At 42.7% G+C, this 57,671-nt stretch carries 49 protein-coding genes and 2 pseudogenes (1 of these 51 running past the window's edge); 13 read left to right on the forward strand and 38 right to left on the reverse strand.

What is annotated here, in order from left to right; all coding sequences use genetic code 11:
- Window positions 1–373 precede the first annotated feature (373 nt).
- From IFO66_RS12940 to IFO66_RS12950, 3 genes are all read right to left on the reverse strand, one after another.
- Window positions 374–697: a hypothetical protein gene (locus IFO66_RS12940; protein ID WP_192025544.1), complete on the reverse strand. Its 324-nt coding sequence runs from the start codon at window positions 695–697 to the stop codon at window positions 374–376.
- The gene (locus tag IFO66_RS12945) at window positions 687–1,892 is read right to left on the reverse strand and encodes an ArsA family ATPase (protein ID WP_192025545.1); all 1,206 of its coding nucleotides are present in this window, start codon (window positions 1,890–1,892) and stop codon (window positions 687–689) included. Before IFO66_RS12945 ends, IFO66_RS12940 begins: the two co-directional genes overlap by 11 nt.
- 125 nt (window positions 1,893–2,017) lie before the next feature.
- Window positions 2,018–2,497, reverse strand: a complete 480-nt coding sequence (locus tag IFO66_RS12950; RefSeq protein ID WP_337913006.1) for a MarR family winged helix-turn-helix transcriptional regulator — start codon at window positions 2,495–2,497, stop codon at window positions 2,018–2,020.
- 299 nt (window positions 2,498–2,796) lie between these two features.
- Between IFO66_RS12950 and IFO66_RS12955 the strand changes: the two genes are divergently transcribed.
- Complete coding sequence (locus IFO66_RS12955) at window positions 2,797–3,780, forward strand: zinc metalloprotease (protein ID WP_192025546.1); 984 nt, start codon at window positions 2,797–2,799, stop codon at window positions 3,778–3,780.
- 124 nt (window positions 3,781–3,904) lie between these two features.
- Here IFO66_RS12955 and IFO66_RS12960 read toward each other — a convergent pair whose 3' ends face one another.
- The 5 genes from IFO66_RS12960 to IFO66_RS12980 form a co-directional block, all read right to left on the reverse strand.
- Window positions 3,905–4,117, reverse strand: coding sequence for a hypothetical protein (locus IFO66_RS12960; RefSeq protein WP_192025547.1), 213 nt, complete (start codon window positions 4,115–4,117; stop codon window positions 3,905–3,907).
- Between the two features lie 63 nt (window positions 4,118–4,180).
- Window positions 4,181–4,678 carry a hypothetical protein gene (locus IFO66_RS12965; protein ID WP_192025548.1) on the reverse strand — a complete coding sequence of 166 codons (498 nt, stop codon included), beginning with the start codon at window positions 4,676–4,678 and terminating at the stop codon, window positions 4,181–4,183.
- Between the two features lie 275 nt (window positions 4,679–4,953).
- Complete coding sequence (locus IFO66_RS12970; RefSeq protein WP_192025549.1) at window positions 4,954–5,406, reverse strand: GNAT family N-acetyltransferase; 453 nt, start codon at window positions 5,404–5,406, stop codon at window positions 4,954–4,956.
- 44 nt (window positions 5,407–5,450) lie between these two features.
- Complete coding sequence (locus tag IFO66_RS12975) at window positions 5,451–6,923, reverse strand: protein adenylyltransferase SelO (RefSeq protein WP_192025550.1); 1,473 nt, start codon at window positions 6,921–6,923, stop codon at window positions 5,451–5,453.
- Window positions 6,924–7,110: 187 nt separating this feature from the next.
- Window positions 7,111–7,920, reverse strand: coding sequence for a helix-turn-helix domain-containing protein (locus tag IFO66_RS12980; protein WP_192025551.1), 810 nt, complete (start codon window positions 7,918–7,920; stop codon window positions 7,111–7,113).
- A gap of 138 nt (window positions 7,921–8,058) precedes the next feature.
- Between IFO66_RS12980 and IFO66_RS12985 the strand changes: the two genes are divergently transcribed.
- Entirely contained in the window at window positions 8,059–8,508 is a 450-nt protein-coding gene (locus IFO66_RS12985) for an SRPBCC family protein (RefSeq protein ID WP_192025552.1), read from the forward strand.
- A 153-nt stretch (window positions 8,509–8,661) separates the two neighbouring features.
- On the opposite strand, the gene IFO66_RS12990 is transcribed toward IFO66_RS12985, so the two are convergent.
- Window positions 8,662–9,384 (reverse strand): stalk domain-containing protein, encoded by a 723-nt coding sequence (locus tag IFO66_RS12990; protein ID WP_192025553.1) that lies wholly within the window; start codon window positions 9,382–9,384, stop codon window positions 8,662–8,664.
- Between the two features lie 539 nt (window positions 9,385–9,923).
- On the opposite strand from IFO66_RS12990, the gene hpaB reads away from it, so the two are divergent.
- Window positions 9,924–11,408, forward strand: coding sequence for a 4-hydroxyphenylacetate 3-monooxygenase, oxygenase component (gene hpaB / locus IFO66_RS12995; protein ID WP_192025554.1), 1,485 nt, complete (start codon window positions 9,924–9,926; stop codon window positions 11,406–11,408).
- A gap of 506 nt (window positions 11,409–11,914) precedes the next feature.
- Here hpaB and IFO66_RS13000 read toward each other — a convergent pair.
- On the reverse strand, window positions 11,915–12,763 hold the full coding sequence (locus tag IFO66_RS13000) for an ABC transporter permease (RefSeq protein ID WP_192025555.1): 849 nt from the start codon (window positions 12,761–12,763) through the stop codon (window positions 11,915–11,917).
- A 32-nt stretch (window positions 12,764–12,795) separates the two neighbouring features.
- Window positions 12,796–13,566 carry an ABC transporter ATP-binding protein gene (locus tag IFO66_RS13005; protein WP_192025556.1) on the reverse strand — a complete coding sequence of 257 codons (771 nt, stop codon included), beginning with the start codon at window positions 13,564–13,566 and terminating at the stop codon, window positions 12,796–12,798.
- A 452-nt stretch (window positions 13,567–14,018) separates the two neighbouring features.
- On the opposite strand from IFO66_RS13005, the gene IFO66_RS13010 reads away from it, so the two are divergent.
- Together IFO66_RS13010 and IFO66_RS13015 are read left to right on the forward strand one after the other, a co-directional pair.
- Window positions 14,019–14,951: a TauD/TfdA dioxygenase family protein gene (locus IFO66_RS13010; protein WP_192025557.1), complete on the forward strand. Its 933-nt coding sequence runs from the start codon at window positions 14,019–14,021 to the stop codon at window positions 14,949–14,951.
- A 69-nt stretch (window positions 14,952–15,020) separates the two neighbouring features.
- Window positions 15,021–16,043, forward strand: coding sequence for an aliphatic sulfonate ABC transporter substrate-binding protein (locus IFO66_RS13015; RefSeq protein WP_192025558.1), 1,023 nt, complete (start codon window positions 15,021–15,023; stop codon window positions 16,041–16,043).
- A 318-nt stretch (window positions 16,044–16,361) separates the two neighbouring features.
- On the opposite strand, the gene IFO66_RS13020 is transcribed toward IFO66_RS13015, so the two are convergent.
- The 3 genes from IFO66_RS13020 to IFO66_RS13030 all read right to left on the reverse strand — a co-directional run bounded on the left by IFO66_RS13020 (window position 16,362) and on the right by IFO66_RS13030 (window position 18,728).
- Entirely contained in the window at window positions 16,362–16,877 is a 516-nt protein-coding gene (locus IFO66_RS13020; protein ID WP_192025559.1) for an arsinothricin resistance N-acetyltransferase ArsN1 family A, read from the reverse strand.
- 25 nt (window positions 16,878–16,902) lie between these two features.
- The gene (locus IFO66_RS13025) at window positions 16,903–18,279 is read right to left on the reverse strand and encodes an NAD(P)-binding domain-containing protein (RefSeq protein ID WP_192025560.1); all 1,377 of its coding nucleotides are present in this window, start codon (window positions 18,277–18,279) and stop codon (window positions 16,903–16,905) included.
- A 101-nt stretch (window positions 18,280–18,380) separates the two neighbouring features.
- A complete protein-coding gene (locus IFO66_RS13030) occupies window positions 18,381–18,728 on the reverse strand; it encodes an ArsR/SmtB family transcription factor (protein ID WP_192025561.1) in 348 nt (115 codons plus the stop codon).
- 301 nt (window positions 18,729–19,029) lie between these two features.
- On the opposite strand from IFO66_RS13030, the gene IFO66_RS13035 reads away from it, so the two are divergent.
- The 4 genes from IFO66_RS13035 (at window position 19,030) to IFO66_RS13050 (ending at window position 21,673) form a co-directional block, all read left to right on the forward strand.
- Entirely contained in the window at window positions 19,030–19,314 is a 285-nt protein-coding gene (locus IFO66_RS13035; RefSeq protein ID WP_192025624.1) for an ArsR/SmtB family transcription factor, read from the forward strand.
- A 14-nt stretch (window positions 19,315–19,328) separates the two neighbouring features.
- Window positions 19,329–20,621 carry an arsenic transporter gene (locus IFO66_RS13040; RefSeq protein WP_192025562.1) on the forward strand — a complete coding sequence of 431 codons (1,293 nt, stop codon included), beginning with the start codon at window positions 19,329–19,331 and terminating at the stop codon, window positions 20,619–20,621.
- Window positions 20,622–20,654: 33 nt separating this feature from the next.
- Window positions 20,655–21,077 carry an arsenate reductase (thioredoxin) gene (arsC, locus tag IFO66_RS13045; RefSeq protein ID WP_192025563.1) on the forward strand — a complete coding sequence of 141 codons (423 nt, stop codon included), beginning with the start codon at window positions 20,655–20,657 and terminating at the stop codon, window positions 21,075–21,077.
- A 167-nt stretch (window positions 21,078–21,244) separates the two neighbouring features.
- Window positions 21,245–21,673, forward strand: coding sequence for a hypothetical protein (locus IFO66_RS13050; RefSeq protein ID WP_192025564.1), 429 nt, complete (start codon window positions 21,245–21,247; stop codon window positions 21,671–21,673).
- Between the two features lie 129 nt (window positions 21,674–21,802).
- On the opposite strand, the gene IFO66_RS13055 is transcribed toward IFO66_RS13050, so the two are convergent.
- Both IFO66_RS13055 and IFO66_RS13060 read right to left on the reverse strand, forming a co-directional pair.
- Complete coding sequence (locus IFO66_RS13055; RefSeq protein ID WP_192025565.1) at window positions 21,803–22,405, reverse strand: NAD(P)H-dependent oxidoreductase; 603 nt, start codon at window positions 22,403–22,405, stop codon at window positions 21,803–21,805.
- A gap of 70 nt (window positions 22,406–22,475) precedes the next feature.
- A pseudogene (locus tag IFO66_RS13060) lies at window positions 22,476–22,802 on the reverse strand (alpha/beta fold hydrolase); the annotation flags it as partial.
- A gap of 316 nt (window positions 22,803–23,118) precedes the next feature.
- Here IFO66_RS13060 and IFO66_RS13065 point away from each other — a divergent pair.
- Window positions 23,119–28,248, forward strand: a complete 5,130-nt coding sequence (locus tag IFO66_RS13065) for a DUF7507 domain-containing protein (protein WP_192025567.1) — start codon at window positions 23,119–23,121, stop codon at window positions 28,246–28,248.
- Window positions 28,249–28,389: 141 nt separating this feature from the next.
- On the opposite strand, the gene IFO66_RS13070 is transcribed toward IFO66_RS13065, so the two are convergent.
- The 3 genes from IFO66_RS13070 to IFO66_RS13080 all read right to left on the reverse strand — a co-directional run bounded on the left by IFO66_RS13070 (window position 28,390) and on the right by IFO66_RS13080 (window position 30,762).
- Window positions 28,390–28,848: a hypothetical protein gene (locus IFO66_RS13070; RefSeq protein WP_028596464.1), complete on the reverse strand. Its 459-nt coding sequence runs from the start codon at window positions 28,846–28,848 to the stop codon at window positions 28,390–28,392.
- A 253-nt stretch (window positions 28,849–29,101) separates the two neighbouring features.
- Complete coding sequence (locus tag IFO66_RS13075) at window positions 29,102–30,079, reverse strand: glycerophosphodiester phosphodiesterase family protein (protein ID WP_192025568.1); 978 nt, start codon at window positions 30,077–30,079, stop codon at window positions 29,102–29,104.
- 134 nt (window positions 30,080–30,213) lie between these two features.
- Complete coding sequence (locus tag IFO66_RS13080) at window positions 30,214–30,762, reverse strand: AAA family ATPase (RefSeq protein WP_192025569.1); 549 nt, start codon at window positions 30,760–30,762, stop codon at window positions 30,214–30,216.
- A 225-nt stretch (window positions 30,763–30,987) separates the two neighbouring features.
- Between IFO66_RS13080 and IFO66_RS13085 the strand changes: the two genes are divergently transcribed.
- A complete protein-coding gene (locus IFO66_RS13085; RefSeq protein ID WP_225445744.1) occupies window positions 30,988–31,611 on the forward strand; it encodes a helix-turn-helix domain-containing protein in 624 nt (207 codons plus the stop codon).
- A gap of 108 nt (window positions 31,612–31,719) precedes the next feature.
- On the opposite strand, the gene IFO66_RS13090 is transcribed toward IFO66_RS13085, so the two are convergent.
- Window positions 31,720–32,028 (reverse strand): cupin domain-containing protein, encoded by a 309-nt coding sequence (locus IFO66_RS13090; RefSeq protein WP_192025570.1) that lies wholly within the window; start codon window positions 32,026–32,028, stop codon window positions 31,720–31,722.
- Between the two features lie 90 nt (window positions 32,029–32,118).
- On the opposite strand from IFO66_RS13090, the gene IFO66_RS13095 reads away from it, so the two are divergent.
- Complete coding sequence (locus IFO66_RS13095; RefSeq protein ID WP_192025571.1) at window positions 32,119–32,991, forward strand: LysR family transcriptional regulator; 873 nt, start codon at window positions 32,119–32,121, stop codon at window positions 32,989–32,991.
- A gap of 180 nt (window positions 32,992–33,171) precedes the next feature.
- On the opposite strand, the gene IFO66_RS13100 is transcribed toward IFO66_RS13095, so the two are convergent.
- From IFO66_RS13100 to IFO66_RS13175, 16 genes are all read right to left on the reverse strand, one after another.
- Window positions 33,172–34,998, reverse strand: a complete 1,827-nt coding sequence (locus tag IFO66_RS13100) for an IucA/IucC family protein (protein WP_192025572.1) — start codon at window positions 34,996–34,998, stop codon at window positions 33,172–33,174.
- A gap of 1 nt (window position 34,999) precedes the next feature.
- Window positions 35,000–36,205 carry a type III PLP-dependent enzyme gene (locus tag IFO66_RS13105; protein ID WP_192025573.1) on the reverse strand — a complete coding sequence of 402 codons (1,206 nt, stop codon included), beginning with the start codon at window positions 36,203–36,205 and terminating at the stop codon, window positions 35,000–35,002.
- A complete protein-coding gene (locus tag IFO66_RS13110) occupies window positions 36,202–36,981 on the reverse strand; it encodes an HpcH/HpaI aldolase family protein (protein WP_192025574.1) in 780 nt (259 codons plus the stop codon). Before IFO66_RS13110 ends, IFO66_RS13105 begins: the two co-directional genes overlap by 4 nt.
- A complete protein-coding gene (locus IFO66_RS13115; protein WP_337913016.1) occupies window positions 36,978–38,756 on the reverse strand; it encodes an IucA/IucC family protein in 1,779 nt (592 codons plus the stop codon). Before IFO66_RS13115 ends, IFO66_RS13110 begins: the two co-directional genes overlap by 4 nt.
- Window positions 38,734–40,410, reverse strand: coding sequence for an IucA/IucC family protein (locus IFO66_RS13120; RefSeq protein ID WP_337913034.1), 1,677 nt, complete (start codon window positions 40,408–40,410; stop codon window positions 38,734–38,736). Before IFO66_RS13120 ends, IFO66_RS13115 begins: the two co-directional genes overlap by 23 nt.
- Entirely contained in the window at window positions 40,388–41,788 is a 1,401-nt protein-coding gene (locus IFO66_RS13125) for an MFS transporter (RefSeq protein ID WP_337913018.1), read from the reverse strand. The genes IFO66_RS13120 and IFO66_RS13125 overlap by 23 nt, the downstream gene beginning before the upstream one ends.
- 29 nt (window positions 41,789–41,817) lie before the next feature.
- Window positions 41,818–43,212, reverse strand: a complete 1,395-nt coding sequence (locus IFO66_RS13130; RefSeq protein WP_337913036.1) for a diaminobutyrate--2-oxoglutarate transaminase — start codon at window positions 43,210–43,212, stop codon at window positions 41,818–41,820.
- The gene (locus tag IFO66_RS13135) at window positions 43,212–44,207 is read right to left on the reverse strand and encodes an ATP-grasp domain-containing protein (RefSeq protein WP_192025578.1); all 996 of its coding nucleotides are present in this window, start codon (window positions 44,205–44,207) and stop codon (window positions 43,212–43,214) included. Before IFO66_RS13135 ends, IFO66_RS13130 begins: the two co-directional genes overlap by 1 nt.
- 333 nt (window positions 44,208–44,540) lie before the next feature.
- A complete protein-coding gene (locus IFO66_RS13140) occupies window positions 44,541–45,320 on the reverse strand; it encodes a (2Fe-2S)-binding protein (protein ID WP_192025579.1) in 780 nt (259 codons plus the stop codon).
- 28 nt (window positions 45,321–45,348) lie between these two features.
- The gene (locus IFO66_RS13145; RefSeq protein WP_225445745.1) at window positions 45,349–46,392 is read right to left on the reverse strand and encodes a FecCD family ABC transporter permease; all 1,044 of its coding nucleotides are present in this window, start codon (window positions 46,390–46,392) and stop codon (window positions 45,349–45,351) included.
- Window positions 46,389–47,402 carry a FecCD family ABC transporter permease gene (locus IFO66_RS13150; protein ID WP_192025580.1) on the reverse strand — a complete coding sequence of 338 codons (1,014 nt, stop codon included), beginning with the start codon at window positions 47,400–47,402 and terminating at the stop codon, window positions 46,389–46,391. Before IFO66_RS13150 ends, IFO66_RS13145 begins: the two co-directional genes overlap by 4 nt.
- Before the next feature lie 36 nt (window positions 47,403–47,438).
- Window positions 47,439–48,458 carry an ABC transporter substrate-binding protein gene (locus IFO66_RS13155; RefSeq protein WP_337913023.1) on the reverse strand — a complete coding sequence of 340 codons (1,020 nt, stop codon included), beginning with the start codon at window positions 48,456–48,458 and terminating at the stop codon, window positions 47,439–47,441.
- 283 nt (window positions 48,459–48,741) lie between these two features.
- Window positions 48,742–49,410 carry an HAD-IA family hydrolase gene (locus IFO66_RS13160; protein WP_192025581.1) on the reverse strand — a complete coding sequence of 223 codons (669 nt, stop codon included), beginning with the start codon at window positions 49,408–49,410 and terminating at the stop codon, window positions 48,742–48,744.
- Between the two features lie 65 nt (window positions 49,411–49,475).
- Entirely contained in the window at window positions 49,476–51,551 is a 2,076-nt protein-coding gene (locus IFO66_RS13165) for a serine hydrolase domain-containing protein (RefSeq protein ID WP_192025582.1), read from the reverse strand.
- Window positions 51,552–51,771: 220 nt separating this feature from the next.
- Complete coding sequence (locus IFO66_RS13170) at window positions 51,772–53,832, reverse strand: serine hydrolase domain-containing protein (protein ID WP_192025583.1); 2,061 nt, start codon at window positions 53,830–53,832, stop codon at window positions 51,772–51,774.
- A 275-nt stretch (window positions 53,833–54,107) separates the two neighbouring features.
- A complete protein-coding gene (locus tag IFO66_RS13175) occupies window positions 54,108–54,671 on the reverse strand; it encodes an HD domain-containing protein (RefSeq protein WP_192025629.1) in 564 nt (187 codons plus the stop codon).
- A 280-nt stretch (window positions 54,672–54,951) separates the two neighbouring features.
- On the opposite strand from IFO66_RS13175, the pseudogene IFO66_RS13180 reads away from it, so the two are divergent.
- Window positions 54,952–55,323, forward strand: a pseudogene (locus IFO66_RS13180) (SDR family NAD(P)-dependent oxidoreductase); the annotation flags it as partial.
- A gap of 118 nt (window positions 55,324–55,441) precedes the next feature.
- Here the strand turns inward: IFO66_RS13180 and IFO66_RS13185 are convergent.
- Both IFO66_RS13185 and glpK read right to left on the reverse strand, forming a co-directional pair.
- The gene (locus IFO66_RS13185; RefSeq protein WP_192025630.1) at window positions 55,442–57,103 is read right to left on the reverse strand and encodes a glycerol-3-phosphate dehydrogenase/oxidase; all 1,662 of its coding nucleotides are present in this window, start codon (window positions 57,101–57,103) and stop codon (window positions 55,442–55,444) included.
- 156 nt (window positions 57,104–57,259) lie between these two features.
- Window positions 57,260–57,671, reverse strand: partial view of a glycerol kinase GlpK gene (gene glpK, locus IFO66_RS13190; protein ID WP_192025584.1) — the final stretch only. Its footprint extends 1,079 nt past the window's final position; the window shows 412 of its 1,491 coding nt (coding positions 1,080–1,491); its start codon lies beyond the right edge, outside the window; its stop codon occupies window positions 57,260–57,262.

Raw genomic sequence — 57,671 nt, forward strand, 5'->3', positions numbered from 1 at the left:
ATATGATATTGAGTCATAAATAGTACCTCCTCTGAATGGGTCTGCATAACTTCATTCTAGACGAGGCTCTATTTCATGGCTCTTTTTTTGTTCACCATTTTACACAATTATACGGACTCAACTGCTTAAACGACCTGAAGTGGGAAAATAACTGCACTTTCGCAACAATGATTACAAATCGGCTATTTACATACTAAATACATGCATTTTTGCAGGAAATGAATGGTGTGCTAGTTGAATCCGTATACTTGTGTAAAATGGTGATGACTTCTACAATATATCTCGTTTGATCTCACTATTTTCAGCATCCTAACCTGTTATCTCTGAAAACAGAAGTATGCGACGTGCCCCTATGAACGAAAGCGGTATTTAATTAATCCGTAATCTCGATGCTAGCACTGCTACTGCGTTGATAGTACCCGCCTTCTTGACTAGCTTTGCCTCTATTGCATTGATTTCGCTGACTACTTTGATTAGCCTTGGTCTGTTGGGTGTAAGCATCCTTTCCTTCATCAGCACTGCCCAAGTTATCGATGACAGCATCCAACAAAGAGCGAGCCCCAAGCAATGCTTCTTTTTTCATTGTACGAAAATGAACTTGTGCGTTACTTGGCATACGAGGCAAATAGCTTTCTTTGAATGCCTCATGTATCGCATACAAATGATCTACCAGTAAAATGGCGTCATCACGCTTCATTGCCAAGTCCCCTTTCCTGTTCAGGTGAACGTTCACCGAACTGTATCGACAGTTTCTCGTCCATAAAGCGAGCGCCTGCGATTGAACGGCCAAACAATGCTCTCGGCAGCAGCACCTTCCTTTTATATGGACCCGCTTGCACCGTAAGTTCATCTCCTTTTTGGCTGAGCTGGAGATCTTCTTTATGCATAAACGGCAACATCAAATCTAAATAGTAGACATCATTTTCTTTACGAATTTCTTGTACTTTTCCTAAATGCAGTACAGCTCCAGCATCCAACTCGCCAAATGCCTGTTCGCTAATTTGTTGGAGCATCGATTGACCAACGACTTCGGATTTCATTAATGGAATACGCAAGATAGGCAAAGGACTGAAGCTGTTCTGTATTTCTTCTTCGTACTTCGCATGAATCCCACGCCATTCATCCCAATAGCCTACAGCGGCCTCTTCTGGAAGAACGCGATTTACGATAACTGCATCTGTATTAAACCCGAATAAATTCAAGTAGGTAAAGGCTCTTCTCGCTTCTGACACGACCATCTTCTCAGGGATCATCACCAACCTTACCGAAGTAATAGCTGGATCGAGAATCAGCTTATGCAGTTCTTCCAGTTCGTGAACGAACGATTCGATATTGTTCATGACTTTGTCGTCGGGTAGTTCCAGCCCTCCGGTCACAAGCTTGGCAACAGGGCGTGCAAGCTTAATGAGTCTGCGTTCATAAGGGAAAATCTTCTCCATCCACCAGCTCATCACATTCGGATAACTTAACAGGCGAAGCGTTTCCCCAGTCGGAGCACAGTCTACGATAATGATGTCATAGTTGCCACTATCAGCGTGACGCTTGATTTGCAGCAAACTGAACAGCTCCTCCATACCCGGAAATACAAGCATTTCTTCGGTAGATACATCATTGAGCTTGGCCCAATTCATCATTCCCGTTAACCAGCTTTGTACGGCTCCCCAATGTTTTTCGGTCTCACGCACACTATCCACTTCAAGTCCCCACAGCCTTTCTGCAACTTGGACAGGTTCACTGCCTAGCTGCATATCAAGCGAATCGGACAAACTATGTGCCGCATCTGTACTCAGTACTAACGTACGATACCCTTCTGCAGCTAACTTTACAGCCGTAGCTGCTGCCACACTCGTTTTACCTACTCCGCCTTTACCGGTATATAGCAATATTCTCATCACATAAACCTCCATCTCGTCGTTTAATGCTGACTTCTGTATCATCTAAGGTGAGGTTGCTTTATGTTTCGTTTTACTACGATATCGTAGTAAATACGCAAAAAAATTTAACAAATCAACAGCCGCTAATCTTCTATTTGTATTTTGTGCAACGACTTTGCTGGTCTAACTTTCTCTTCCTTACTATTTTGCTGCAACGCCCTTCCAACTTTTAGAGCCAACGTCACAAATTGCTCCAGTTCATCAGCAGTCAAAGCACTCTGTACTCGTTCTAAGGAACTTTCTAGTATAGTCTTAGCCTGCGATGCCAACTGTTTCCCTTCGGAAGTAAGCCGAACAAGAATAATTCGCTGATCTCGCTCGGATTGATTACGTGCAATCAGCCCCTTGCGAACAAGCCGCTTCGCCAAACTCGTAATCGTACTAAGTGGAGCACCCAAATGTTCTGCCAGCTCCGACATCGTCAGCTCCTCATAATAATCAAGCAGTACGAGCGCAGATAGTTCTGAGCTGTTTACCGATTGCTCCAGCTCTCGTGCCTCTGGCATCCAGTTTAAAGGCCGCAATCCGTTCTTAACGAACAGATCCAGCAATTGTTCTATCACAGTGCAGTTCCTCCAGTATGACGATGTACTTCTTGTTTCTCATTTTAATACGATATCGTATTAAATAGCAATCTTTATTTACCTATAATTAGGATTTATTTCTCTTCATCCACTTTGACACAAATCGTGACATTACAATCGGATGTAAATATGGTATAATTAAGTTCTTCTAGAACAAGATGTTAATCAACATCTTCCACCCATTGACTGATCCTGAGGCGTCTAGTAGCTCTAGTCCAACATCTATTGTCATTACTATCTTCTTTATCTCCACATTTCAATGGAAAGAAGGGATAGGTATGAATGAACCACATGCTAAGCATCCAACAACAGACCTGCCGTTAAGGAGAACATGCGCCACCTTACATGTCCATCAGCAACTATTAGCACAGTCTGAGCATTATGCACAACAACGTCAACGAATTGAAGCCGGTTATCTTCAAAATGTCATGCTTGCGCGTGTCGAACAACGTGATGTGATAAGCATCCCTGTTGTTGTACATGTACTCTGGAATAAGCCAGAACAGAACATTTCAGACGAACAGATTGCTAGCCAAATGATCGTGCTCAATCAAGATTTCCGTAAACAAAACCCGGATATTTCTCAAGTTCCGCCTGTCTGGGAAGATACCGCAGAAGATGCCGACATTGAGTTTCATTTAGCGACCGTCGATCCAGAAGGGCTACCTACGACAGGAATTACTCGAACTCACACCTCCAAAGAACAATTCTCAGCCTTTGAAGATGATGTCAAAACAAGTGCTACAGGTGGTATTGACGCTTGGCCATCCGATCAATATTTGAACATATGGGTGTGCGCATTAAGCTATGGTTTGCTTGGCTATGCACAATTCCCAGGAGGACCTGCTCATACAGATGGAGTCGTCGTTACGTATAAAGCATTCGGAACAACAGGGACCGCAGAAGCACCTTTTAATCTAGGTAGAACCCTTACCCATGAAGTGGGACACTGGCTCGATCTTCGCCATATATGGGGAGATGACGGTATGGAACCGGGCACCGAATGTACAGGTACCGATCATGTCGATGACACGCCCAACCAAGACGGCCCTAACTTTGGCACTCCAAGCTTCCCCCAGATCTCCTGCAATAATGGCCCGGATGGAGATATGTTCATGAACTTTATGGACTACGTAAATGATTCGGCGATGGTTATGTTTACGGATGAACAAGTAGAACGTATGCACGCTTGCTTGCAAGGCCCGAGATCGTCTTTCTTGTCTTCCCCTAATTTTCCTGAATCTAAAGAGCTGCTTCTTTAACATATACAACCAAACCAAATCATTCAATTTTCGCAACCAAAACAGCCTGCTATCCTCGAAGAGGAGGCAGGCTTTCATTCATTTTCACACTACTACGCTACTATGTACTTCCTCATCAACTAGCTTATTCGTAGCGTTTTCCGCCATACACAACATAGCCTACTGGACGATGTGCATAATACAGCACCGCATCATCTGGACTTTCGATAATCGGATCTAGCGTATTCTTATCCAAATAGACGCCTTTGATTTCAACATAGAGCCACACGTAACGTATTCCATTCAGAACGAAAAGAATGTTTATCGATAACATTTTTGTCCTAATTCCCTTTTCCATTCACTTCAAACACCCTACGTTTCATCTTTTACGCTCGCCTAAATCCTATTAACTTCTGTGAAATCAATCCTTTAAACGAGTTAATTCACTCCATGTGCAGCTTGTACTTGTACTGATATCGAAGTTTCTATTCAGGTTTTTCTCAATATTCGGGAAGTAATCGCTGTACTTGTTATCCTTGTGCCTACTAGGAGCCATGAGATGACAAGTTAGATGTAGGGTGACACGGCATCCTGCTTGCGGCACTTCATTAGCGTATAACAGCACCGACCATTCTGTCTCGGTCTCTAGTTCTGGGGATTCATAGCTTCTAGTTGGCACACCTCTTCCTAACTGGAAAGCAATATCTGTCCCTCCACTCCAACCGCGCATACCGTCCGCATCTTGAAAGCCCAAATCTATTACGCTGGCCCCCTCTCCCAATGCGTCTACCTTTATCTCTATATGAAGTCGTTCTGTGGCAGATGACATGTTAAATGGCATTTCTAACACGAGTCCCTTATCTTCCATCTGTATCAATCGTTCCATAACCATGGTTTTTTTACGTGGATGTTGATTCATTGTGGCGATTAGCTCCCTTGAGGTTCACAACAGCATATTCTATATCTCTTATATCGGTTTATTAGTTCATATGTTTAAGTACTGATATATAGTAACTTGAATATATTAATGCAATGTCAACGGAATGTTGATTTTGTGTAAAATATTCCCGATATTCGTAAAAGAATTTCGGCTACTCGGGTGCTGATATGCGTAAATATAAAAACGACCGCTCTCAGAAATATACTGAGCAGCGGCCGCAGCCATATCATGTTTCATGTTATCCGTTTATACAACTATAAATCCTGGCTCAAACGTATCATATCCCTGCAAGGAATCCCATTCTCAATAATCTCCTCAGGATAGTGTCTCACAAAGAAGTCAATGTCCACGCCAACCATTCGGAAGCCACATTTCTGATATAACGCCAATTGTCCTACACTTGAATTGCCTGTACCGATCTCGATTGTCTTATAGCCTTGCTCTCTTGCTTGAACAATTGCGTGATTGACGATCTGCTTCCCTATTCCTTGTCCGTGAAGATCTTCGTGTACCGCCACATTTACCAGCTCTACCGTTTCTGGCCTTGTAGGCAGCAGCACATAAACAGCCACGATGCTACCTTCTATTTCAGCCACGTAACATTGCCCTCGCTGTACATATTCTGTCACGATCGATTCAGAAGGGTCTGCCAGCAGCAGCAAGTCCATAGGAGGATGTTCTTGCGCGCTCAGCTTACGAATGTCCATTGTGTTTCTCCTCATTAAGTAATGATAATACTCCTAACGAATACTTACGTACCACAGAACGTTTGATAAGGACAAGCATCTGCCGGAGGTGGCGAAATATACTCAACTTGCTCTTCCGAATACGTAAAAGGATTCGCAAGAACATGCAACAATCGTTCCACAACTGTGAGATCCCCTTGTACCGCCGCGTCCAAAGCCTCCTCCACACGATGATTGCGTGGAATCATTGCAGGATTGCTGTTCTTCATTAATTGCTGCGAATCAGCAATCGATTGCTTCTGTCTGCCCAATCTCGCCTGCCAACGTTCATGCCACTCCGCATATTCCACTGAGTCAAACAACGCCCCAGCTTCTCGTTGTCCCAACGTTAAAGCACGGAACGTATTTGTATAATCCACATCGTATTTTTTCATCATGCTGAGAAGACCTTCAATTAAGGATGAATCCTCTAACTCCTCATTGAAAATACCAAGCTTGGCTCTCATCCCCTCAAGCCAATTCACATGATACAGCTCAATAAAGTCTGCGATCGCATCTTCTGCCATTGCAACCGCCTGCTCTTCATCGTCATGGATAAGCGGCAACAGCGCTTCCGCCAATCTCGCTAAATTCCATGCCCCGATACGTGGCTGATTACCGTAAGCATAGCGACCGTCCCTGTCGATTGAGCTGAATACGGTAGCTGGATCATAACGATCCATAAAAGCACACGGGCCATAATCAATCGTTTCACCACTAATCGCCATATTATCCGTATTCATTACCCCGTGTATAAAGCCAACGAGCTGCCATTTCGCAATCAATGCAGCCTGACGCTTTATTACTTCATGCAGCAACGCTAAATAGCGGTTTTCATGGTCGTAAATGCCCGGATAGTGTCTTTGAATGCTATAATCAGCCAGCGCACGAATATCTTCAACCGTCCCGAATTGGGCTGCATATTGAAACGTGCCAACACGGATATGACTGGCACCTATGCGAGTCAATACTGCACCTGGCAACTCCGTTTCGCGGTAGATGGGCTCTCCCGTAGTAACTACCGCTAAACTGCGGGTAGTAGCAATCCCCAGCGCATACATTGCTTCACTAATGATATACTCCCGCAGCATCGGACCAAGCGCTGCTCGCCCATCCCCACCGCGCGAATAAGGTGTACGACCAGATCCTTTCAACTGTATATCAAATCGTTCACCATGAGGAGTAATGTGTTCCCCGATGAGCAGCGCACGCCCGTCTCCTAATCTATTAAAATATCCAAATTGATGGCCCGCATAGGCTTGAGCCAATGGAGTAGCTCCAGCAGGTATTTGATTACCAGCAAACACGGCCAGCCCCTCTTCGCTGTTCAACGTACTTGCGTTCAATCCTAAAGACGCTGCCAGCGGAGAGTTGAATAGGATCATTTCTGGTGCACGCACAGGCGTAGGTTGTTGTTCTGTAAAAAATAGTTGCGGAAGGCGTACGTAACTGTTATCGAACTCCCAGCCCGGCTCTATCATTTCGTTGTTCTCTATCATCGTATCTCCTTTATCAATTGTGGCTTATGTAGATCAGTTTCTTTCGTATAATCCTTGGTATTTGTAATGCTCAACTTCGTATATAATATGTCTTCCTTTATTCGTTATCAACGTTTGTAAGTTGGGTTAGTGTTTGCTGCTATCCCTTTATTATACGCTTTTGATGGTGTGCATCTACATGATCGAGCTATACCTTACGTACATAGTCTTCAGGTGAGCGCCCTATGATCGCCTTAAAGTCTCGTATAAAATGAGACTGATCATAATACCCAAGGTCAAGTGAAAACTTCGACCAGTCCGTTGCTTCCCCCTGCTCCATAGAAGCAGCCGCTTCATGAAGCCGATATCGTTGTATGACCCATTTTGGAGAAACACCGACATAACGATCAAATAAACGTTGCAGTTTGCGAATATGCATGCCTGTTCGCTGCACAACATCGTCTACTTTCATCATTGAACGATCGGCTTGAATGTTAGCCACCAGCTCACTTACGAGTAACATATCTGAATCAATTCCAGGGAGTCTCTCTATCACCGCTGCCAACCTCGATTCCACCAGCTGTACGGCTGATTCTAGCGATTCCATTGCAAAAATAGCAGCCCGGAGTGAAGAGTCATCCTCCCCGAAAACATCTTCGAAAGAAATCGAGTGATCCGTCAGCTCAGAAATGGGCTTATGCCAAAAAGGATAAAAGCCACCAGGCTTAAACTTCACTCCTACAACCCAGCCATGATCCTCAATTAAACGCGTAGAGGTGGTTCTAGAAACGCCGTATATGCGAGCTATATCTCGCTCAACGATAAGATTCACATTAGGATGGGACAGTACTTGTTGAAGATACGGAGCTGTTTCGCGTACGTCCCACTGAACCACCCAATAATGCTGCACAAAGGGGCTTAATTTAGGAGAAGGCTGAAATCTTGTGAGTGCATACGTCTGCTCTCCTATTTTGGAATGAAGAATACCCTTTGGTAATTGCCCACGAATGATTTCCAATGTGCGTTCCTCCTAACAAGATGATCATCGCCTATGAAACAAACCTGTCGCGTTTTTACAATACGAGCTGTTGAACCTCATTATATAATTTCCACACAAAATGAACAAAGCAAATCAAGTATTCGGAGGGATTGCGTAATGGATCTTACATTTGACTTCTACATTGGAGCAGCACCTGAGAAGGTGTGGCAAATACTCCTTTCAGATGAAGGCGTTAAACAAACTTTCTTCGGATGTACGCTTCAATCTACATTCGAAATTGGCAGTGACTATGCCTATGTGGGACCGGGCAACGACGGGGATGAAACCGTACATGTGTATGGGAAAATACTAGTCTTTGAACCAAATCGTACGTTTAGTTATACTGAACACGCTGGCCCTTCATACCGTGCAAATCATGCAGATTTAGAGACACGAGTAACCTTTACATTGGAGCCAGTGGGAGCGTGTACTAAACTGACTCTCGTTCATGATCATTGGCCTGTAGATCACCCGTCGCATACCAATTCCCAGCAGCACTGGCCTATGATTTTGAGTAATATTAAATCGTATGCGGAGACTGGAAAAACATTGGATTTTGGGTTCTAGAATCTCGCTTAAGAATACTATCAATTAATACAATGTATAATGAATACTAAATCTAGCAAGCCGATAGCATGTTTCTAGCGTACGTCTCTACGATCTTATCCGCAGCGTAACACAAAAAGGCCGCTGATAATTCAGCGACCTTTTCTAGCTGTTCTATTTCGTGAAAACGGGATTGAACAATCCTATTTTATCACTATTATGTGCCTCTCCTTGAAGCTTCACTTGCAATTTCAGAACATTTTTCAGATCGATTTCAATATCTTTAGGGAAATCGCCTGCTTTGATCTTTTCCGTATATAGAACGTTATCATCGCCTAGAATTGTTACCGTTAGTGTAGATTTTGTACTTTTATTATCATCTGTCAAGCCAACTTTACTCTTAAAACTTTTAACTTTTCCGTTTAGCGGGAATTCAATAGTTTGCCATGCATCTTCTTTAGAAAGGAAAGCTGTGGTCAGTGTCAAATAGTTCGAGTATTCATTGCCTACATTGTCCTTTATTGCACTGTTTGCATTATAAGCGTAAGAATAATGATTACGATCATATCCAGATTGAGCATTCATATGTTTAATATCGCGATCAAAGTACAGCTCGTTCTTACCTTCTGTCTCGCCGATATGTACCGTCTTCGTGCTACCATCCCATTTTACTTGTTGTTCTAGAGCTTTAGCGACAAATGCAAGTGGAACATAGGTTGTTCCGTTATATAGAAACGGCTTGTCTTCCGCTGGCATTTTGGATACTTTATTAATTTTGATATCGTTAACACAATAAAATACTTCAATCATTTTACCGCTTGCTGCAAACGCAGTAGCACCCGTAATCAATGATCCAACCGTCAAACCAATTACTAAGCCTTTAAATTTGTCCTTCATCTCTTTCTAATCCCTTTTTATCGATAACATATAGAAAACATTGTTAAATATATCAGGAGTTAGTATGAAATTCCAAACATATATTGGAACAGATAGTACGATATAACTAGAGTCTATAGGAAATTATACTCACTTCACTGAGATCTTGTACGATTGAAGGTAGCTTATGTAAACCGATACGGAACATCCTTTAGGCGAAATATAGCAAATTACAGGAAATAAAATGAGTGACAATAGGCTCTAACGAAATAGACGTTTGCTCGTTTGGCAAAAGAATGATGCCAGTACCGTTAACCGATTCTGCCTCTAGGAAATGAAATAGCTCTTGAGAGCCGACATCTGTATACCGAATCCGTATATTCAAGCATTATTGTTGGTTGCGAAATTCCGCCAAGATATTCTTTATCATTGGAGTCTCCGAAGCTTGCGGATAGTTGTACCTATTAACCCAGCTGCCAGCAGTCAAAAATCATTAGGCGCCCATATCCAATTTTTCCGAACCGCGTACACTATATATAAAAGTTTCAGGAGATGGTTATATGCCAATAAAAGACGGCAAGCAGTATGTCGAGCGTCTCGACGCATCGAAAGCCAGCGTCTGGATTCAAGGAAATAAAGTTACTGTCCCCGTGTCGAGCCACCCTGCGTTTGCCGGACTCATCTCTACTCAGGCTGAATTGTACGATATGCAAGGTCAATCAACATTACAAAAGGATATGACTTATAAATCACCGACAACAGGAGATCCGGTAGGAATGTCGTTTCTCATTCCTAAGTCGAAGTCAGACCTAAAGAAACGAAGAAAAATGATTGGACGTTGGGCCGACGTTCATCATGGATTCCTCGGTCGTTCCCCGGATTATATGAATACGACAATGATGGCGTTCGGCGCAGCGGCGGAGCTGTTGTCCGAGATTGATCCATCATATACCGCAAACATGAAAGCTTACTATGAATATTGCCGAGAAAACGACATTACATTGTCTCACGCTTTCATATTGCCTCATAAGGCAAGGTTAAGAACTTTGCCAGAAACGCATGAGCTGCCAGATGCGCCGACGGTTGTCGAAAACACGAAGGAAGGCTTGATCGTAAATGGCGCGTTTTTGCTCGCAACACAAGGGGTTACGGCTGAGGAAATATTGGTGTACCCGACACCGCTACCTTCGCCTCACAAAGAAAATCCATATGCCTTCGGTTTCGCCATTCCTAATAATTTGCCCGGCGTCAAATTTATTTGCCGAGAAAGCTTCGCCGCCGGAACATCGCGGTACGATTATCCGTTAAGCTCACGCTTTGAGGAAATGGATACGCTAGTTGTGCTTGATCATGTGCTTGTACCGCATGATCGGGTATTTACGTATGGCGATGCGCGGATAATGTCCCGTTTTTTCGAAAAAAGCCATTTTCATACGCATGTAGGACACCAGGTGTTGTGCCGCGTTATTGCGAAGACCGAATTTTTTCTTGGGACGATTGAATTAATAATAGATACGTTAGGCTTGCGCACATACACCCAGATTATTGAAAAAGCAGCGGAGGTGATCGCTACGCTAGAGTCGCTAAAGGGGCTACTCGTCGCTTCCGAAGCAAACGCGCGGCTGGATCAATGGGGTTCCATGCTGCCGGATTCCAGACCACTGTATGCTGCTAACTACTTGTTTCCGAAGTTGTTTCCTAAGATGATGGAAATCGTACAACTGCTAGGCGCGAGCAGCATCATTATGATTCCAAGCGAGCAAGATTTCGCATCCGAAGCGGCCGGAGATATCAACCGTTATTTGAGGGGCATCAACCTGGAGGCAAAGCGGAATGTAGGCCTATTCCGGCTCGTCTGGGAACTAAGCACAAGCTCGTTCGCCGGACGGCAAAGCTTATATGAACGGTTTTTTTTCGGCGATGCCATTAAAGTGGCTAACCGGTTGTATCACGGATATACGAATAAGGATGCATATGCCGCGAAGGTTGACAATTTTTTATCTGACTCCATAACAAAGAATTCATCTCAGGAACGATTTCGCTGAATTTTAATGCTTTAACGAACACGGACGAACTCAGACTTTCCTGAATAAATCAATTTCATTTCATGAATGCTCTTTCTGTTGATAGATATTTGACAATGTACCGCGATAGATACCTATCTTCAAAGTCTCGTAGTTTGAAGGAAGCTAGAGACGAGGAAGATAAGGAAAATGAACTAGGGAGGTTTTAGGACCTTGTAATCCAACCTCTAACGGTCGCCCTTGACGTTATTAATGCGAGTTCGTTCAATTTCAAATTTTAATGGTCGTGAGCGCACTTATTTTAGCATTGATAGTAAATGATATCGATACCACAAACAAATAAGCTCACTGGCAACCGTTACATTTCAAAATGAGTAAATCGCCATCAAATAGCCACTGTGACGACCGTTAGTATTAATGATAGAATCCCATCCATATTTACTAAATAACCGCACAAAAATACTCCCTTCTAGTAGCAAATAAAAGGGAGCTTCCGTGCGCTTTTTTGTTACCTCTATTACCTCCACTTACCCTTTATAATTATCCTGCCAATGCAGCAGCCGGCTCTCTAGCACTCTCACCAACGAATCCGACAACTTCCCTACCGCTGCAAACAGTAAAATACCTAGAAAAATCACTTCCGTGCGCATAAACGAGCGAGCTTCTTGAATCAGATAACCGATTCCTGCATCTGCCCCCATTAGCTCAGCCACAACCAAGCACATCCACGCGATACTTAACGAGAGCCGCAAGCCAAGCAGCACATTGGGCAGCGCAGATGGAAGAACGAGCTTCGTCACTTGCTGGACGCGACTGAACTCAAGCACCCGCGTGACATCGAACAGCTTGCTATCGACGTTCCTAGCCCCCAGAAAAGTATTCACATACATCGGGAAAAATGCACCCAATGAGATAAGCAGCACCTTCGACAACTCACCAAACCCAAACCACAAAATAAACAATGGCGTGATCGCTAGCAGCGGAATGGCGCGCAGCATTTGCACGGTGGGATTAATATACTGCTCTGCCCGCTGAAACATCCCTACGAATAGACCAATGAATAGACCGCTAACACCGCCAATTGTGAAGCCTAATAGTGCTCGGACAATACTAATCTTTAAATGATGAAATAGTTCTCCTGAGGAAATCATTTCGATAAAAGTTTGAAAAATGAGCGATGGCGGTGGAAACAATTGCGACGGAATGATCTCATTGGTGCTAAGAATCTGCCAAGTTAAGAGAACAGAAACTGGCAGCAAGGCTCCACGCAAAATTGAAAGATTGAGCTTAGCTTTCTTCTCCTTTTTGCTGCTCCACGACGGACGGTGAGAAATCGGGTTTGCGGCGGGAATAGCATGGTTAGATGTTTTGCTCATCGATATCGACGCTCCATTCCATTCTTCTGAAGTTATATTTGCCAATCCTGTTTATCGACTGTTTCATGCTCCAACAGAGCGATGAGCTTCGCCCTTAGCTCTTGAAAAGCTTTGCCTGAGCGCTTGCGTGGGTAAGGCAGATCAATAGGGATGTTTGCCTTAATTCTTCCGGGTTTTGTATCCAGCACAATAACCCGATTTGATAAAAATAACGACTCATCGATATCATGAGTGACTAGCACCATAGTTGTGCGATTGCTTCTCCAAATATCTAGCAAGGCCTCCTGCATGTGATTACGGGTAAAGGCATCTAAAGCACCAAATGGCTCATCCAACAATAGCACCTTTGGACTCCGCAGCAGTGCCCGTGCGATGGCAACTCGCTGTGACATACCGCCTGATAGCTGCTTCGGATAACTCTTTTCAAAGCCATTCAACTTTACGAGCGAGATTAGCTCATCTACTTTTTGTCTAATGGAAGCATCCTTTAACGAAAGCTCAGCCGCTATATTTTGCTCCACCGTCAACCATGGGAACAAGCGATGTTCTTGAAAAATAAAACCTTTTTCTTGAGAAGGAGCTTTCACTGGTTCACCCGCGAGCAGCACTTCCCCCGTATAATCCACATCTAGACCGGCAATGATTTTGAGCAGTGTGCTTTTGCCACACCCGCTCGGTCCAATTAACGTTATAAATTCACCTGTTTTAATCGTTAAATGAATATGATCCAGAACATGCGTCGTTGTATCAGCGGAATAAAATGTTTTATTTAACTCCGATAATTCCAGCATTGCATTTGACATAATCCGCTTCCTCCCCTTCTTATCAAAAATAAAAAGAGACCCACCAACGGTACAGCCTAATTTCAGGCTTGCTCGTTGATGAATCTCTAGATGTCTAGTCGATTCGGTAACTATTTCATTCCAATCGTATAGGGCCAGTTCGTTTCAGGAGATTTTAGCATCGCCCTATCCCACTGTCAATATCCTTGTATTATAATCGGATTAATTTGAATTAACGATTGACACACCTCGATCCAGTTGGTATCATTTCCCTATTCAAATATAGACTGGCTAATTAGTTACGTAGTGAACTGAAAACGATACGAGCGATGAATCCACTGGACGACCAGAGATTCAACGTACATGTTGACCAACATGTATGTTGGATCTTTTTTTGTTTTCCACACTTCGTATTACGAATTAAAAAGTCCAATTCGTCTGTTACCTACTATTAACGATCAGGAGTGATGATGATGACACAACAAATCGATATTATTGAAACGTTATCCAGAGACTACCTTCCTGAAAGAAATAAAATATCCGGTGCCCGTAAGCTGCATCGTCTGCCAGAAGGACAGGAAAGCCCTCCGTATAACCTGTTTCAGCTTAAGCCGCTCGGTCCGCTAATTGGTGCAGAGATTGAAGGAATTGATTTTAGAACTCCCCTGCTACCCGAAGTAAAAGCAGAGATAAACCGTGCCTTGCTTGAGTGGAAGGTGCTCTTCTTCCGCAATCAGGACATTACAAGCGAGCAACATGTTGCATTTGCGAAACAATGGGGCGATTTGGAATCCCATCCTTTCTTGCCGCAAGGCGATCAGGAAGCAATAGCTCGGTTTGCGAAAGATGAGAAAGTAACTGGGATGGAAAATATATGGCATACCGATGTCACATGGCGTCTCAACCCTGCGCTTGGTGCCGTGCTCCGGATGGTCGAAGCCCCTACATATGGCGGAGATACACTGTGGGCAGATACAGCCGCTGCCTACGATAATTTGCCGGATGATATTAAGGAGAGGATTGATGGGCTCACAGCCATACATGATTTCACGCCGACATTCGGGCGTCGCCTTTCTCCAGATTTGTTAGTCATTAAACAAGACGAATATCCTGCTGCTGAACATCCAATTGTACGCACCCACCCAGAAACAGGCCGTAAAACGTTATTCGTCAATGCAGCGTTCACCATTCGCATTGTTGGATTAGAGCCTGAAGAAAGCGAACAGCTGCTCCAATATTTATTTCAGCAGGCACATACACCTGAATATCAAATTCGTTATAAATGGCAAGCAAATACGATTGCATTTTGGGATAACCGAGCGACACAGCATTATGCCGTATCGGACTATTTCCCGAATCGTCGCGTTGTTGAAAGAGTCTCCATTGTAGGCGACATACCATATTAAACGCTTATTAAACGTATAGAACTTTTCATGTAATATGTCATGTGAGAAACGGAAACGGAGATGCCGCCTATGAAAAAATCTAAGCAAACGAAAGCTGCTTATGTCATCAGTTTCGCAGTGCTTCTTCTTATACTCGCGGCTGGCTGCTCAGATACCGGCGGCAATAAGGCTAGTTCTACAGCTGCTGATGGTGTAGCAGCTAAGGAAAAAATCAAGGTCAATGTAGCGATCAATGGGAGCCTCAACGCGCTTGTCATTTTAAAAAATAAGGGCTGGTTGGAAGAGGAATTTAAAGCATTGAATGCAGAAGTCGTATGGAGTGAGTTCTCTAGTGGCCCTCCTATACTCGAATCATTGTCTGCGAAACGTGTGGATCTATCTCTACTAGGAGATGGAGCAACCATTAGCGGAGCATCGGCTGGGCTGCCTTTTCAAGTTATCGCCTTGCTATCCAAAGGAGCCAAGTTTAACGCCATACTCGTTCCACCAGATAGCCCCATTCAAAGCGTTAAAGACTTGAAAGGAAAGAAAGTTGGACTCGCCAAAGGTACAACGGCACACGTCTATCTTCTAAAAGTGCTCGCTACATACGGTCTATCTATCGATGATGTCGAACTTATTAACTTGCAGCCAGACGATGGCGCAGCAGCGTTTGCCAGCGGACAATTGGATGCGTGGGGAACTTGGGACCCCCATATTACGAATTTAACCAAAACGAATAAGGCGCGTACGATCGCATGGGACGAAGACAACATATTGGCCCCTTCCTCCTTGATCGGCCGCACCGAGTTTCTTAACGAGCATCCCAAAGTCGTTACTACTTTCTTGAAGTCTTACAAGAGAGCTATTGACTGGATGAATACTAATCAAGAAGAAACAGCTGCAATCTTCGCGGATCGAGTAAAAATACCAAAAGATATCATGAAATCTCTCGTTGCGAATTTATCATTTACCGTGTCTGGATACACAAACGAAGCCTTGCAAGCTCAGCAGCAATCTGCTGATCAATTGCTAGAGCATGGCTTTATTAAGAAGAAGCTCGATTTCCAGTCCGTTGTAAATAATGAATGGATTGAAAAGGTTGCTAAATAAATTGCAGCCCTTCCCCACTCTACCTTCATTCACCCTCCCCATTAAGGTAGACAATTGACTAACCCCTCATTAAACAGCCAACTGCCGCCCCCATCGGTAGTTGGTTGATTATTATATTGAACGATATCTGAGTTATCTTTTAAAATTAGTAGATATTGTAGAATCGAAATGATGCAGAATCAGGCATCGGTCAGTTTCCAGTGGGCAATTCAGCTCTACAGTTCTCTACTAACTCCAACTTTTTTTGAAATACATATCATATATTTCAAAAAATTCTTTAATGAGAATTTGCGGCCATGCTTCATAAGATGCTTTTTTTTAGATCTGCAAATTATTTGGAAACAACTTCTCAACAATTACAACATCAAGCCATTTACCATCTAGTTGACTATGCTTTTCATACACGCCAACTTCTCTGAAACCCAAACTATTACACAACTGTCGGCTCCCTATATTGTAGTCAAAGATACGCGAAAGCAGTTTCCAGTAATGAAGCTTCTCACATTCCTCTATAAGTGCGCCTAGAAGTTGCTTGCCTATTCCTTTTCCTCTGTAATTCTGGTGAATGTAAATCGAGAATTCCCCTACGCCTTTATAGCATGCTCTTGTTTCACGGTATGAGGAAACATAAGCTGTGCCCACTATTACATTATCGCTAACGCCAACTAAAATAGGATATTGATTCCCTGAGTCCTCAATCCACTTCACTCTGTTTTCAATCGTTTTCGGTTCGCTCTCAAATGTCGAGTTTCGCTCATGAACAATATTATAGTTATAAATATCGGCTAATTCAGCTGCGTCCTCTATCGTGGCTCTTCGTACCTCGATCTTCATAATGCTTCCCCTTCCCATGGGATGATCAACAGCAGGATGATGATTGGTTCTTGCTTTCATTTGGATTAACTGTACAGCAAGTACTTTCAATCGGTTTTTCTCGGTCGGATTCCTCTGTCTCACAGCAGCTTTCTTCACGGGAAAGACTTAAGTTACATACTCCTGTTTCCGGCAGTTCTAATTCCACCTTTTCAGCGGCTTCCCAGTCACCTGTAAGAGCGGCCACAATAGACCTAACCTGCTCGTAGCCAGTTGTCATCAGAAACGTTGGTGCGCGACCATAGCTTTTCGATCCAACGATGTAAAAGTTCTGTTCAGGTTGACGCAATTCCTTCTCTCCATGCGGCCTTACGGTACCACAACTATGAAGATTAGGGTCAATCAATGGAGCGATTGCACCAACACTCTCAATTGCAGAATCGATATCCGTTCTGACTTCACGAAGAAAGCTCATATCCGGGCGAGATCCCGTATTACTAATAACTTCATCGATTGAATCAATTTGGATGATCTGACCGTTACTATATCCAACTACATGAATCTGACCTCTTGATTTTTCGAAGTTCTCAATCATGAAGGATGGGTACACATGTACTTTGCTGGAACGGACAAGATTCTCCAAACGTATACCGAGCTCTCCACGTACACGAAGACTGTCCTTTTCTTGCCCTCCGTACACTTCGTTTACTTGGGATTTGCGAATGATCCAAGAGATGGTTGTATCTGGCTCCTGTTCCTTAAGCTTTTCAAGATCTAATAGTGCATTGATCGCAGAATGTCCACTTCCAACAACAAGTACGTGTTTACCAGCATAACGTTCTCTTTGCTGACCGACTACATCAGGGATTCCGTAAATGATTTGATCTTTCAGTGCGAGCTCGTTCTCCGTCCATATCCCATTGGAAACAGCAGGATTAGGAGTTGCCCAAGTGCCAGATGCATCAATGACAGCCTTTGCTTCAAACGCTTTTCTTTCACCATTTTCCGTAACATGTAGTAGAAATGGCAGTTGAACACGTCCGGCTGTCTTAACTTTACTTAAGCCTTTACGACTTACGGCAGTAACTTTTGCATAAACGTGGATATGTGGGTTCATGATCGGCAGATTAGAAAGTGGAGCAAGGTACTGCTCTACTAGCTCACCACCAGTTGGAATATCAGTAAGAATCGGTGTCTTCCAACCACTTTCCTCAAGTAACAGTTTAGCTGCTTTATCTATATTAAATTGCCATGGAGAGAATAGACGTACATGACTCCATCGCTGGATATTTCCTGCTATCTCATTGGATGCCTCAAATAAAATGAAAGATTCCCCTTTAGAAAGCAAGTGAGCTGCTGCCGCCAGACCTACAGGACCTCCACCAATGATTGCTACTGGCAATGCACTACAACATTTATTCATGATTCAGACCCTCCATGCTCGTATTGTTTATTTCGTGCACTTTTTAACTTCCAGATACTATTAATCAATTTTTTTTGATTAATTATGTAAAATAAAAGCGATTAGCAACAATCGCCTGAATTAACATCATTTAAACGAAAAATACAGCATAGCTCTGGCGAAAGAAGATTGTTAACTTCCACTTGGTTAAGTTCGTAGTAACTCCAGGTACCTTTCGTTTCTTTCCGAATCAAACCAGCATCCAGTAAGATTTTCAAATGATACGACAGTTTAGACTGCTGCATATCGAAAATATCAGCAAGATCACACACACATGTATTTCCTCTCTGTGTGAGCTCATACATAATCTGCAGTCGTTTTTGATCGGCAAGTGCTTTGAACTTGGCCTCGTATTTAGCGAAATCGACTGTCGATGATTGTTGTTGTACAATGGAAAGCTCTTTAACCATCCTCTTTTCTCCTCTCTTTTAATATACAATTCATCAATTTTTTTTGATTTATGTTTGGTATCATAACATCCAATTTTTATTTAAGTCAACATTTAATCAATTTTATTTGATTAATATAATCAATCGTAACTTCACATGCTCATATATAAGCAATCACTAATATAATCATTTACTTATATAATGATCTGTGTATAATAATCTCTGGATTAAGATTACCCGAATTGTAAGAACCTTAACGTCCAATTTTATTGTGAAAGGAGTGTCTATTGTGACAGAAACGACGGATTCTCTTGTTGAGACGATGAAACTGTTAGCTGATAAAACACGATTGACCATTCTTGCCCTGCTAAAAGAGAAAGAAATGTGTGTTTGTGATATCGTCGATATTTTGCAAACGACACAGCCTAATATTAGTCAGCATTTGAAAAAGCTTAAAAATGGTGGGCTTGTGATAGAAACTAGGCGTAGTCAGTGGATTTACTATTCGTTGAATATGGATGATAAGCCGCATTTACACGGTATTCTTGAAGAATTGCCTTCCATGAAAGAGCAACTAAATAAATTTAATCCTAACTGTTGTAAGTAAACAAGGAGGAACACATGTTAGTAATTGCATCTCTTATTTTTATGATTACACTTATTTTCGTTATCTGGCAGCCTAAAGGGCTAAACATCGGATATTCTGCTGCTGGTGGTGCTGCCTTAGCTCTGCTATTTGGCGTCGTCACCTTTCAGGATGTGTGGGATGTTACCGACATCGTATGGAATGCAACACTCGCCTTTGTTGCTATTATTCTCATTTCTCTTATTCTGGACGAGATCGGTTTCTTTGAATGGGCTGCCCTTCATATGGCGCGTATAGCTAAAGGAAACGGTCATCTAATGTTTACGTATGTTGTTTTGTTAGGAGCTGCTGTGGCTGCCTTTTTTGCAAACGATGGAGCGGCTCTTATTCTGACACCGATCGTCCTTGCTATGGTCAGAGCTCTCAAATTTGACGACAAAATGATTCTACCGTTCATTATGGCTAGTGGATTTATCTCGGATACCGCATCATTACCACTTATCGTTAGTAACTTGGTTAATATCGTATCGGCTGATTTCTTTGGCATTGGATTCGCTGAATATGCGAGTCGAATGATTGTTCCAACTTTCTTTTCTATTGCAGGAAGCTTGCTCGTCCTGTTTCTTGTATTTCACAAGAGCATCCCGAAAACGTATGATCGAAGTCAGCTGAAGCAACCAAAGGAAGCCATTAAAGATATGCGGATGTTCAAGCTTTCTTGGATTGTATTATCCGTATTATTGATGGCCTATATGGTTAGTGAATTCATACACATTCCCGTATCCATCATTGCTGGATTAGCAGCTATCGCATTCCTCTTCTTTGCTCGAAGCAGTAAGGACATTCAAACGGGAGCGGTCATTAAAGGAGCTCCATGGTCTGTTGTCGTCTTTTCTATAGGCATGTACGTCGTCGTGTATGGCCTGCGTAACGTAGGACTCACAGAAGAGCTCGGTAAAGTGTTTCAGTGGATGGCCGATCAAGGGCTCTTTGTCGCGACAGTAGGCTCCGGATTTATCGCAGCTATCCTCTCTTCTATTATGAATAACATGCCGACGGTTATGATCGATGCGCTGGCTATTCAGGGGACAGATACGCAAGGTGTGCTGCGTGAAGCACTCATTTATGCCAATGTCATAGGCTCGGATCTAGGTCCAAAAATTACACCTATCGGTTCACTTGCTACGCTATTGTGGCTTCATGTACTCGATAAGAAGAATGTAAAAATCACATGGGCTTATTACTTCAAAGTAGGAATCGTATTAACGGTACCCGTGTTATTCATTACGTTAACAGGACTATATTTGTGGCTTAGCCTCATTCATTAGTAATCATTAGTAGATATAAAGGAGAAATACAAAATGGAGAAGAAACTCATTTACTTTTTATGTACAGGTAATTCGTGCCGCAGTCAAATGGCAGACGGATTTATGAAGGAACTCGGCGGAGAATTCTATGAGGTGAAAAGCGCAGGTCTTGAAGCTCATGGTTTAAATCCAAGAGCCGTTCAAGTAATGAAGGAAGCCAGTATTGATATCAGTAGTAATACTTCAGATGTCATTAATCCAGACATTTTAAACCGTGCTGATTACATTGTAACCCTCTGTGGGCATGCAGATGAGCATTGTCCTGTTATCTCCAACACGAATGTTGTAAAGTGGCATTGGGGCTTCGAAGACCCTGCCAAGACGATAGGTACGGAAGAAGAAATCATGGCACACTTCAGAATCGTTCGCGATGCTATAAAAACTCGAATCAAAAAGTTTATTGAAGAAGGTCAATAGGGTTGCTGTGGAATGAAACGTTCTGAACGTATGCCAATAAAAACTGATACGAATAAATCAAGACGGCCGTTATGTAACGACCGTCTTTCTTACTTATGCTCCTATCATCCCCATATTGTCTACACAATTCTATCAACTCCTCATATCTTAGTAATGGGGTGATATAAATGGCTTCAAGATTTCTAGACGGACAAGTTTCACAAAATGCAAGCTATGCAAACTCTCTTGCAATTCCAGCTACTCCAGCTCCTGCACTGTTCGCTACACTCGGTTTGGACATTTCGAATGCTGGTCCAGGTTTAGTAAATGTGCACCTGAACGCAACCGTCACACTTGGCGTCTTGCTCGCTGTACTAGGTACGGCTCAAATTACAATCGTCCGTAATGGTACAGTCGTTGTATATTCAGGAATCGAGTCGACACCAGCAGTTATTGGGAGTACGGCTAGCTTTACAGTTACGGCAGTCGACTTTAATGTACCAACTACGCCGGATTTCGTAATTTACCAGGCCTTCATAAGTGTAACGGGTATTGGCATTGGAGTTAACCGTATTGGTCCAGAAAGCTTTAACGCAATTGCTTACGCACAACCATAAAAATAGAACCAAACATCTAAAAGTGGATGAACATGCGGAATAAAGATATAACCGGCCTTTTGGAAGGCCGGTTATTGTTTGGAATAGGGTTTTCATCGATTAGGGTACGAATAGTATGTTCGAACACAACTACTGCTCAGACTCCTCTAACACAGATATCAATCTTTCTCTAAATTGTTGCAAATACTTCTCCCACTGCTCAGCAGAAACATGAGCAGGTTGCCATGACGCAAAATAAGGCACAATGCACATTCCTACATACTTTAACGTTCCATGCTCTATGCCATGCAAGTGATGCTCCAGAATACCCGGATCGTTTTCATCCTCATAACGTTCTGGGTCTGCACCAGTTGTAAAGACAAGCATCGTGCGCTTTCCTTTTAATAAGCCGTTCGCAAACGTTTGGTTTCTTCCGTACGCGAAGCCTGGCACAAACACACGATCGAACCAGCCCTTCAAGATGGCCGGCACTGAGTGCCACCAGAGTGGGAAAATAAAGATGACCAGACCGGACTCAGCCAACTTCTTCTGCTCCAGCACGATATCTGGTGATAAGCTCTCATTCTCATAAGCATGGCGTTGTTCAGCACCATATTTCAAATAGTCTGGATTTTTCGGTGATTGAAAATCACCCCAATCCGCCACAGGCTTAAACGCCATCTGATACAAATCAGAGAGCTGCGTTTCATAGCCTCGTTCGGTAAACAGATCGAACGCTGCATCTTTAAGCACACCACAAAAGATTGCGGTTCATGATGAGCTAGTACAATAAATGGCTTCATGTTTTATTCACCTTCTCCTCTCAACAAAAACGTATCAACATTTTCAATGAATGTTTAAAACCTCTAACGATAGATGGATGTTCAAGCAGGCCATAAATGCTCATTCGCTCAATCCGATCATCGGGTCGCAAACGCACAAAGGAATTCACCATAATTAAGCCATCTACCATTTCAGGGCGGCGATCGGCTAGATCAAGACCAACCCGTGCTCCTTTAGAGAGCCCGCATATCGTACAAGATGAAATGTTCAGATGCTCTAACAATGAGGCAATCACTCTCCAATACTCATGGAATCGGATATGTGAACCTTCCGACTGACCATGACCAGGCAAATCTACCGAAATAACCGTTCGATGAGCCTGAAATTATTTTTGCTGATAGATCCAATTGCTTGAATTGCCACCAAACCATGTAGAAAAAGAAGGACAGGTCCCTGCCCCTCTTTTTCTGTAACGTATTTCTTGGTTACATTATCCCCGTTATTTGAACAACTTGTGAAAACAATCTGTATCATTTCCTTCATCAAATAGAAAATGGGCACAGTGAAGTGTGGGATGCATATAATATCCACAGCACAAATAGGCGCATGCGGAGTGATGCGATAGTTAATCACCGGATTGTGTAGTAAGAATTGCGGCAATAAGAAAGGAGCGAAACTGCAAAATGCCAGCGACGATTACAGGAATCGTATTTAACGACTTAAACCATAACGGCGTCTTTAATCCCGGAGAACCGGGCATACCAAACGTGTTTGTCGTGCTTTTCAGTAACACAGGTGGAACTTGTGCTTCCACAATTACAGATGCAAATGGTAACTACAGCTTTACAATAACGACAGCAGGGACTTATACCGTATACGAATCGGTCGCTGACCCTGGATTGACATGCCCTCCCGCAACGTTTACTCAACCTTCCGGATTTACGGTATCTAATGGACCTAGGAAACTAACGATCGTGGTTACTGCCGCTCAGGTTACTGGAAATGCGGTTATAGCAAATGAGAATTTCAGCCATGATACCACGGATAATCCACTATTTTGCACAACGACGATGGTTCAATTTTCAGGTCGCCCTACGGAATGGTTTAATATTAACCTTGTGACAGGGGCAGCTATTTCTCAAGGTATCGTAAATCCAGCTTTAGAAATCAATGCAATTGGATACAATCCATTAGACAATTACATTTATGGGTATGAACAGACTACGAATCATATTGTTCGTGTCGATCGTAGTGGCAATGTAACGATATTGTCCCCACTGCCACCCGGTTTGCCTGCAGACGGATATAACAACGGTACATTTGACTTGAATGGATTTCTATATATTTATATCAATGATGGAACAAAATTTTATGTCATCGACTTGCGTCCAAATTCTGCAACATACTTAAAGCTAGTTAGCCCTGCTAGTGGGTATCAAGAACAGTTTGGTAATTTTGGCGTTGTCCTGACCAGAACCGCAACCATAAGCGACTGGGTATTTCGTCCGGCAGATGGAAATTTGTACGGGATTTTACCTACAGGACCTGTGCAGCGGATTGTACCTACTACAGGAGCAGTCACTAGCCTAACGACAACCCCACTTGTAACGACTACTTCCTTTGGTGCACTGGCCATTGATGCTACGGGTACCATATATGCCATTGCGAATAATAATGGGGGCGTATACCGATATATCATTTCTGGAAATACGGCAACTTCAACACGATTCTCCACGACCGTTATCACACAGTTCAATGATGCGACCCTCTGCCCATTTGCAACGGTAGGCGTTGACTTTGGAGATGCACCAGATACAGCAGCAGGGAATGCACCGAATGATTATTCTACCTTGCTTGGCAACAACGGGCCGCGCCACCAAACAACCAACGCCCTTTTCCTTGGCACACAAATAACAACAGAACTAGATGCACTTCAAAATCCAACGGCGACAGGCGACGATATTCCAAAAGGCATTCAAGATGACGCTTTAACCGTTCCATTGCCCGTTCTTGCACAAGATGCAACTAGTTATTCATTGAATGTAAGAGTAACGAATAATACTGGAATTGCTGCTAACTTGTATGGATGGGTCGATTTCAATGCAAACGGGATATTCGAAGGCAACGAAGCATCATTCGTTCAGATCGTCCCCTCTCTCGCTGGTACTCAAACGATACCAATTGCTTTTACTGTACCTGTAGGCGTTGTGTTAATTCCTGGTCAAACCTTTGTGAGACTAAGACTGACTACAGACAATTTGGTCAATCAAAATGCATCACCAGCAGCAGAAGATACGAGGAGCTTAGGCCCTGCATCGGATGGAGAGGTAGAAGACTACATTTTAGAAGTTGCCTCACCAGGAATTCTTCTCCTTTCCAAAATAGCATCTCAACAAACGGCACTACCTGGTGATATTGTACTCTACACATTTAAGGTTACCAATCCGAACAGCTTTGCTTTAACAAACGTACGTATTGAGGACTCAACCCTGGGCCTTATCGATATATTGTCCAGCTTACCTGCTGCAGCAACCGTAACCCTTAACGCGCAATTTATCGTACCGCCAAATACACCTGCTGGCACCGTCATTAACAATGTCGCTACCGGAACTTCCGATCAGACGCCTCCGACAAACGATACGACCCAATTCAATGTACTACCAACCTTCAACTTGGCTGTTACAAAGACAGCAGATCGAATTAGTGTCGCGCCTGGTGATACGGTGACCTATACCCTTACCGTGACCAACACGTCCAACGCACCAATTACAAATGTCACCGTTAAAGATGATTTAATAGGCTTTACTCAAGTTATCCCTTCATTGGGCATCGGTGAAACTCAGACATTTATGGCTCCGTTCCTTGTTCCGATTGGGACAGCAGCCGGTACAGTCTTCACCAACCTAACAACAGCTACCTCTAATGAAACACCACCAACATCCGACACGGCGACCATAGTCGTTACTCCAATTCCAAATGTGTTTATTGTAAAAACGGTCTCTCCACAAATCGCCGCGCCTGGTGATACGGTGACTTACACCCTTACAGCATCAAATGCGGGCAATGAGACACTCACAAACGTGCGCATTGTCGATCCTACGTTAGGCATCGATCAAACCTTTGATACAGTTGAACCAGGAGACTCTGTCGTGCTTACGATACCATTCGATATCCCTATAACTGCCGTACAAGGTGATACGATCGTAAACGTTGCAACCGTGACAACCAATCAAACCGGTCCGAGTCAAGCCGATGCGGTCGTAGCTGTCCTCGGGCAGCCTGGCATTGTTCTCATCAAAACGGTCTCTCCTGCTGAGGCGGCTATTGGTAGCACCGTTACTTACACATTTGAAGTGACCAATACGGGCAACACCGCATTATCCAACGTGCTGCTTACCGATCCATTACTCGGTCTAAGCCAAACGATAGGCACCATCGCTGTTGGTGATTCTCAAACGATTACATTCCCATTCGTCGTTCCAAGCAGCGCGACCAGTCCATTCAATAATATTGCTACCGTTACTGGATCGTTTGATTCGCAAACGGTACAGGATAGCGATGATGCATCACTCGTCGTATTGCAGCCTGACTTTATCGTTAGCAAGGCCGTTGATCAAACACAAGCCAATCCGGGCGACACCGTCAACTTCACCCTTACGATCACCAATACAGGCACGCTCGCATTGACCAATGTCGTCGTTTCCGATCCGCTACTCTTGATTAACAATACAATTGCGTCGCTTGCTCCAGGCGCCTCCGTGACTAAGACGATACCATTCGTCATTCCTAGCACGGCTGCTGGTGGCTCATCGATAACGAACGTCGTTACTGTAACCCCTACGGAAACTCCACCGAAGGAAGCAACAACTACGGTAACCGTGAACAACACTGCCCTTATTGACATTACGAAAACGCCGGATCGGGATAATGCGCTACCTGGAGAGTTAATCACGTACACCATTACAGTTACAAATACAGGCAACGTGGACTTGACGAACGTCAACGTCCGCGATCCCTTACTCGGTCTAAATACAGTGATACCTACTCTTGCTATCGGCCAATCGCAAAGCTTTACACCTACTTTCACAGTCCCTGCTGATGCGGCAATCGGCACAGTTATTATAAATACTAGCCTAGCGGTATCAGATCAGACCGATTCGGTGACAGCGACAGCCAAAGTTCTTGTCAACCCGCTTCCGCCAATATTAACGGTGGTAAAAACAGCGGATCGTCTTACTGCCGCCCCGGGTGAAACGGTTACGTACTCGATTACCGTATCCAATCTGGGAACGGTTGTATTAACTAATGTTCTATTAACGGACGAAACACTTGGCATCAACCAAGAACTCGGTACGTTAAACCCAGGTCAAAGTCAGACACTACCGTTCCAGTTCACAATTCCTGCAAATGCAGCGAACGGATCAGTAATTGTCAATACAGCAGTAGTCGTTTCCGATCAGACCAACCCTGAAGAAGGCACTACTACGGTTACCGTTGATCCAAGTCCGAGCCTACAAATAACCAAGACCATCGATCCACTACAAGCCGCTCCAAGGCAAACCGTTATCGCAACAATTGTCGTTCAAAATACAGGTAACGTCAGCTTGACGAATGTCGTAATAACCGATCCAACCTTGAATTTCAGTTCGATTCTTCTTTCTCTACCAGCAGGTTCATCCATTTCGATTCCGATTCCATTTGAGATACCAAATGTGCCTGCGGGAACGGTGTTGACTAATACAGCTACAGCAACATCTAATGAAACTGGACCATCTTCTTCTACGGCTTCACTCACCGTTCTGCCAGCATTACAACTAAGTCTGGTGAAACGGGTAGAACCTTCCGTTGCTTCGCCAGGAGAAACGGTTACCTTTACTTTTGAAATTCGCAACATAACGGGTATTCCACTTACTAACGTAAGATTTGTCGATGATTTTCTTGGTATTGATAAGACGGTAGACTTCCTCCCAGCTGATTTCTTTATTATATTGTCCCGCACATTTACGATACCTGCCGACGCAGTTGGGGGAACGGTATTAACCAATACGGCGATACTAAGCTCGGACCAGACAGAGCCTATTTCAGCTGCAGCGGAAGTAACTGTAGCCTCTATCCCAAGACTAGACATTAGTAAGACGGTCTTTCCACCTATCGCCTTGCCAGGTCAGACTGTATTTTTCCAGGCACAGGGAGTAAATACAGGTAACGTTCCGTTGTCCAACATTCGATATAGCGATCCACTGCTTGGCCTTAACGGTACGGTTTTATTTCAGGATATTGGAGCTGCAGTCACACTTATCATTCCTTTTGTCGTACCACCTACCGCAGTTCCGGGAGAAACGATTGTCAATACGGCGTTCGTTGATTCCGCACAAACAGGACCATTAAGCACTTCTGTAGCCGTTAGGGTTGCGGAATTTCCGATTACCGTTACAAAGAAATCAGATGCTGAAAAGATCTATGTTGGTGATAAGGTCAAGTTCAGGATTACTGTAACAAACACGGGAAGTATTGCAGCCAATAACGTTATATTGACCGATTTACTGCAGAAAGGTACGAAATTGGTACCGAAAAGTGTCAAGGTAGATCGACATTGCACTCCAGATGCCAATCCGGAAAAAGGCATTTTGTTAGGCACGATAGCACCAGGTCAATCTGTCCATGTATCGTTTGAAGTGAAGCAGGTCTGCTTACCGCCAATTGACAAAGTGCGCAATTTTGCTTCGGTAAGCTTCCAGCTAGGCAGTTTGCCTCGCAGGTTTACCGTTGATTCCAACACTGTCATTGTTAAAGTCGAAGAACATCATGAATAAATGCAAAAAAACTACCAACAACAGTTTACGATGGCTTATCCATGCTAAATAACTCGTAAAAAAGAACCGGCCTTAGTGAAGTAAGGCCGGTTCTTTTTAAATTGTATAGTACATCTCACCAGTCCTGCTCATTTCATGAGATTAATTCGAAATGGTTCCCGTACCTGTTATTCTCCAGTAATCGTTCGCTCCTTTACTCCAAACAAGATAGTATTCACCAATGCCATCTGGGTCGCCTACCGAATTAGCTCCAGGGAAGTGCTGGCTGAAATGAACCGTTCCACCCACTACACTTGATGGCTTTACCTTAAAAGAACCGATTAGATTATTCGTATGACCATCATCCTCCCTAAGAAAGACAGTAATTTCGCGGGGAACCTCACTTGCTCCACTATTTTTTTGTTTCGTCGTTATCGTACCTGAGACGGTTATACCATTTTTCCCATCTGCTAAATGATGAAATTGCTTATAAACTTTCCCGTTATACATGCATAATGGCATATCAAGCGTCCACGTACTTGATGCTGCATAAACAGGAACTGCAGCAAGCACCATAACCATTACAATTGAAAATAAAAAAACACGACCGAACCGTTTCATAACATATATTCCTCCTTTAATGATTGGTACAACACGATAGATCACCCTACCCATACTATTTTCATAAATGACCTAATATGACTTTAACTGTAAGATTTAATCCTGTTTATTTATTCTATGCATGGTCATCATTAACACAAAAACCCGACCACTAATGGGCCGGGTTCTTTATCCACTGTAAGCACTATTAAATAATCTATTCATTGCTGCTAGGAAATCAAACAAAATCGGGATCGTCGAATCATTACTCTGATCACTCTTTCAGAGCAGGAGCTATAACATCAATACGATTCGTCCAAATGCCGCCGGCATACTTTTCTGGGAGCCGTTCCAGATCAAGTTCCTTATCAAACCCTTCTGACCAACCTCCATCACCTGCTACGAGGATGACTTTTGTATTTGCCTCTTCCATTCTAGCGAGGAACTTGCTTGGGAATCCCCATAGATAAGGGGCAAACTTCTCCGGAATGTGAAGCTGTGTATTCTCACATGCGGCAGGCATGTATCCTGTCCACCCTACTGCTGCATAGGGAAGAAGACAACTTTTCATCGTATCCATCGACATCACACGAATGTCTGGCAATTTCTCTCTTAAGGCTGCAATAGGCTCGTCACCACCGTAAACGGCCAACTGCTCCAACTGGCTAGTAGAGAGCTTAGATAAATATTGAGCAAGCAGCACTCCTTCATTCGGATCATTACTTTTTATATGAATAAGCAAAGATTGCTCTGGAAATTGCGTTAACACTTCATCAAGTGTAGGTATGAGCCCTACTCCTTTACCGCGGAACGGATAGGTCGTACCATTATCGGCTGTGTAGCCATAACCAACATCCAATTTTTTAAGTTCAGCCATTGAATGTTCCCTAGTAACACCTTGGCCATCTGTTCGGCAGTCCAGTGTCCAATCATGAAACACAGCAAATTCACCATCTGTAGTAGGTTGAATATCCAGCTCTACCGTATCTGCTCCTGCTGCAAATGCTGCCTCCATCGAAGGGATCGTATTATCTAGGTAAGGATGTTCCGGTTCATAGATTCGCTCCGCCGTACAAGTATCGTTCTGGATTCCTTCCATCGGGAACGTTTGACCTAACCCTCTATGAGCTAGCAGCTCATGAGACTTGCCACTGTCTTTCATAAATAGCGACGTATTATTCACATACATAAATGCGACTACAGTAACGAGAAAAATAAAGAACCGCTTTCCAAATCGTCTAAACTTCTTCATGTTCCCTCCAAATGCTTACTCAAGTAAGTATTCACCTGCTTTCAATAGTTTAGCATACCGATAAGCACATATGGATTGACCTTTTTATTACATTGACATTGACTGACTCTATCTATAAACCTAATCAACTTCAACTACGCTAAAACAAGAGCTTCTGTACGTGCCCTCTGCCAAATCTGTTCTACAGTCCCCTCTGCAGATAGATTCGTCGTGTCGAGCCACATCCCCATCTTCGATGTTTCCTCTAGTAAGGAACGATTTAGTTCAGCAATCGTCCAAAGTCCATACCCTTGCTTTGCTCTAGTAAGCTCTCTGTGCGCAACTGCATCCTCTGACGGGTTCAACACGATCACATATAGAGGACGGTTACGAATAAGCTCGACCATTTCTTGCAGCATCGGACCAATGATGACATCCTGTATCACAACGTTGAAACCTGCCTCATAATACGTATCTGCTGTGTTGGCGGCAATTTGGTAGCGTAAACGAAGCTGCCTAATCGCTTCTTCCTCTGTGTTAGGAAGCATCTCGACTCGCCCGCTGACGATCATTTTACGAAATGTATCTCCACGTACATGAACACCGCGCTCAAACTTTTCTGCAAGCAGCTGTGCAACTGTAGATTTCCCAGAGGCCATAACGCCTGTAATAAGGTAAATCCCTCTGTTCTCATTTGTTAGCATTTTCATTCCACCTTTTCAGCGTCGATTTGAGAATCGATTGTTAGCTACAGATTATGATCTTATTCCAATGAATACAACACTCGAATCAACTGATTGCTGATGCTTGTTGTATGTGCCGTTTTCACTCTGCTAAAATATAATCAAGCCCTTCGACAGACTGGCTCTACAACGCCGCGAGAAACAGGCAAACTAGCCGCGTCTTCTTCCGGATAAGGAGGCTCTTTATTGAATCATTTTCGTAATTTGCAAGATATGGAGCTAGCTAAAATGCTGCTAGATCCGCGAAAGCTGGCTATTTTAAGGATTGCCAAGAACGAACCGGTTACCGTTAAGCAAATGGCAGAACAACTACAAGAGAAACCATCCCGCCTGTACTACCACGTCAATAAACTAGAAGAACACGGCCTACTCCAACTAGTCGAAACGAAGCAGCAAGGAAATCTAATTGAAAAGTATTATCTCACTGATAATACACACCGAGGAAGCTATACGCTAGATCGTTCCATGGCTGCGGCTAATTCTGATTTTATCCTTCAAGAACTGCTCCGACTTATTCAGCAAGGCATTGATGTTGTGGACGTACATTTACGCAAAGGTGATACGCAGCAGCGAAGTTTAGCGCAAGTTAATATCGCACACAGCTCACTAGACCCACGTGAATGGGCAGAAAAAATGCACAATGTTGCGCAAGCGCTTTCTACAGCCGAGACGAAAGTACCTTTTAATCTCGCAGAAGCGAAGTTAGGAGCGTTCGAGAGCCAAACGGAGCAAGACGAATATGTTCATGTCCTGCTTTCCTATCGATTGAAAGATGTTCCTAAGCCGTCTGCTAGCGAAGAAGAGGACTGACATGGAAGCAACGAATCACTCCTAGTACTTCAATTGGTTGAACAACAAACAAAGGCTGTACTCCAACCACCTGCATGGACGGAGTATAGCCTTTGTTGTTAAAAAACACTATCCAGCATTACGTTCCATTACAAGAACCACACAGCCCTTTTCAGACCATGGTTCATGTTCTGTATTAGGTCCATAACAGAGATAAGAACCTGCTCCACACTCAACATCATTGGTAATAAGCGTTCCATCTAATACGAATAATTCCTCAGTCTCCTTATGCGTATGTTGAGGGAATTTTGCCCCTGGTGCGAATCGCACAACATAACGCAGTTCACCATTCTCATTTCGTAATGGAATTTGTTCTAGACCATCCATAACCAATTTCCACTCACTGTTTGTGATATCAACGGAAAAGTAATCTTTCATGTTATCATCTCCTTCTATACAAATCGTAACTTACGATGATATATTGTTCAATATGAACAAAAATGAATTATACTTCAGGAGAAATGAATTATGGAAATTCGTTTGTTACAGACATTTCAAGCTGTTGTCGAATGTGGTAGTCAGATAAAAGCAGCAAATCTGCTGCAATACGCGCAATCGACCATCACCCTACACATCAATCAATTAGAAGAAAATCTCGGCATTGAACTGTTTGAGCGTAAAGGAAAACAAATGGTGCTAACCGAAGCGGGAAAACTTGTGAAAGAACAGGCAGACATTTTATTAAATCAAGTGAATGTAATCACTGAAACCGCAAAAGAATTTTCAAACGGTCAGAAAGGATTTATTCGGATTGGAGCCATTGATTCGATTAGCAAAACAAATTTGATTGCCATACTAACAACATTTATGAAAGAACATCCACAAATTTGTCTTTCCATCGAAAGTGGCGTAACCCAACAATTTAGTCAACAGATTATCGCTAACGAACTTGATATTGCCCTATGTCCCCCTCCATCACCAGAATTAAATCTTGAATTTTATCCGCTATATGAAGAAAAGCTTTGTTTGATACTACCAATCGACCATCCATTAGCTGCACAGAAGAAAATTAATATGTGTGATTTAGAAAATGAAAATTTCATTTTAACTGGACCATTGTGTGAATATCGGCGAAAAATAGAGCATGTTTTTCTTCATCATGGCTTTCATTTACACTCTAAATACGATGCAGCAAACATGGAGATGGTTTTAAATCTTGTACGACAAGGGTTTGGTATTGCTATGCTACCTGGCAATTTGGTTGCCAATTCACATCAATACGCTATTCATAACATCGATGACATTTCGACCTCTTTACCTATTGGATTAATGCGCCTTAAAAATAAAGTTCTCAGCCCTGCTACAGAAAAATTGATAGCTAACATCGTTTCAACTCGCTAAACAAGCACAAAGAGGTATCTTCAGGAAAATGAGAAATTGTAACATAAAGACGATTTTCCTGACGCTATCCCGTATAAATCAAATAGAAAAACGTCCTAACCATTCAATTAGGACGTTTTGTCTTTCTCATTATTTGCTTTTTATTACGTGATTTAACGCTTCTAATTTTCCCCTTTAATGCTATTTATAAAAAGGATTAAACCCTATCCCTTTGCCGGACGGCATCGCACCAGGGACGCCATCCGCTTCAAGCAGCGGACGAATAATTAATTTCGCAGGCCACACCTTATTTTCGAACAGCTCATATCGCAATACATCTCTATCCGCTTCAGGAATGTCGATAACTTGTAAAGCCTCTCTCAACTTCGCTTCTGTAATGTCCCAGAACGTACTCACCGGTATCTGATAAGATTCGGATAATGCCTCTATAATGGAAGCAAGGTTCACTTGTGTACCCAAAGATTGCACATAGAATATCAATTTCTCCAGCGTTTCATTGTACAAGCTATTTGAATAGCCCGGTCGAATATGGTAGCGCGGATCTTCAATGCCATGCTTATCTAAATAAGGATGGTGCAATCGTACGGAATCATGATCACGGAATAGCAGCCCGCTTACTTTGTTGTCCTTAAGAACGACACAGCAATTTTGACCGTGAATCTCAGGAACGATGCCGACTTTAAACAATCTCATCACAATATCGTAGAACGTGGAAGCCAATTCCGAATAGAATTGGATGACATCTTCTTTCGATATGCTTCCCCCTGCGATTTCTGTCAAGAAATGCTGGTCTGGCAGTACGACACCTAGCGATGACATCGGGAGAAACTTATAGTTGTCATCTAACAACTGCTGCGGATAAATTCTAACTTGTGCCGCCAAATGACGAGGATGATCGTCGAACAGCCCCATCGATGGAGGCATATAACCCCACCAGTTATTCTCTTCACACAAAAACACTTTATGTGCCAGTGTCTCGTCACAGGCTAGCGCTTGACGGAACATTTTTTCTCCTACAATTCCGTTCAGCAGCTTCACAACAGGCAAATATCGAGCAGCCCCTAACGATAACACGCTAATTGGCAGCTTTACCATTTTTGTAGATGCAGTCGTTGGAGTTAGTGAACGAACCGACGAAGTCGCGTAGAAATCACCGATTTGTGTATCAAGTACGATAATCGACTTGTCCTCTATTTCCTGCTTAAAGTTAGGCAAAATGACATGCTTCAGCTGCCAAATATGAACAGGGATAATCGTATACTGTTCTTTCGCAATCCCTTTCTTTTCTAACTCTTGATCGATCATCGCCTTCTGCTCATCGTGCAGAATATCATAGGGCTCCACTTTGTCCACATCTACGACTTCAGGAGAACCTTTTGCAATCGATTCATGGTGGATCGCGACCCAATGCAAGGCCGTCTTCTTTCCAAACTCAGCCATATAGTTCTGGTAATCCTCCGTCGTAAAGCCAATTTTGGCCTTCGACAATGGATGAAACGGACGATCACGCAAAGAAGCAATCATCTCGCCTTTCACATACCATTCATATGCTGAGCTAGGAGTAAAGGACAGAGCCTCCCCAGCCTGCTCCAAACTTGTATGTAATTGTTGAATCGCGATATCTAGACCAGCCAAAAACTCCGACACGCCTGGATGAGCATAAGCTTCCTCAGACAGCACTTGACGCAGCACCATTTGAGCGACTTTAATAGGAGAGCTGATCTCTACCCATTTCTCATCCTCATTTTTATAAATAGGTGAACCCGCTACCCATTGATATCCTTGCTTGTAGCACTTTTCTATCAGGAATACAATGTTCCCAACGTACACGGACGCATCTTTATACAAAGGGAACAGCTGCTGCCATTCATTCGATGCGGCCGATAATGATATCGTCGTACGCTCATCTAATTGAAAAAACTGCTCGGCTAGAAATGCATCCATCACATCTTTCATAATCCGTTGCACTGCAGTTTGGCTTTGCGATAACGTTAATGTTGTATTCATCCTAATTTCCTTCCGTTATATAGTAAAATTTCGGATGTGGATGTCCTAAAAAATCATGATGGGAAATCGTCCAGCAATAAGCGCCTGACTTCTCGAACAAGAGCACATCCCCCACACGTAATTGCTCCAATTCAGCATTTGCATAAAGTTGGTCCTTCGGCGTGCACAGCTCACCAACGATGGTAGCTTGTCCATTGATGATTTCTGGGCGCGCAAATGGATACGTCCATCTATCAAGCGGAACAATACGGAACGGATGATTATGCCCCCATGATGCAGGCAATCGATTATGATGTGTTCCACCTCGTAACACCGCAAACCATTGATCCTGCGACTGCTTAATATCCACCACTTCAGCTGCATAGTAGCCATAATCGGCAACGATAAATCTTCCTGGCTCAAAGAACAGCTGCGTGTCTCCCAAAGCTTGCAACGCTTCGTTCTGAGCCAACAACGACGTAAACAATTCCCAATCGAAGCTCGGCGTACCGTCATAAGTAACACCAAACCCACCGCCGGCATTGATAACTTCAACATCCAGCCCGTACAACCGCTCCCATTCTTTTACGGTCTGTACATAAAACTGGACCATGTCCACATGCAGCTCGGCATGCAAATTGTTCGAGAGCGAATGGAAGTGGAACCCGCTAAGTTGAACATGCGTATTGTCAACGTCTTTCAGTATGGCTATAGCTTCTTCAAGCAACTGCTCATCCAGTCCAAATTGAGTTGGGCGTCCACCCATCGATATTTTCGTTTTGGGCAACGTGTTCGTCCTCACATTAATGCGCAGCAAGATCTGCGTAGTCCGCTCCCATTTCTTAGCTAACAGGATGATTTTGCGCAGCTCTAACAAACTTTCAACATGCAAATACGTCACGTTTTGTTTAATCGCCGTCTCAAGCTCATAGTCTTTCTTCCCAGGTCCTCCAAATAAAATAGGAACATCAGAGGAAACCCCTCTTACTTTCAAAAGTTCTCCGATGGATGCCACTTCAAATCCTTTCACGTAAGGCACCAACGCTTCAATAATGTTCGGATCAGGATTTGCTTTAATCGCATAAAATAAGTTCGTTTGGCTAGGCATCGTTTCTAGCATCGCTTTCACATGATTTTGAATGCCCTTTAAATCGTAAATATACGCACAGACAGGCTCATCATTGTGAACATGCCAGTCTGTGATCCATTTTTCAACAACTTGATTCATTGGCTCCCACCCATCACCTGTCGGTAGTCTTCACGCTTTGTTCTATAGGCTCGAAACGCTGTATTCCGGTCATCTCCAAGTACAAAAATATGAACCCCGCGCTCAACCCACTTCGCATGTTGTTCCACGCTTCGAGAAACAATCGCATACGGTACATCGCAGCGCTTGGACGTTTCATATACTTGTTCTAAACAGCGCTGTACTTCAGGATGATCCGTATCCCATGGCACTCCTAGCGATTGCGATAGATCCGCTGCTCCTTCTAATACAAAGCTAACTTGTGGTATCGATAAAATCGCTTCACTTTCAACAACGCCCGCTTCACTTTCTATCATGGGAACGATCATAATCTCTTCATTCGCTTCCTTGATATATTCGGTTAACGAATACTTGGCGAAAGCGCCGGGCCGCCCACTGTTCAAACTTCTCATGCCAATCGGATGATAATAGGAGTAAGAGATAGCCTTCTCGACTTGCTCTTTGCACTCCACATGAGGAATGACAATTCCTTGAGCGCCACTATCCAGCACTTTCAATATTTCATTCCGATCCACTTTAGAAATGCGTACGAGCGGTGTAATATCTAGCAATTCAGCAGCTCGAATCATATCTTCAATCGTTTCCATATTCGTTGATGCATGTTCATAATCAATAATGACAAAGTCGTACTCGGCATACCCGATCAGCTCGATGACAATCGGATGCGGAATCGAGACAAATAGTCCATATACGGACTCATTTCGATTTATTTTTTCTTTCAGTTTATTCTTTCTCATATTAAAATCCCTTTGGCCTCTAATAAAGGGTTTCTAACCTTTCGGAAGAATAGCTCGCCATCGCCATAAATACGACGCTTCGTCATTTCTTCGATTAGGCCGTCTTCTGAAAATAAATTGAACAGCTCGAATCTCTCATTGTATTCGGGATGCTCCGATTGATAGTTTAGAATGGTCTCTGTACATGAACGCCAGAAGTCCTCTTCACGCAAACCAAACTTCTCCAATGTGAAACAAATTTCCGTCATACAAATAAAATAGAACGCATCAAACGTATAGTCTCTTACTTCAGACACCGTTTCCGCTTGCAGGAACGAGTAACGATTAAATTTACGATGGGTTTCTGGCTCAGGATGCAACTGCGGCGCCCACTCTGGGTGAAGAAGATGCTTGGTCATATACCGAACACTATCGTGCAAATCTTTAATCATGATTTTGACTGGCAAGTTATTTTTCACGACTAATATAATGTTTTGCGAATGTGACTCCAGTGCAATTCCATGCGCATACAACAGATGGATGATCGGAAGCGATACGACTTTAATGAGCGCCTCGCTCCATTTCTCGATCCCATGCTGCTCAACAGCGTCTTGAATGAAGGACTTGCCGTTTTTCTGGATAAGTGTGATCGCATTTAACGGCCATGCCTCTTCGCCTTCTTCCAAATACGTGGAAACATTTTCGCGATATACGGCACCAAGCGTTCCGTAAGCCGAGCGATATTGGATTGCATTTAGCTTATTGTAGCGGACAGATATGCCAACTACTTCTCTTAAAAAGTGAAATCCTTCTCCTTGCAAAAGTTCATCATTTTGAATAATATGGTGCAGCCAATCGCTAATCAGTGGAGCATTTTGCGTTGTATGATGTGCCAAAATACGGCTCGTGGATGTGTTTATCAAACTCATAGCTAGCTTAATATAAGGTGCATCTGTACGATTGCGATGTGACATGGAACGTATCGATTGCTGGGCACGGTACATGCTATTCGAGGTCCCTAAGAGCACCATATCTTTATCGATTAATTGCTGTATAAACAAGGAAGGTGTGCGATGTTCCATTTGCCATGGATGCACCGGTATGAAAATATATCGCTTATCGCTAGAACCCTTCTCTTTCAAGATTTGTGCAAATCGCTCCATATCCTCATTTGTAAGATGAAGCTTGTACATCTCCTCTAGGGAACTTGCTTTTGAAACCGCGACATCTGCGAGCTGATCACTTACCGCAATCCACTGCAAGGCAATGTCTTGATTAAACTCTGGCCCGTACAAATAATTATCCTCTAGAGAGAAGCCAATTCTTGATTTGTAGCTCGGATGATAAGGATGCCCGTCAGCCATATGGCTCTCTAATGCTTCATAGTGCATGTCCCCTGCTGGAATCTCATCCGCCTGATATACTTTAGATTGCTTATCTTTTGCTAACGTTTCTAACAACTCATCGATAAATTGATTTTTAAGCGTACCATCCAAACTATTTTGAATCACTTCTTCCAAAAACACATAAATATTGGTGCATGGTTCGCCTTCTCTTTTTATCGAGTTTTTATCTATTTTCACCCTGCCAAAAGACCACTTCTCATCCGCTTCACACGAATAATGCACAGTGCCGTCTTCCGCATTTTTTCCAGTAAAAGTCCATACTCGGTTATTTTTCACTACGTTAATAATGCCTTCGAACAGCATCGCTTCCATCGTCTGACGCATAATTCTTTCTTTAACTTCATCTAGGCATACAGCCTCTGTTTTACTAAAATGACTTGCTTGACTCACTTGTTCCACTCCCTAATTGGTTCATGATGTTGTTCACTAGAACGTAAGAAGGCGTCTCACTCACTCCGGCAAGACAGCTCATCATATTCCGCTTCGCATAAAAACCTTCCGCCTCTAACAGATGCAGGACATACTCATTGTGATGCTGTTCTACTTCTTTCGTGAGCACATCACGTACGATGTTCCAGAAATATTCCTCTGTTGCTTGTATGCCGCTCGCAAGTGCATGAATCAATGAACCTAAATGATTGACGATAAAATAGTACGAAGTACGCGCCCAAGCCTTCTCTTTTTCATAAAATAGCAGGCCTGACTTATCAATTTGATCCGCCACTTTCTCTTGATTCACACTCACACCTTCCAAATCTCGAATAATGAAGGTGTGCGGCATACCATTTTTAATCGTTACTAAGCAGTTTTGCGAATGTGCTTCAAAATGAATACCTTTTTCTTCAGCTACGCGAACAATCGACAAGAGCGATATTTCTAAATAGCGTCTAAACCATGGCTCAAGCTGATTGCGATCAATAAGGGAAAATAGTCTTGCTGGCTCTCCTGCTCTAGGAGCTTCAATTAAGCTGGACAACACAAACGTTGACGTTACGTCAAACTGGATCGGACGATAAGCAATGGTGAACAATTTTGTAAGCTCATCATCTTCAAATTGACACGTACAAACACCTTCCTCGTAAGAAATTTCGGTATGTGGGTCATCATCAAAGCAATGGTGCTGCAGCAAATAGTTGGATGCATCCAACGTTCTGCGCATTTGTTCCTTGTTGTTGTTTCTCATCATATTTGTAATTTGAATATTCAACGATAGTTTGATATTGCATTCCATGTCAGGAACATACACTGTTCGTACCGAAGAAGTCGGATATGCGATAGGCCCAAAGCTCCCTAAAAGAATAATGTTCTCTTGTGCAATATAGTCTTTTACTGCTTTCACTGATTGCACATGCTTGTACTGCCAAGGATGAATCGGTAATATTTCGTACTCGTCTCGTTTTTCTGCAAGTATCGCTTGAGCTTGTGCTTCAACCGTATCGTGCAGCTTCGTGTGTCGTCCTAGATACACCCACTCTTCTTGATAAACATGCTTCTTAATAGCCAAATAGCATAATGGAAATGAAGGTTGAAGCTCGGGACAATACGCGCTTACTTCATCTTCCGTAAAACCTAATGTGTTCTTAGGAAACGGATGAAACGGATGCCCATACAGCAAAGATTGTTCTGATGATAAATAATCATATATAGGAGAATAAGAAGTATGCTTTAGAAATAATGCTAAGTTGCGATAGCTGTTATCAATTCTTTTGGAGAAATCCAGCCTGCTCTTGTCTGTTACTAGTGAATCCTGCTGCTGTAGCTCTCTCACCATCCACTGGACGAGTTCAGGGTAATCCAGCGCCTGCCCTTGTTGTACGTAAATATCCTTATATTCATGTTCACCGATAGCTGAATAAAAAGAAAACGTTCCCGACACGGTCACTTTACTAGCTGGAAAATAAAGTGTAAATGTCTGGCTGTTAGCATCGATAGATAATAGATGACGATTCTCTTGGCAAAATTCTCGAATATAGCAATTTAACAACGTCTTACATGTATAGTAATTCGCTCGTTCTTGACGATTAGACAGCTGACTTGTTTTCACTTCCAACAACGATGTCTACCTTCTTCCTATTTATGAATAAAATTAGTGGCAATGTAAGTAATAGAAGACTGCCCAATACGATACACTCTTCTTTGAGGGCAAGCCACTTCGCATATTCAACTGATTCACCCGTTTGGACTAACATCTGCCATCGAACATCGTAATATAAAGCTAACAACATTACGGCAAAGGATGATAGCAAACGTTCAATCGTACTCGATAACGCAGATCCTTCATGCATGTCTTCTTCTGGCAACGAATTAAGCCCGATCGTCGTAATCGTCATATCAGATAGCCCCATTCCAATCCCTCGTAATGCCATAAAGAGAACGATAACGATGATAGAAATGCTTCGCGGTAAAAAAGCAAAAGCCATCATAGAAATGACGATAAATCCAACGCCAACTAAGATAAAATTCAATGATCTCCCTGAATCCATCCACTTGCCGCCAATCCACACAAATATGCTCGTACAGATCGCAGTTGGAATGAACATCGCACCAATGACAGAAGGTGATAAGCCAAATACCTCAAGAAACAACAGTGGAAGAACGAAGATCGCACCGAACATAACGATATCCTGTATGACCGAAATGATAACTACTGTCCTGAAAATTGGATTTCCTCGCAGAAGCTTATAGCGAATAATCGGTTCTTCTCTCCTGTTTTCCTTTTGAATAAAGCGAATCAAAGCCACAGCACCTAATCCAAACGATAAATACACGATCCACTTGGATACAGCGGGGTTTGAAAGGAGTTGAATACCTAAACTGAGCAAAGCAATGCTCGTTATGAGCAGTATAATGCCTTCCATATGAATGGACTTTCTACGAGCTGGTTCGTACGGTTTGATTTGCGCAGCACACATGATGATCGAAAAGAGCGCGAACGGAACATTGATCCAGAATAGATGACGTAGCTCCCCCACTTCCATAATGATGCCGCCTAATGTTGGACCAATTGCAGGCGCAATCATAAGCAGCATGCCCCATATCCCAGTCACTCTACCACGCGCTTCTTTTTCATAACAATCAAATAACAACACTAATGACAACGGGATCATTAATCCGGCTGCAACTCCATGGACAAATCGGACTACCATCACAATTTCTACATAGGAATAGAACAAACCGCCTATGATCGAGAAAGTACCATATAAGCCGATTCCTAACAAATACGTACGCTTTCTGCCTAAACGATCAACGACCAATGATGTCAGAGGCAATGTAATGGTCATCGCCAACATATAAAGCGCGATTATCCATCCACCTAATGAGGTTGAAATACCATACATACTCACGAACTTAGGCAATAAGATGTTAAATGCACTATTGGTAAGAACTAATGAGAACGCACCTGTAAAAATTGAAAATAGCACAGCGTGCTTATTCAAGTAACCTGGCTTTATCATGAATTCGTTATGAGCTCAACGGCTTCTTTGACGGATTTCTCAAAAATATCTAGCACTTTAGCTGTTTCAAGCGCGGAAATAGTAAGTGGTGGTAAAAAGCGAAGCACAGCAGAACGACGTCCCCCGACTTCAATAATAAGTCCATTAGCAAAGCATCTTTCTTGAATATGTGCCGTTAATTCGCCGAATTGAGGGTAGTGACCTAGTTGATCTTTACGGCCACTTGGATTCACAATTTCTACGCCGATCATTAGCCCTCTACCGCGAACATCGCCAATGACTTCGTATTTATGTTTCAAACCATTCAAATATTCAAAAAACTGATTACTGCGATCTTTAACATTTTCAAGCACATCATGTTCCTTCATATACTTCAATGTAGCTAGTCCTGTCGCCATGCCCATTTGGTTGCCGCGGAATGTTCCTGTATGTGCACCTGGATTCCATTTGTCCAATTCTTCTTTATAGATAACTACAGACATCGGCAAGCTTCCACCAATTGCTTTTGAGCAAACGATCACATCTGGAACAATATCAGCATGTTCGAAGGAGAACATTTTACCCGTTCTACCAATCCCCGTTTGCACTTCATCAATAATTAAAGGAATTCCTCGTTCTGCTGTAATTCGACGCAGCTCTTTCAACCATTGAATAGCAGCAGGAACGGAACCGCCTTCTCCTTGAACCGTTTCAACGATGACGCCGCAAGGAGCAGCAATGCCGCTTTCACAATCATCTAGTAAATGTTCGATATAATGCGCGCTTATTTGAGAGGTTTGCTCTCCACCTACCCCGAACGGGCAGCGATATTCATAGGGGAATGGTAAGAAATGAACATCCGGCAGCAGACTTTGCAAATGCTGCTTCTTGCTCAAGTTGCCGCTCATCGCCATCGTGGCTTGAGTAGAACCGTGATAACCACCATGGAAAGCCAGTATTGATTTTCCTTTAGTTGCCGTTTTCACAAGCTTAATAGCTGCTTCTACTCCATCTGCACCTGTTGGGCCACAGAATTGAATTTTTGCGGAATCTTTCAATTCTTCTGGCAAGATAGAGAAAATCTCTTGCATGAACTCTATTTTCAACGGAGTAGCTAAGTCTAGTGTGTGAAGTGGTAGCTGTTGCTCTAATACATCCTTAATTGCTTCTGTTACGACCTCGTGATTATGCCCTAGTGCTAATGTCCCTGCACCTGCAAGGCAATCATAGTATTGTTTGCCATCTGTATCTGTAATAATCGTGCCTTTGGCTTTCTTAATAATAAGAGGAAATTTGCGTGGATACGATCTTGCATTGGATTCCTTTTCAGATTGAAGCTTATAGTATTCGTTCTCTACATTTGTTGTAATCATGGTAGTTTGCTCCTTTGTACATGTATGTGAGTCCGTTATTAATCTTCAAACAAATATTCCAAGTAGGCTTTGTACACATCAATTGAAGATCCTTGAAAAGGAAGGAGATGAGTTGACATATCAGGCAGTGCATTTACTTCGAGGATGCCCCCATTTTCAATGGTAATCGGAGCGGTTATATCTTTGCATCTTATATCGATACCAGCGACATCAATATTCAATGCTTGTGCAGCTTCAACTGCGATCGTGATATTAGCCGTACAAATATCATTCGTTTGATTCCTATTCATTTCACTAATTTCGCCAGCCGGTATGTTATCAATCGAGAACAGATCTACACGCTCACCCTGATCTAAGACATCTTCAATCGATTTACCTTGCGCTCGTAATTTCGCATGCAATGCACTCGACTGGACGTTAATTGCAGGGAAGGATTCGATTTCACAGACCTCGTTCCGGAGGAATCGAGCTTCGTTATGCTGATAGATTAGCTGTTCTATAGTAGATTGGCCATCGCCTTCAACGGTTGCAAGCTCATATCCGATAACAGCAACTACTTTTCCAGCTATAACGAGTACACGATAGTCATTGCCGTCGACATATTTTTGTATCATAATTTTATCGCTATGCTGCTTCGCAAGCTGAACCGCATGTGTTAACTGCTCTACCGATTTGATTCCCAATGTAACGCCGATACTGCAGCTAGCATCTAACGGCTTAACCGTTACATTCCGATACGTATGCAGAAAATGTTCGGCTTCATCGCACATCTGTGGAACTACGATATACGCGGGTACAGGCAGGCCTGCTCTTTCCAGCAGCAGATTGGACGCCTCTTTATTTTTAGCCAAAAATCCGGAGAGTAATGGCAGCTTGTGAGATCTTGTTTTGTTAATAATAATTGTTTTGCCTCTATACGTTAGTTCTAAAAAATCTTCACAGCCTGCAAGCAACAGTTTGCAATCTATTTGCATTTCTTTTGCTTTACTCATTATTAATTTATTCTGTAAGTTTTGACTGGTTTGCTGTGTCATTACAAATCCTCCCTAAACAAAGTATCGTCGTTCGGCAGAATCACACGTCTTCTGCTTCCGAAGTCCTCCTCCCCCATGAATCTAGATGCTGTTCGGTTCATCTCTTCTACACTTGCAAATACATATGAAGGGATATATGAAATTTGTAATTGATAATGATAATCACTATCAAATTAGTGAAAATATAATAGATTTTAGTGATTATTGTCAACCACTAATTCTTAATAACAGCTATCGGTCTTATCCATAATATAGATAATAAGCACTTTGTTTTCTAAATAAACAAAGCACTTATATATCTATTTAAATTAAAACTAATAATTTCACAATTGCTTATACGGAAACAAACTCATGTTTAATTTTGGGGCATGTCGGACAATATTCATTGTCATCCGAAACTTGATAATAGTAACAGCACGTTTTGCGAATGCGAAGCGGTGTTTCTGATGCAGTTGTTACCTTCTTGGGGCTATTAAACTTCTTTAATGGATTTCTCGTTTCGCCGAAGAGATGAGCAGGTGCTTGCTCAACTAAGTACTGATAGTCTTCAAGAAGTTGAGACTGCTGACAAGCACTCGCCCCTTCACCGAATTGATTCTCATACAGCCAATATACATAAATCGCAGTATTTTCCCAGAGAACTGACTTCGAAATTTTAACGGACTTGGCAAAAGAATCCCAAACTCTAGCAATATTATCTGCAAATATATTTTGAATGACTCGATCACGCCACTCATTACGTGAACCCACTTCAGGCTGAGAAACTTCGCTATTCGTTAGGCGCACGCACGGAAGCCATGCTTCTCCATGAAATATGGATTCCATATGGCAATTTTCTAGAGCGAAATCCATACTTTTGTTATACATCGACATCGCATATAACCCTGAGGCGATGCCAAGGCAAGCGTATCGTTTTGCAAACAAGGAAACGGTAACCACTTCAGAGGTGGATTCGTATATACTCGCAACTTTCTCAAAATACGCAATATTGGTATCTTTGTCTAGAAAATCTAGCGCACGAATCGAATAGATTTCATCCGAAGACTCCTCCATTGTGAATCGATATTTTGTTGTTAACATTTCCAACTCATCTGGTGTAAACTGTACTGCCATCAATTCTCCCTCTATTCATGTAATGTTCTTATAATTGATTTCGATTCTTAAACAGCAAATAAAGAAAGAATGGTGCACCTACACCTGCGGTGAATATACCAGCAGGAATATCTAATGGATAAAAAGCAGTGCGGCCAATCCAATCAGCAACGAAGACCAGCATCGAACCAATTAAGGCCGATACAACGACTAAGCTGCCAAAAGGGCGCCCTACCAGTTTTCTAGCAATATGAGGTGCGATTAGTCCTACAAATCCAATAGCTCCACCGATGGACACTGCAACACCTGCTAGCAGCACACTTAGAGCAAGCAACACTAAGCGCTGTCGCTGAACAGCGGCGCCCAAACCGGTAGCCACTTCATCGCCAAACTCTTGCAAATTCAAATTGCGTGCCAATATGACAACACAAGGGATGGCTATTGCCGTTACCGGTAAGATCAGAAATACATCTTCCCATGTAGAGCCATATACACTGCCTGTCAGCCAAATATAGGCTTTCCCTGCTGTGAAATAAGGACTCATAACAAGCATAAACGTCGTTCCTGCTCCCATAATAGCTGATAAGCCGATTCCAACGAGTACTAGGCGTATCGGCGACACACCATTTTTCCAAGCTAGCAAGTAGATCGTGACAGACACAATCATCGCACCTATAATAGCAGCAAAAGGCATGAATGAAATGCTTACTGTTCCTGTCAAGAAAGTGACAAAAGCAACCGCAGCAACAGATGCTCCGCCAGTTATACCAATAATGTCGGGTGAAGCGAGCGGATTTCGAATTATTCCTTGTAAGATAGCTCCTGATACTCCTAATGCAGCACCAACCAATAGTGCAACAAGAACTCGCGGGAGCCTTAACGTGTGAATAACGAAATCATGCTCACCCGATCCAATTTTCAAAATGGATTGAACGACTTCCAGAGGCGGTATCACTGTATTTCCTAAGCTAGTGCCTGCGATCACCGCTAATATGGAAAGGAAGAAAAGAACGATAATAACAAGTAATGATTTCCTTTCCATTTGTACAGAAATGGAGTCGCTTTTATTACGAAAAGTAATATGCTGTCTCAAATTTTTGTTACCCCCTTACGGGCAATATACACAAAAAAGGGACCGCCAATTAAAGCTGTCATGACGCCAATTGGAATTTCTGTCGGCATAATGAGCAATCTTGCTATGACATCAGCAGATAATAACAATACTGCACCTGCTAAAGCTGAAAACGGGATTAGCAAACGATAGTCGTTTCCTACAAATGCACGGGATAGATGCGGTACGACTAAACCTATAAAACCTACGGCACCTACTACTGCTACGGAGCTGCCTGCAAGCAGCACAATGATAGCACCCATCATACATTTTACGAGAAGCGTATTCTGTCCCATCCCTTTCGCAATGTCATCGCCGGTAATAAGCAAATTGATCGCTCTGCCCATAAATAAGGACATAACTCCTGCTACTGCCATGTAAGGAAGTACAGGAGTCAACATGTCCAATGTACGGCCGCTGATGGAGCCTGCCAACCAGAACATCACATCTTGCAATCCCGTTTCGTCGAGCACTAGGACAGCCTGCGTGAACGAAACAAACAAAGCCGTAATGGCTGTTCCTGCTAACACAATCTTGACCGGAGTCAATCCATCTTTACCCATAGAACCTAGACTATACACAATAACAGCAGAAATTGCCGCCCCCACGAAGGCAACCCATGTTAATTGAACTAATGATGATACCGAAAATACAACGATAGCGATTACAATAAAGAAGATAGCACCCGCATTAATACCAAATGTACTAGGCGAAGCTAGTGGGTTGCGTGTTAAAGCTTGCATAAGCGCACCCGCAACAGCCAAACTGGCTCCGACTACTGTAGCAATAACAGCGCGAGGTAGCCGTTCTGTTATAACAATGACATGTTCGATTAAAGCTGCATCATATTGGAGGAAAGCTTGCATGGCAGTAGAAAAAGTAAGGGGTGTTCGTCCAAAAATGATACTAGACACAAAAGCCCCCGCTAATAGAAGGAGTAGCAGGCAAAAGCCTGCTACTTTCATTTTCACATTTGCATAAAGGTGAAACATAATCTCACTCTTTCATAAGTTAGATAAACGTGTGGACTATTTTTCAAGTTTAAACGTATCATATAGACCATCTAGTAGCATATGAGCCGATTTGTACCCACCTGCGATATTCCAGATGATGTCGTTTACTTGATAAACTTGATTGTTCTTCACCGCATCGATATTTTTCCAGAGCGGATGACTCATCCACTCGTCAGCTGTCTTTTTGTTCGCTTCTGCATCTTTACCCGCATAATTGAAATTAAAGATGACATCTGCATTCATATCAGGAATACTTTCTTTAGACGTTACTTCAACGCCCCATGTATCTGCGTCATGACCTGCAGGTCTTGTGAAACCTAGCTCTTTTAGAATTGTGCCTGCATAACCCATGTAGTAGATACGTACATGATCCGCTCTGAAGTTAATAATCGAAGCTTCGATTGGCAAGCGGTCACCCATCTTTTGTTTAAAGTCAGCTACTCGGCTATCCCAGTCAGCCAGCAACTTATTTCCTTGCTCCTCTATATTCAATGCTTGACTCGCAACTTTTAATGTTGCTTTCCAGTCATACAGCACTTCTGTCGAAACCGTTGGTGCTATGGCAGACAATTGGTTGTAAATTTCTTCATGACGGAACTTTGATGCAATAATCAAATCAGGCTTAAGCTTATGAATCTCTTCAAGGTTAGGTTGTGTTTCCAAACCAAGTAAGGGAACGCCTTCTAGATCTGTAGCTAAGTAATCAAAAACTTTTTTCTCTCCCCAAGCTTCTACAACACCAACGGGCTTCACACCAAGTGCAACGACAACATCAGTAGCCCCCTGGTACAAGGTAACCACTCTTTTAGGCGTTCCTTTTACTTCGGTTTTCCCCATTGGGTGCTCGATAACTCGAACCGATTCTGCTTCACTTGTTTGCGTATTATTTGTTCCTTGTGCTTGATTCTCTGCAACCGGCTTGCTTGAGTCGGTTGTCGTTCCTGCTTGTCCACCAGCTCCGCAACCCGTAATAATCGACAATAATAACACCATTGATGCAAGTACAAGAAGTGATTTTTTACCTAGTTTGAACACGTTCGCTTCTCTCCCTACTCTGCCCGATTTCACTTAATTGATATTGAATCTCATTTGCAATTATAGGAGACGATACAAATGTTGACAAGCATTATATGCCAAAATCCGCATCAACTTACTCAAAATAAAGCTAAAAGTGCAAACTAGTAGATAAAAAGTACAAACTAAGTTCATCTTCAAATCCCACTTCCTACTATTAGAGGAATTTACATACACGAGAAGAAGGCGTCATCTTGCAGACTCCTCTACCATACGAAAGCTTTAAAGTCATAAAACACAAAAACTAGCCTTGATATTTAGTCACGATTTCTTTCAATTGAATTAAATCTTCAATGGTGTCATCTGCTTGAACCTCGCGCGTATAATAACTTGCTTTCTTCCAAATCCCTTTCATGCCCACGTCTATAGATGCTTGAACATCGTTAATAGGATGGTCCCCAACGTACAAGGCTTCATTGGCTTTAACGTTTAATCGATGCAGTGCTCGCTCAAATATCTCTTTGTCCGGCTTTCTAGTCCCTTCTTGCTCAGAAATTAATATCTCGTCAAAGTACTCTTTTATTTGTAGTGCGTCCAAATTAGCTGTTTGAAAACGAATAAATCCGTTGGTTATCATTCCTATTTTGATGTGCTGAGCCTTTAGCCAATTCAAGAGTTCAACCGTGTGGGGGAAAGAGATTGCAAATCTAGGAAAATGCTCGATATAATCTTCCAGCATCGTTTCCCATTGAAGTTCGTCTAACTGATATTCTTCTATTAGCTGTCGATAAACGCTGTCCTTCCATACATATCCGCACTTATCAAGCGCAATAAAACTTGCAACAAAGACGGTTTTCGGAATTCTAGTTAAATGATTAGCGTATCTATTGTACTGATCTTCCACAAACAATCTCAATGACAGGTCACGATTGAGCAGCGTTCCATCTAGATCAAAGATGACGGCTTTAATCACGGATTCACCTACTTTCAATCCCTTTTAAACATTCATTCATATAATGTAAATAATAACAATTTAAATCACTTTAACTTCGAGTAATCAGGATACACAATTTGATAGAGTATAGCTGCTGCTTCTTGTCGCTTCAATCCTTTTTTGGACATAAAGTCGATCGAACCATCCTGATGCTTGCTCACTTCTGGTCCATAGTAACCGTGCGCTACCACATATTGAACCGCTTCTAGTGCCCACTCATCCGTAGTTCCTGCAAGCTTAACTGGCGGTCTCGGTACAGTTGGAAGAGATTTCAATGCGTTGTAGATCCATACTGCTGCCTCTTGACGCTCTATCAGTCGATCTGGCTCGAACTTTCCATTCTTAATCCTCGCTGTATCAATGAGTTTACTTAGAGCAGCCTCATTAATAGCTGCCGCATACTTGTGTCCTTCCACATCCTTAAATGCGGGTTTATCGTGGTGATGATACCCTAGATCAAACAGTTCTATCAGCAAATGAGCAAACTCCGCACGCGTCATTTCTTTCGTCGGTTCCATTACAGCTGATCCTTCCTCACCAAATGCAATCAAGGGACTCAAACCATCCACATATTTGCGATACGGATGCTCTCCCGCAATATCTGCATAAACTACTGGTGCTTCAAGTTTCCCAGCCCAAGTAAGACTGCTTAGTAGCGTATAGATATACTTCACCTTACCGTTTTCTTCTTTAAATGCTAATGGAAAACCATCCTCGCTTAAAAAGAAAAGAGGATCAACTTGACGATATATGGTGCTGCCCATACCATCATTTACAGTTAGAGAACCATCGCTATTCGCTTTAATTTCGGTTATATCGTATCCCAGACGCAAATTTCTATAGCGCCCTTCGAATTTCAGAAGCTGTTGTTGGGAAGGTTGTAAGTAATTCGGAGCAGGTCTTTCATCTGGATAGAAGTGATCCATAAACGCCGACATGTAGAGGCCATGTAAGTTATTCACTTGATTGCTACTTATAAATACGCCGACTTTCTTATCAGGCAGGAAGGCAATTTTGGACACAAACCCAGGAATATATCCGCCTTTTACCACAAAATCATGTCCATTGAACTCATGATGGGTATAAAACTCAAATCCATAAGTCATATTTGGTACATCAGGATGGATACTCACTTGAGGAGTGAGCATTTTCATCAAAGAGTCATTGCTCAAAAATCGTTTCCCTTTAAATATTCCACCATTCAGCACTGCTAACATATAATTAGCCATATCCTTACCTGTAGATGACAACGATCCTTCTGGCATTACCGTCGGTTTAAACACGGCTGGCTTAAGCTTTTTCCCCTTCCAATCATATGAACCCGCCAACTGATCTGCCTTTTCTTTCTCTAGCACAAAGCTCGAATTGTCCATATCCAACACGTCAAACAAATGCTCTTGAGCATAATCTTCAAATTTCTGACCCGTAACTTGCTCCACAATATATCCTTGCAACTGAGACGCAAAATTATCATACGTATAAACGGTACCCGGCTTGTTTATGATTCGGAATGTATTGTTCCGCAGCTCGTCCTTCATGGAAAAATATTTATTCGAATCCAACTCTGCGTCTATGGAAAATCCAGTATCCGCATGCTCTACACCACTCGTATGAGTGAGTAAATCCTTTACTGTAACCGGACTTCCGGTTTCGTTTTTAAGGGTCATGTCGCCTACATACTTCGTTATATCTGCATGTAAATCAATCTTGCCTTGCTCCACAAGCTGCAGCACAGCTGTTGCCGTAAATACTTTCGATACAGAGCCAACATAGAACAAGGTCTCATTCGGATCCACCTTCTGCTTCGTTTCTTTATCTGAATATCCGTACCCTCCATTAAGCAGCACTTCGCCGCCATTTACGACGGTAACTACAGCTCCAGCTGCCCATTTATGAATATTCGAGTTGGCAAAAAACTCCTTCGTAAACTTCTCCACATTCGCCTTAGTCAATGGAACAACTGCTTTTTTAGCTGCTGGTTTGGCCGCGATTACATGTTGAGTCAGAATCGGTTGACTAATCGGAATATCTTTTGTCGCAGTCATAGCAAATATAGGAAGCGAGGCATATGACAGCATTAGGGCACATAGTAGTGCGACTGATTTTTTACGATTCTTCATGATTATACCTCCCCAGCATGGAAAATCCTTCATTTCCACGACTATTTTTCAGGTAATATTTGTATTTTAAAAATTGTTTCTTTCTCACTTCTTTCAGCACCCTTACAGTATATTACAATTTAACACAAAAAAAGCTGCATGAAAACATGATTAATTCATGTAATCACACAGCCTACATTTTATAATCTATATTTTAATAAAACTGATTTTACTTACTCTCTTAATGATGAGGGTACACAAGTCTGTAAAGGATAGCTGCCACTTCTTGACGCTTTAACCCTTTTTTAGACAAGAAATCGATAGAGCCATCTTGATTTTTAATCACTTCTGGGCCATAGAATCCGAAGGTCGCCAGATACTGTACCGCTTCTTTCGCCCACTCATCTGTCGTTCCTGCGAGCTTTACTGGAGGTTTCGGTATCGTAGGATACTCTTTTAGGAAACTATACAGCCACAATGCCGCTTCTTGACGCTCTATGATTCGCTCTGGCTCAAACTTCCCGTCCTTAAACGTCTTTGTATCAATGATTTTGAGATGAACCGCCTCATTAATAGCATCCACATACTTATGTCCCCCCACATCTTTAAAGGCTGGTTTATCGTGGCTACGATATCCCATATCAAACAATTCCATCAGCACATGAGCAAACTCTGCACGTGTCATCTCTTTAGCCGGTTGCAGTGTATGAGAACCTTCATCACCTATTGCAACTAATGGACTTAGACCATCTATATATTTACGATACGTATGGTCTCCAGCCACATCTGTATAGGCAACTGGCGCATCAAGCTTCTCTGCCCAAGTGACAAAGGTCAGTAACGTATAGATATACTTCACCTTGCCATTCTCTTCTTTAAATGCTAATGGCAAGCCATCTTCACTTAAAAAGAGGAGCGGATCAACTTGACGATATATCGTGCTGCCAAGCCCATCTTTTACAGTTAAAGACCCATCACTATTCGCTTTAATTTCTGTGACATCAAATCCCATGCGCAAGTTTTTATAGCGACCTTCAAATTTGGCAAGCTGTTGTTGCGTTGGCTTCAAATATGTTGGAGCAGGTCTCTCATCTGGATAGAAGTGATCCATAAACGCAGACATATAAACATCTCGAATGCCGCTTCCTTGGTTATCACTTATAAATACGCCAACTTTCTTGTCAGGCAGGAACGTAACTTGAGAAGCGAATCCAGGTAAATTGCCACCCTTTACAACAAAATTATGCCCGTTAAATAAATGATGGGTGTAGAATTCAAATCCGTAAGTCATATTCGGCACATTAGGGTGAATACTTACTTGAGGTGTGAGCATCTTCGACAAGGAGTCTTGACTCAAAAAGCGCTTCCCTTCAAGCGATCCGCCATTTAGTACAGCTAACATATAATTAGCCATATCTTCTCCAGTAGAAGACATTGATCCCTCTGGTAGAACTGTCGGTTTGAATACGGCTGGCTTGAGCTTATTCCCTTTTGAATCATAGGAACTTGCCAATTGATCCGCTTCATCCTTCTCTAACACATAGCTCGTATTTTCCATATCGAGCACATCAAAAATATGTTTTTTGGCATAATCTTCGAATTTTTGTCCAGTTACTTGCTCAACGATATATCCCTGCAACTGGGATGCGAAATTATCATAGCTGTATACTGTGCCAGGCTTATTTACGATCCGGAATGTATTTTTCAACAATTCATCTTTAATCGAATAATAACGACTCGAGTCTAACCCTGCATCAAACGCAAATCCAGTGTCCGCATGCTCCACCCCGCTCGTATGAGTGAGCAAATCTTTTACCGTAACTGGGCTTCCTGTTTCGTTTTTGATTTTAACATCGCCCAAATATTTCGTTATGTCCGCATTCAGATCAATCTTACCTTGTTCTACTAGCTGTAGTACGGCCGTTGCTGTAAATACTTTGGTTACAGAACCGATATAAAATAAAGTTTCTTCCGAATCTACTGGCTGCTTCTTCTCTTTATCTGCATAACCATAGCCTTCCTCGAGCAGTACTTCATTACCTTTCACAACCGTAACTACTGCTCCCGCTACGATTTTCTTAATTTCTGGGTTAGCAAAAAACTCCTTCGTAAACTGTTCCACATTCGCTTTTGTTAATGGAACTACGGCTTTTTTAGCTGCTGGCTTAGCTTGCGCAATTGCATATTGGATTGGTTGGTGGGCTTGAGCTGCTTCTGCTGCATTTGCAGCAGACAATGGGAGTGAAGCGGATAACATCATAAGTGCACATAGTAGTGAAAGTGCTTTTTTACTTTTTTTCATGAACCTACCTCCTCAGTATGGTTAAACAAGTAACTCTGGGACTGTATTTTCAAGTAATATCTGTATTGTAAATTCCCCATCTTTCTGACTTCTTTCAGCAACCTTACAATAAACTTACAATCAAAAATGAAAATGATTCATTAAAAAATAACCCACAAAATGGGACTTTTGTTCAGAGTTCCATTTTGTGGGTTATCGTTATATCGTTCTTATGATGTTAATTACGCCATTGTGCTTAAATTGTGCTTATTGTACGATTATGTTAGTCGTTTTCTTCAGGCTTTTTGCTGCTTAAGCCTTTCAACATCGATGCCCGCGGCTGCAAGCTTCTGTTGGCCTTCTTGTTCAATCAAATTTTTCAATGCTGTAAGCACCGGATCAAAATCGGTATGCTTGCCTAACATAAATGTCATTTCGTGTTCAATTGGCAGCCATGTTTCTATATCTGCTTCATTATGTTGAATTTGCGCCTCCAGCTTATCCAATGCGTTAGCAACTTTGGCCTCATACGTGTCCTTACCTTCAAATTCGAACCAGTATTCATAGAGCTTCTGACCATGCTCATCGCCAAGTATATCTCGAATCTGCTCAATAGCTGCGATCTCATTTTTATGTTTCAAAGCTTTCGCTTCATTATTATTCATCGTATCAAATGCAGGAATATCCTTCGCATAAGCCTCAACCAAGTCGTGAATAATGATCATTTTGAGCAGCTTCTCACTGTTTACTCGATTAGGCAAATAGGGTTCAATGGCCATTGCCATTAGGGCAAGACGCCATGTGTGCTCCGCTACGCTTTCTCTTCTACCATTTGATAACCAGCTATGGCGCAACTCCATCTTTAATTTTTCGCCAAGTTTAATTAGTTCAAGTACATTCTTTAGCTGCTTCACTTACGCTTCTACCCCTCTGCTTCATCTAGTGTAGTAAATAGTAAAATTAATATGAATTATATCAGTAAGTACCTTCCATGTAATTAGAAGGTTCATATATGTAAAAGCGACTATCTGCTTCAATAGCCGCTTCTGTGTATTCTAAAAACCCCTTGACTTTGACACTAGTGTAAAGCTTTAGACTGAGGTCAGAAGCTAAACCAAACCATTTTGAGGAGGAAGTCAAATGAGTAACTATCAAGGGAAGAAAGCTGTAATTATAGGTGGAACACATGGCATGGGACTTGCCACTGCGAAGGCACTGCTCACAGGAGGAGCGGAAGTGCTTGTTACAAGCCGTAATCCGAAGAACATGGAAGAGGCAAGACGTGAATTAGGTAGTGAACGCGTGCATGTAGTATTGTCTGATGTCTCGAGATTGGAAGACATTCAAGCATTAGGAGCTTACGTAGAGCAACATCTTGGAAAAATAGATTTACTCCATGTAAATGCTGGGATCTCGGTGCTTGAACCATTCGAACAAGTAACGGAAAGTTCTTACGATCGGACATTCGCCGTTAATACGAAGGGAGCCTTTTTCACGGTGCAGCGCTTGGCACCACAGCTATTTGAATCTCTGCGCATAAAACACAACTGTATAAAACAGAACGCCAAGCTCACAAAAATGAGAACTTGGCGTTTATCGTTTCAAATCCATGAAAATAACATTACAATATCTACACTTCGTTCTGCGGCGTCACTGCGCGTTCCAAACTTTGTTCAAGCTCTAAAGTGTAGCGCAGCTTCTGCTCTTCCGTCCAACCTTGCGCTGCTGCCATATAATCTATTACTGGCTGTTTCCAGCGACGTACCCATTCAATATTAAAGAACAATGCTCCCGTACGACGAATAAAGAAATCATCCGGCTTCACCGTCATCTCATACTGCATCGCATATACAAGCGGTACGAGTACTTCAAGCGGAAGACCAACTTGCTCTGACTTATCAGCATAGGCATGGGCCAGTTCAAAGATACGATCTACATTGGAACCGTAAAATAGTGCCCATCGCTTGGCCAACTTAACGTCCAAACCTTGTTTTACCCCTTCACTTATCATCTTGCTCACAAAATCCGGGAATGAAGCAGAGCCGCCAACATGACCGCCAGAGATCGGCATATGTTTCGTTGCTGCTGCCGCAAATGAACGCCCATCTTGCTCATGAATGAGCTTCGTCACCAAATTAACAATCGTCTCCGCCATTTTCCGATAACCTGTCAGCTTTCCTCCTGCGATTGTAATTAGTCCAGAAGGAGACTGCCATATTTCATCTCGGCGCGATATTTCGGATGCGCTTTTTCCTTCTTCATAAATAAGCGGTCTAACCCCTGCCCAGCTCGATTCAATATCTTGCACTGTAAGCTGGACCGTAGGGAACATATAGTGAATCGCATCCATGATGTACGTACGATCTTCTGCAGTCATTACCGGATGGATCGGATCTGCCTTATAGAACGTATCCGTCGTTCCCACATACGTCTTGCCATCACGCGGAATGGCAAATACCATGCGCCCATCAGGCGTATCAAAGTATATTGCCTGCTTAAGTGGAAACTTCGACTGATCGACCACAAGATGAACCCCTTTAGACATTTGAAGACGCTTACCCGTACGCGAACCATCTTGCTCTCGCAGCACATCCACCCATGGCCCTGCTGCATTAATAATTTTGTTTGCGAACAATTCATGTTGATTACCATTCACCTGATCGGTTACACGCACGCCTGCAATGTTACCTTCTTTGTACAAGAACGACTCTACTTTCATATAATTCAGTGCTTTTGCACCTTTACTTACCGCTTCTTTCATCACTTCCATCGTCAGCCGTGCATCATCTGTCCGATATTCAACATAGTAACCGCCGCCTTTTAATCCTTCTCGTTTCAATAGCGGTTCACGTTCAATCGTTTCTTTGTCCGTAAACATGCGACGGCGTTCACTGCGTTTCACACCTGCCAAGAAGTCATAGACACGAAGTCCGATCGATGTGCTGAACTTACCAAACGTGCCGCCACGATGGAACGGAAGCAGCATCCATTCTGGTGTTGTTACATGTGGGCCATTTTCATAAACAATGGCACGCTCTTTCCCTACTTCAGCTACCGTCTTCACATCGAATTGCTTCAAATAGCGCAATCCGCCATGCACAAGCTTCGTCGAGCGACTCGAAGTACCTGCTGCAAAGTCCTGCATTTCAAATAACGCTGTGTTAAGGCCGCGCGTCGCTGCATCAAGCGCAATACCCGCTCCTGTAATACCACCACCGATTACGATTACATCGAGAGGCTGTTCTTTCATAGATTGCAATATATCGTGACGCCCCGCTGCGTTAAATTCCATCTTCATCTGTATGACCTCCTGAGCAATCGGTGACCGAAATAACAAAAGCCGCAATAACACTATAGTCTCTAAACAAGACGATAGTGCAATTGCGGCTTCTCTATTCTCCAACCGAATCGATTATTAACTTGTAATCATTATAACATAATAATTAACTTATTTAAACACTTTTGTTGCAGCAATTGCTTTTTTCCAACCATCGTACAAATCCACGCGTTGTTCCTCTTCCATAGAAGGCTGGAACGTGCGATCGATGCTCCACTGAGCAGCAATTTCTTCACGGCTATCCCAGTAGCCAACAGCAAGACCTGCAAGATAAGCCGCTCCAAGCGCTGTCGTCTCATATACTTTTGGGCATTCAACCGGAACGTTTAACATATCACTTTGGAACTGCATTAAGAAATTATTTTGAACCGCGCCACCATCTACGCGCAGTGTTGTAAGCTCAATCGCAGAATCCGCTTCCATTGCTTGCAGCACATCTTTTGTTTGATAAGCGAGAGATTCTAACGTTGCACGAATAAAGTGCTCTTTAGTCGTGCCGCGAGTCAAACCGAATACTGCGCCT

Origin of the sequence: Paenibacillus arenosi (assembly GCF_014841135.1) — a bacterium.
In the GTDB taxonomy this organism is placed as follows: domain Bacteria; phylum Bacillota; class Bacilli; order Paenibacillales; family Paenibacillaceae; genus Paenibacillus_B; species Paenibacillus_B arenosi.

Bases quoted from the DNA above. Each gene is read 5' to 3' on its own strand.
- IFO66_RS12940 (WP_192025544.1), bottom strand. From the start codon at position 697: ATGAAGCGTGATGACGCCATTTTACTGGTAGATCATTTGTATGCGATA.
- IFO66_RS13170 (WP_192025583.1), bottom strand. From the start codon at position 53,832: ATGAAAAAAAGTAAAAAAGCACTTTCACTACTATGTGCACTTATGATG.
- IFO66_RS13080 (WP_192025569.1), bottom strand. From the start codon at position 30,762: ATGCTAACAAATGAGAACAGAGGGATTTACCTTATTACAGGCGTTATG.
- IFO66_RS13030 (WP_192025561.1), bottom strand. From the start codon at position 18,728: ATGGTTAAAGAGCTTTCCATTGTACAACAACAATCATCGACAGTCGAT.
- IFO66_RS13005 (WP_192025556.1), bottom strand. From the start codon at position 13,566: ATGTCAAATGCAATGCTGGAATTATCGGAGTTAAATAAAACATTTTAT.
- IFO66_RS12970 (WP_192025549.1), bottom strand. From the start codon at position 5,406: ATGGACATTCGTAAGCTGAGCGCGCAAGAACATCCTCCTATGGACTTG.
- IFO66_RS13040 (WP_192025562.1), top strand. From the start codon at position 19,329: ATGTTAGTAATTGCATCTCTTATTTTTATGATTACACTTATTTTCGTT.
- arsC (WP_192025563.1), top strand. From the start codon at position 20,655: ATGGAGAAGAAACTCATTTACTTTTTATGTACAGGTAATTCGTGCCGC.
- IFO66_RS13000 (WP_192025555.1), bottom strand. From the start codon at position 12,763: ATGAGCAAAACATCTAACCATGCTATTCCCGCCGCAAACCCGATTTCT.
- IFO66_RS12965 (WP_192025548.1), bottom strand. From the start codon at position 4,678: ATGAATCAACATCCACGTAAAAAAACCATGGTTATGGAACGATTGATA.
- IFO66_RS12945 (WP_192025545.1), bottom strand. From the start codon at position 1,892: ATGAGAATATTGCTATATACCGGTAAAGGCGGAGTAGGTAAAACGAGT.
- IFO66_RS13075 (WP_192025568.1), bottom strand. From the start codon at position 30,079: ATGAAGAAGTTTAGACGATTTGGAAAGCGGTTCTTTATTTTTCTCGTT.
- IFO66_RS13165 (WP_192025582.1), bottom strand. From the start codon at position 51,551: ATGAAGAATCGTAAAAAATCAGTCGCACTACTATGTGCCCTAATGCTG.
- IFO66_RS13050 (WP_192025564.1), top strand. From the start codon at position 21,245: ATGGCTTCAAGATTTCTAGACGGACAAGTTTCACAAAATGCAAGCTAT.
- IFO66_RS13185 (WP_192025630.1), bottom strand. From the start codon at position 57,103: ATGGAATTTAACGCAGCGGGGCGTCACGATATATTGCAATCTATGAAA.
- IFO66_RS13090 (WP_192025570.1), bottom strand. From the start codon at position 32,028: ATGAAAGATTACTTTTCCGTTGATATCACAAACAGTGAGTGGAAATTG.
- hpaB (WP_192025554.1), top strand. From the start codon at position 9,924: ATGCCAATAAAAGACGGCAAGCAGTATGTCGAGCGTCTCGACGCATCG.
- IFO66_RS13025 (WP_192025560.1), bottom strand. From the start codon at position 18,279: ATGAATAAATGTTGTAGTGCATTGCCAGTAGCAATCATTGGTGGAGGT.
- IFO66_RS12985 (WP_192025552.1), top strand. From the start codon at position 8,059: ATGGATCTTACATTTGACTTCTACATTGGAGCAGCACCTGAGAAGGTG.
- IFO66_RS13175 (WP_192025629.1), bottom strand. From the start codon at position 54,671: ATGGAGTTGCGCCATAGCTGGTTATCAAATGGTAGAAGAGAAAGCGTA.
- IFO66_RS13140 (WP_192025579.1), bottom strand. From the start codon at position 45,320: ATGGCAGTACAGTTTACACCAGATGAGTTGGAAATGTTAACAACAAAA.
- IFO66_RS12990 (WP_192025553.1), bottom strand. From the start codon at position 9,384: ATGAAGGACAAATTTAAAGGCTTAGTAATTGGTTTGACGGTTGGATCA.
- IFO66_RS13100 (WP_192025572.1), bottom strand. From the start codon at position 34,998: ATGAATACAACATTAACGTTATCGCAAAGCCAAACTGCAGTGCAACGG.
- IFO66_RS13015 (WP_192025558.1), top strand. From the start codon at position 15,021: ATGAAAAAATCTAAGCAAACGAAAGCTGCTTATGTCATCAGTTTCGCA.
- IFO66_RS13065 (WP_192025567.1), top strand. From the start codon at position 23,119: ATGCCAGCGACGATTACAGGAATCGTATTTAACGACTTAAACCATAAC.
- IFO66_RS13010 (WP_192025557.1), top strand. From the start codon at position 14,019: ATGACACAACAAATCGATATTATTGAAACGTTATCCAGAGACTACCTT.
- IFO66_RS13105 (WP_192025573.1), bottom strand. From the start codon at position 36,205: ATGAATCAAGTTGTTGAAAAATGGATCACAGACTGGCATGTTCACAAT.
- IFO66_RS13150 (WP_192025580.1), bottom strand. From the start codon at position 47,402: ATGTTTCACCTTTATGCAAATGTGAAAATGAAAGTAGCAGGCTTTTGC.
- IFO66_RS12960 (WP_192025547.1), bottom strand. From the start codon at position 4,117: ATGGAAAAGGGAATTAGGACAAAAATGTTATCGATAAACATTCTTTTC.
- IFO66_RS13110 (WP_192025574.1), bottom strand. From the start codon at position 36,981: ATGAGAAAGAATAAACTGAAAGAAAAAATAAATCGAAATGAGTCCGTA.
- IFO66_RS12955 (WP_192025546.1), top strand. From the start codon at position 2,797: ATGAATGAACCACATGCTAAGCATCCAACAACAGACCTGCCGTTAAGG.
- IFO66_RS13035 (WP_192025624.1), top strand. From the start codon at position 19,030: ATGAAACTGTTAGCTGATAAAACACGATTGACCATTCTTGCCCTGCTA.
- IFO66_RS12975 (WP_192025550.1), bottom strand. From the start codon at position 6,923: ATGATAGAGAACAACGAAATGATAGAGCCGGGCTGGGAGTTCGATAAC.
- IFO66_RS13095 (WP_192025571.1), top strand. From the start codon at position 32,119: ATGGAAATTCGTTTGTTACAGACATTTCAAGCTGTTGTCGAATGTGGT.
- IFO66_RS13070 (WP_028596464.1), bottom strand. From the start codon at position 28,848: ATGAAACGGTTCGGTCGTGTTTTTTTATTTTCAATTGTAATGGTTATG.
- IFO66_RS13020 (WP_192025559.1), bottom strand. From the start codon at position 16,877: ATGAAGATCGAGGTACGAAGAGCCACGATAGAGGACGCAGCTGAATTA.
- IFO66_RS13135 (WP_192025578.1), bottom strand. From the start codon at position 44,207: ATGACACAGCAAACCAGTCAAAACTTACAGAATAAATTAATAATGAGT.